Genomic DNA, 48,024 nt, shown 5'->3' on the forward strand with positions numbered 1-48,024 from the left:
CCAAACTTAGCTGCCAGCACGGTGGTGATGGCCGCCGTCAAGGTGGTCTTGCCGTGATCGACGTGGCCAATGGTGCCGACGTTAACGTGCGGCTTGGTACGTGCGAATTTTTCTTTTCCCATTATCAGACTCCGAAAAGTAACTGGACTGTTAAATCAAAAATTATCGTAATCAACCAGCACCAACATCCAGTTGGCACACCCAATTGACACACCTAAAACTGGTGCCCATTCCGGGAATCGGACCCGGGACCTCTCCCTTACCAAGGGAGTGCTCTGCCACTGAGCCAAATGGGCAAACTTGACCTGCAAACACAGACCAGGCAAAAACTTATCTAACCAAACCAACACATCAACTGTGGAGCGGGGTAGGAGAATCGAACTCCTCGCTTTAGCTTGGAAGGCTAAGGTATTACCACTATACGAACCCCGCACTGGCTTGCCTTGCAAGCTACCGCTGCAGTGTCCCCGCACTCACATAAGCACGCGCCCCAACGGCTATCTAACAGTCAATCTGTCACTGGTGGAGAGGGCTGGATTCGAACCAGCGTACTCGTAAGAGGGCAGATTTACAGTCTGCTGCCATTAACCACTCGGCCACCTCTCCAAGGTGAGCCGCAAATTATGACATGAAAACTCAGTGCCTGCGTATCTAATTTAAGAAACTTCGAATTACCACGCGATCGGCGTGCGCCCATGCTGCATGAGAAATGCATTTGCCAGACCGAAATGACCACAGCCAATGAATGGTTTTGGCGGCCGCATGGCGGACAGGGGCGATGGGTGGTTGGCCGTCAGCACCAAATGGCTGGCCCGCGCACTAGCCGCATGGGCGCCATTGGCGGTGATGAGACCCTGCTTGGTTTGCGCATGCGCGCCCCACAACAGGAATACCACCGGATTTTCCAGGTTAGAGACGGCGCTGACGATGGCGTCCGTCAGCTCCTCCCAGCCGCGCCGGGCATGGCTGGCGGGCAGGCCGTCTTCCACCGTGAGACAGGCATTGAGCAGTAGAACACCTTGCTGCGCCCAGCGAACCAGCGACCCATCGGTGGGTGCGGGCAAGGCGCTGTTTGCGAGCAGAGGGTCGCGGGCAATTTCCTTGAAGATATTGCGCAAGGATGGTGGCAGCTTGACGCCCGGTGCGACCGAGAATGCCAAGCCCTCCGCCTGACCCGGCCCGTGGTAGGGGTCCTGCCCCAGAATGACCACCTTGACCTGCGCCAGCGATGTCAATACCAGCGCCCGAAAGGGCTGCGGTGGATAGACGATGGCACCGCTGGCCAGTCGCTCCTGCAGAAACCGACCCAATTGCTGCCCCGTCGCGCTGGCCAGAAAACGATCCAACACGGGACGCCAGTCCTCGTCCACCGGCCAGCGCTCCGGCGCCCAGGCGCGCAGGCGGGCCGGATTGCAGGCTGCCGGGGCGCTGGCGGGCAGCGCCGAGTCAAAAGGAAAACTGGCCTGTAGCTCTTTTGCAATATGCACAACCAGCTCCTGAATCAATAGCAAATTGGCACTTTACGGAAGCAGTGCAGTGCTGGCACATCAGCCCGCAGCAAACAGTCCAGCCAGCGCCACACCGGGATCCGGCGCGCGCATGAAGGCTTCCCCCACCAGAAACGCGTTGATGCCAGCAGCGCCCATGCGCAGCACATCTTCGCGGGTATGGATGCCGCTCTCCGTCACCAACAGGCGCTCGGGCGGCACGTCGCGCATCAGGGACAAGGTGGTGTCGAGCGACACTTCAAAGGTCTTGAGGTTGCGGTTGTTGATGCCGATCAAGGGTGTCTTGAGCTTCAAGGCACGCGCGAGCTCGGACGCGTCATGCACTTCCACCAGCACCGCCATGTCCAGGCTGCGGGCAATCGTCTCGAATTCCTTCATCTGCACGTCGTCCAGGACGGCGGCAATCAGCAAAATCGCATCGGCGCCCATGGCACGGGATTCATACACTTGGTAGGCGTCGACGATAAAGTCCTTGCGCAGCACCGGCAACTGGCACGAGGCGCGGGCCTGCTTGAGGTAGTCCACGCAGCCCTGGAAAAACTGCACATCAGTGAGTACCGACAAACAGGCGGCACCATGCTCGGCATAGGTTTGCGCAATATCGGCCGGAATGAAATCCTCGCACAGAACGCCTTTGGACGGGCTGGCCTTCTTGATTTCTGCGATCACGGCGGGCTGCCCGGCCGCGATCTTGGCGCGCAGGGCGCCGACAAAATCACGCGTCAAGACGCGGGACTCGGCATCCGCACGCATCAAGGTCAGGGATTTCTTGTTCAGCGCCGCAGCGACCTCCTCGCGTTTGACCGCGACGATTTGGTTCAGGATGTCAGTCATGCTTGGGCGGCTCCTGCGAGCCGTTCTTCAAAATGTTGATAAAAACGCGGTGCATCACCAGACCCACCACGATAAAAAGGGCGGAGATGCCCAGCGCAATCCAGGCGCCCTCGCCGTGCCAGAGGCTGCTCATGTCAGACGCCGCTTAGCGCGTGCGCCGCCGTCACCAGCTGCCCCAACTTGGCCTTGGCCGCTCCTGATTCAATAGCTACCCGCGCTTGTTGCACGCCGGCCGCCATAGAATCCGCCACATTCGCCGCATACAGCGCGACGCCGGCATTGAGAATCACAATCTCCTTCGGCGCACCGGGCTGATTGTCCAGCACGCCCAGCAGCATGGCTTTGGACTGCTCCGGCGTTTCCACCTTGAGCGCACGGTTGCTGGCCATGACCATGCCGAAATCTTCCGGGTGAATTTCATACTCGGTAATTTCGCCGTTCTTGAGTTCCCCCACCAGCGTGGTCGCGCCCAGTGACACCTCGTCCATGCCGTCCTTGCCATACACCACCACGGCGTGCTCGGCACCCAGGCGCTGCAGGGCCCGCACCTGGATGCCCACCAGATCCGGGTGGAACACGCCCATCAGAATGTTGGGCGCGCCGGCCGGATTGGTCAGCGGCCCCAACAGGTTGAAGATGGTCTTGATGCCCAGTTCCTTGCGTACCGGCGCCACATTTTTCATGGCCGGATGGTGATTCGGCGCGAACATGAAACCGACCCCGACCTGCGCAATGCACTTCGAAATCGCTTCCGGCGACAGGTTGATGTTGATGCCCAGCGACTCCATCACGTCGGCGCTGCCGCTCTTGCTGCTGACGCTACGGCCCCCGTGCTTGCTCACCTTGGCGCCCGCCGCCGCCGCCACAAACATGGCGCAGGTCGAGATATTGAAGGTGTGCGAGCCGTCGCCGCCGGTGCCGACGATGTCGACCAGATGGGTTTTGTCCGCCACATGGACCTTGGTGGAGAACTCGCGCATCACCTGCGCGGCGGCGGTGATTTCGCCAATGGTTTCCTTCTTCACGCGCAAGCCAGTGATGAAGGCCGCCATCATCACCGGCGACCACTCGCCGTTCATGATCTGGCGCACGATGTGCAACATCTCGTCGTGAAAAATTTCCCGGTGCTCGATGGTGCGCAGCAGGGCTTCTTGCGGGGTGATCTTGTGGGTGTTCGGCATGATGCATTGACTGGTTTAGGGATGGATGGGATTGTCCGTCAGAGCGAGTTTCAGGCCAAATCCGATGAATACTGCACCGGCTACGCGCTCCAGCCAGTGCATGCCGCGGCGCAGCGTGGCAAAGCGTTGCGACACGGCAGCGCCCAGCGCGGCGTACGCCAGGTTCACCCACAGGCCATTGAAGTTGAAGATCAGGCCCAGCAGCACAAAGGCCAGCGTCTTGTCCGGCGCTCCCGGCGCGATGAACTGCGGCAAAAACGCGAGGAAAAACAGCGCGACTTTCGGGTTCAGCACATTGGTCCAAAAGCCCTTCATGAACACCTTTTTCAGATCATTTTGGCCTGTAGCCACCGTATTGATTGCGGTAGCAGCTATTGAATCAGTAGCTGCTTCGGAGGCTGCCCCATTCGGTGACGGTCGGGCAGCCGCGTCCAGGCCGGCTGATTTCGGCCGGCCCGGCAAGGCCAAGCCCAACATCGTCCAGCCCACGTACACCAGATAGGCCGCGCCCAGCCACTTCAGAACCGAGAACGCGGTGCCGGACGCCGCCATCAAGGCACTCAGCCCCAGGGCCGCCGCCGCGATGTGCACAAAACAGCCCGCCGTGATGCCCAGCGCCGCCACCGCCCCCGCGTGCCAGCCGCGTTTGAGCGAATGGGTCACGATGTAGAGCACGTCGGGGCCCGGCGTCAGGTTGAGCAATATGCCGGCGGCGATGAAGAGGCCGAGATGATCGATTCCGTAGAACATGACAGAGCTTTCAAACGTCGCGAATTGGAGGCGAGCGGTCCGTCGTCGCCGGCTCGGCCGCCAGGAAATCCCGCACCGCCGCCACCGTCTGGTCAACGCCGGCGACATCGACGTCCAGGTGCGTGACAAAGCGCAGGCGGTACAGGCCGGTGGCGAGAATGCCCCGCGTCGCCAGGTAGGGGATCAGGTCACCGGAACGCGCCCGGGCATCATCGATCAAGTCGACGAAGAGAATATTAGTCTGGGGCGGCTCCACGATCAGACCCGGCAGGCGGGCCAAGCCGTCAGCCAGGCGCTGCGCGAGGGCGTGGTCGTCGGCCAGGCGCGCCACATGGTGGTCCAGTGCATACGAGGCCGCAGCCGCCAGCAGGCCCGACTGGCGCATGCCGCCGCCCGCCATTTTGCGGATGCGGTGGGCGCGGGCGATGAAATCCCGGCTGCCACACAGGGCCGAGCCAACCGGCGCACCCAAGCCCTTGCTGAAGCAGACGGAGACGCTGTCAAAACACTGGGCGATGCGGCGCGCTTCAGTAAAGACGTTGCCCCCACGCTCGCCACTTTGTGTGCTTCGCTGCCCCCCGAGGGGGCCGTGGCCGCTTTGGGACGGCCCGGCGCCGGCCAGCTTGCCCCCGGCCTGCGCCGCTTGCGCCACCGCTGCGTTGAACAGGCGGGCACCGTCCAAATGACGGCTCAGGCCTTTGCTCTGGGCCAGCTCGGTGGCTTGCTGCAAATAGTCCAGGGGCAAGAGCTTGCCACCCAAGGTGTTTTCCAGCGCCAGCAGCCGGGTGCGCGCAAAGTGCGCGTCGTCGGGCTTGATGGCGGCATCAATGTCGGCCAGCAGCAAGCTGCCATCGGGCTGGTGATTCAGCGGCTGCGGCTGAACGCTGCCAAACACGGCGGCACCGCCACCCTCCCAACGATAACAATGCGCCATCTGGCCGACCAGGTACTCGTCGCCGCGCTGGCAATGGGCCAGGATGGCGCACAGATTGCTCTGCGTGCCGGTCGGCACAAACAGCGCCGCCTCGAAACCCAGCAGGGCCGCGATCTGCTCCTGCAAGGCGTTGACGCTGGGGTCGTCGGCAAACACGTCATCCCCCAGCGGCGCGGCCAGCATCGCCTCCCGCATGGCGAGCGTGGGCTGCGTCACGGTGTCGCTGCGCAGGTCAATAATTTTAATCATTTAAGCCTCTAGCCCCCGTAAAGTAAGCGCAAACAGCTACTCAATTAATAGCAGACAATCAAACCCGTGGCGTCAGAAAGTTCTGCAGCATGGCGTGGCCGTGCTCGGTCAGGATGCTCTCGGGATGAAACTGCACGCCCTCGATGTCCAGCGTGGTGTGCTTCACACCCATGATCTCGCCGTCCTCGGTCCAGGCCGTGATCTTGAGGCAGTCGGGGCAGCTCGGGCGCTCAATCGCCAGCGAGTGGTAGCGGTTGACGGTGAACTGCGCCGGCAAGCCGGCAAACACGCCCTCTTGCGTGGTGGTGATGACGCTGGTCTTGCCGTGCATCAGCTGCTGCGCCCGGACAATCTTGCCGCCGAAGGCCGCGCCAATCGCCTGATGCCCCAGGCACACGCCCAGAATCGGCAGCTTGCCGGCGAAATGCTGGATGGCCGCGACCGAAATGCCGGCTTCGGCCGGTGAACAAGGCCCGGGCGAGACCACCAGCCTGTCGAGCTGGCCCGCCTGCAAGCGGGCGTCAATCTCTGCCACCGTGATTTCGTCGTTGCGAAAGACTTCCACCTCGGCCCCCAACTCGCCCAGATACTGGACGATGTTGTAGGTGAAGGAATCGTAGTTGTCGATCATCAGGAGTTTGATTTTTGTGCGCATGATTTACTCCAGTCCTTCTTCCACCAATTCCGAGGCCCGCAGCAGGGCGCGCGCCTTGGCCTCGGTTTCTCTCCATTCCAGCTCGGGCACCGAGTCGGCCACGACGCCGGCGGCGGCCTGCACGTACAGGGTCTGGTCCTTGATGATGCCCGTGCGGATGGTGATGGCCACGTCCATGTCGCCGGCATAACTGATGTAGCCGCAGGCGCCGCCGTACAGGCCGCGCTTGCTCGGCTCCAGCTGGTCGATCAACTCCATGGCGTGCACCTTGGGCGCACCGGTCAGCGTGCCGGCCGGGAAGGTGGCCTTGAGCACATCGATGGCGCTCATGCCGTCCAGCAAAGTGCCTTCGACGTTGCTGACGATGTGCATCACATGGCTGTAACGCTCCACCGCGAAGGCTTCGGTGACCTTGACCGAACCAATCTTGGCGATGCGGCCGATGTCGTTGCGCGCCAGATCGATCAGCATCACATGTTCGGCACGCTCTTTCGGGTCGTTGATCAGTTCCACTTCGACCGCTTTGTCCAGTTCGGGTGAGGAGGCGCGGGGCCGGGTGCCGGCCAGCGGGCGAATGGTGACTTTCTGCTCGCCACCGGCCACGGACTCCTGGCGCACCAGGATTTCGGGCGAGGCCGCCACCACATGGAAGTCACCCATGTGGTAATAAAACATATAGGGTGAGGGGTTCAGGGCCCGCAGTGCGCGGTACAGCGAGAGCGGCGACTCGGTATAACGCTTCTTGAGGCGCTGCCCCACCTGCACCTGCATGAAGTCGCCCCCGGCGATCAGTTCCTTGGCGCGTTCCACGGCGGCCAGGTAGTCGGCCTTGGCAAATTCGCGCTCGACGGTGTGGCTTTGCGTCGGCTTGACGACCGGGGCACTGACCGAATACTTCAGCTGCTCCTTGAGTTCGCGCAGGCGCTTCTTGGCATTGGAATAGGCCTCGGGACGGGCCGGGTCGGCATAGACAATCAGGTACAGCTTGCCCGACAGGTTGTCGATCACCGCCAGCTCCTCGCACTGCAGCAGCAGGATGTCGGGACAGCCCAGGGTATCGGGCGGGCACGAGGCTTCCAGCTTTTTCTCGATGTAGCGCACCGCATCGTAGCCAAAGTAGCCGGCCAAGCCACCGCAAAAACGCGGCAGACCGGGGCGCAGCGCCACCTTGAAACGCTTTTGGTAATCGGCAATGAAATCCAGCGGGTTGACGCTGGAAGTTTCCACCACCACGCCGTCGGTGACGACCTCGGTGCGCGCATCGGCCCCAAAACCCATGGCACGCACCAAGGTCCGGGCCGGCAGGCCGATGAAGCTGTAGCGGCCAAAGCGTTCGCCACCGACGACGGACTCCAGCAGAAAGCTGTATTTGCCGCCATCCTTGGAATGCGCCAGTTTCAGGTACAGCGACAAGGGGGTTTCCAGATCGGCAAAAGCTTCTGCCATCAGGGGAATGCGGTTGTAGCCCTGGGCGCTCAGGCTTTTGAATTCGAGTTCAGAGATCATGGGACAGGATTCTTTCAATTCAGTGCCGGACCTTGGGCGCGCGAACCGGGCATGTTGCCATCAGTACGCGGTAGGTCCAGCGAGCAGCCCGGTGGGCTGCGGTTCATTCAGACACGGAGGGGGAGGAACTCAGGCGCGCGCCGTCGTTCCTTGCAGCGGACGCCAGGGCCAGGCTCCCCGGTCGCTACAACCTGTGATGCTGATGCGGTGAATGAACATACTGGCAGTGTAGCAAACCCCGGGCGTCCCGCTGACCATGGCCACCTTGGCCCCGTCATCGAAAACCCTGTTGCGCGCCACGGCAAAGCACTTGAAAATGCGGACACCGTCAAAATAGCACGGTCGTTCTATTAATAAGGAATCTCATGCAACGCTTCAAATCCATGGCCTTGGCGACGCTCGCTGGCCTCCTCGCCTTCAACGCCCTGGCGGCAAGCGTGGAAATCCACGGCGTCAAGCTGGAAGACAATGCCGACGTGCAGGGCAGCCGGCTGCAGCTCAACGGCGCGGGCACACGCTACAAGGGACCGTTCAAGGTCTACGTCGCCGGCCTGTACCTGGGCAAGAAAGTCGGCACGCCCGATGACGTTGTCAATCAGGCTGGCGCGAAGCGCCTGAGCATCACCATGTTGCGCGACATTGATGCCGCTGAACTGGGCAAGTTGTTGACGCGGGGCATGGAAGACAACATGAGCAGGAGCGAAATGTCCAAGCTGATCCCTGGCCTGATGCGCATGAGCCAGATCTTCTCGGATCAGAAGAAAATGCTGGCCGGCGACAACTTCCTGATCGAATGGATCCCCACGAGTGGCAGCGTCATCACGGTCAAGGGCAAGGTGCAGGGCGAGCCCTTCAAGGAGCCCGAATTTTTCAAGGCCTTGATGTCGATCTGGCTCGGTCCGGTCCCGGCCGACTGGAAACTCAAGGAGGCGCTGCTGAGCAGCAAGTAAGAAATAAACAAGTCGGCGAGGCAGCCGCTTGCGCCATCCGTTCTTGATATTTGCGGAAAAACACCTGCGCATAGAATGATCCGCGGCGAGTCGTCCAACTGTCTTAGGGTCCCCATGTTCAAGCTATCTTCCTTCACCATCGCCAAGCGTCTGACACTGCTGATCGTCAGCGCCATTTTGGGTATCGCCCTCCTGGCCGCCATGTTCCTGATCTCGGAGCGGCAATTGATCATGGAAGAAAGGCAAAACGCCGTGCGCCAATCGGTCGAAGCGGCGCACGGCTTGGTCGTCCACTTTCACGCCCTGGTGGGCAAGGGAAAAATGTCCGATGAAGACGCCAAGCAGGGGGCCATGGCGGCGCTGAAAGACTTGCGCTACAGCGGCACCGAGTATTTCTGGATCAATGACATGCAGCCGAAGATGGTGATGCATCCGATCCGGCCGGAAATGGATGGCAAGGACCAGTCCGACAGCAAGGACCCCAATGGCCAGCGGCTGTTTGTCGAGTTCGTCAACGTGGTGAAAGCCAGCGGCGCCGGCTTTGTCTACTACCAGTGGCCCAAGCCGGGCAGTGAGCAACCGGTACAGAAGGTCTCTTATGTCAAGGGATTTGCGCCATGGGGCTGGATCATCGGCTCGGGTGTTTATGTGGACACGGTAGATTCCGTCATCGCCGGCCGGGTCCTCGTTTTTTCTATCGGCGCATTGGTGCTCGCCGGAATTTTGCTGGCCATGGGCCTTTTGATTTCACGCAGCATCTCGAAGCAACTCGGCGGCGAGCCGGCGTACGCGACGGACATCACGCACCGGTTGGCCGAAGGCGACCTCACGGTCCAAATCGCCCTGGCGAACCAGGGGCAGGCCAGCCTGCTCAGCGCGATCGTCGCCATGCGCGACAAGTTTGCGGCCATCGTGAGCCAGGTGCGCCAGGGCGCCGAAAGCGTGGCCACCGCCAGCGCCGAGATTGCGCAGGGCAACAACGACTTGAGTGCCCGCACCGAGCAACAAGGCAGCGCCCTGGAACAGACCGCCTCCTCCATGGAGCAGCTCAGCGCCACCGTCAAACAAAACGCCGACAACGCCCGCCAGGCCAACCTGCTGGCCATCAGTGCCTCGACCGTGGCCGTCAAGGGCGGTGAAGTGGTGTCGCAGGTGGTGGACACCATGAAGGGCATCAACGACGCCTCGCGCAAGATATCCGACATCATTCAAGTCATTGACGGCATTGCCTTCCAGACCAACATCCTGGCCCTGAACGCGGCGGTGGAAGCGGCGCGCGCCGGCGAGCAGGGCCGCGGCTTTGCCGTGGTGGCCAGTGAAGTGCGCTCCTTGGCCGGGCGCTCGGCCGAAGCGGCAAAGGAAATCAAGTCCTTGATCAACGCCAGTGTGGAGCGCGTGGCACAGGGCACGACCCTGGTCGACCAGGCCGGCACCACCATGACCGAGGTCGTGAGTTCCATCAAACGCGTGACCGACCTCATGGGTGAGATCAGCGCCGCCAGCAGCGAACAAAGTGCCGGCGTGTCGCAGGTCGGGAACGCGGTGACCCAGATGGACCAGACCACCCAGCAAAATGCGGCGCTGGTCGAAGAGATGGCGGCCGCGGCCAGCAGCCTGAAATCACAGGCACTGGAACTGGTGCAGACGGTGGCGGTATTCAAGCTGGATGCGCGTGACACGCAGCACGGCATCACGCTCCCCACCGCCGCGGTGCGCTCGCACAAGCCCGGGGCGCCGCCCTTCAAGGGCACCGAGCGACGTGGGGTTGGCGTGCCCAAGGGCGCGGCAGCCAGATCACCGGCACCCACGCCTGCTGCCAAGGCGTCCGTTACGCCGGCCAAGATGGTCGTCGCCAGGCCAGCGAGCCCCAAGGCCCCCGTCAAGGCCGCACCTGCCGCCGGCGCTGACTCGGACTGGGAAACCTTTTAAGCCGGGATCAGGCTCTGCAATGAATCGGTAAATCCATCGGCATCCACGGCGCGAATGGGCTCGCCGTGGTTATAGCCGTAGGTGACCAGTAACACCGGGCAACCGGCCGCCCGGGCCGCCTGGGCGTCGTTGCTCGAATCACCAATCATCAGGGTGCGCTGCGGCGAGCTTCCCAGTGCCTCGCAGGTTTTGAGCAGTGGCAGGGGATCGGGCTTTTTACGCTCAAACGCATCGCCGCCAAAGGTCAGATCGAAAAATCCATCCAGGCCCTTGGCTTTGAGCAGCGCCAGGGCAAACGCCGTGGGCTTGTTGGTCAGGCACGCCAGCTTCAAGCCGCGGGCCTTGAGATAGCCGAGCCCGGCCACGACACCGGCGTAGACCTCCGCGTGCTGGCCGTTGATGCGCTGGTAGTGACGCTGGTAGCTGGGCCAGGCCTGCAGATAGAGATGCGCCAGTTCATCGCTTTGCCGTCCGGCCGCTGGTTGCTCATTTCCTCTTAAATTAATAGCCTCCTGCGCAGAATGGACGAGGGCCAGAACGCTTTTTATCAAATGCTCCGAGCCTTTGCCGACCAGGCGCATGACGGTGGCGCGGTCCACCTGGTGGCGATCAAAAGGTGGCGACAAATCGCCCAGCATGGCGTTGAGTGCGACTCCGAAATCGCCCAGGGTGTCGACCATCGTACCGTCCAGGTCGACGATGACCGCGTCCACATCAAAGTGGTTCAAGTTCATGGATTTCACAGCAAGCCCAACAGATCGAGCCAGCCAGTTTACTTGGCTTGTCCCTGCCAGCCGGGTCACCCCGGATGACAGGGACACGCCGCGCGCCTAGAACGAGTGCTTGATGCCCACGTTCAGCAGCGTGGCGTTGGTGTTGGCACTGGTGCCGCCCGCCACGATGGTCGTCAGGAGATTCGCATTGGCATCGGCATCCACATAGGCGAGCGTGGCGTACAGGGTGGTGCGTTTGGACAAGGCGTATTCATCGCTCAGGATGAATGAGGTGGTCTTGTTGGTATCGGCATTTTTGTCCCGACCATAGTAGACGGCGGCGATCACGGTGTTGTTCGACGCGAGTTTCCAGTCCAGGCCCAGGCCAACAACCTCCACATTGCTGACCTCGCTCCCGGCGGCATCCTTGTTCGTGCCACGCAGGTAGTTGAGCTTGCCGGTCAAGGCGCCCAGGGTGTAGCCCGCGCCCACCGAGTACACGGCGCTCAGGCGCTCGGACGTGTTGGCCCGATTGGTCGCCTGGTAAGCGGCTGACAAGGAGACCGGGCCGGCGTAACTTGCACCCAGCGCCAGCACGGCGCCGCCGGTCGGGCCGACCGGGTTGTTTTCAGCCACGCTGTAACCCAGCGCCAGGTTCACCGGACCCACGGTGTTGCTGTAGGAAATGGCGTTGTGCAGGAACACGCCGACATCGCTGTTGGTGTTGGGGCCGGCCAGAACGCCCGAGTTGTAAGCCCATGAATACAGGCCGGAAAAGTTCTCGCGCAAACCGCGCGGATCGGTCGCGGCAAAAGCCAGGACCGCCGGACTGTACATGGTGCCCAGGGTCAAGGTACCCAGGCTGGCCGATGACAGGCCGATATTCGCCTGCCGGCGGAACAGCGGGCCAACGGAGGCGCCGGTGTCGGCGGAAAAGTGCGATTCCAGATTGAAATTGGCCTTCAGGCCGTTACCCAGATCTTCCGAGCCACGAAAGCCCCAGATGCTGGGAGCGATGCCGCCGTTGTAGACCTGGGTCGTGGACACCGTAGGCGCCGCATTGTTTTGCCACAGCAAGCCCAAATCGACATTGCCGTAAACCGTCACCGAGCTTTGGGCCGCTGCCGCGCCGCAAACCAGCGCCAGGGCCGCCATGGCCACCCATTTTTTCTGCATTGAATGCTTCACCATCTCGCTCATTAAATAGCTCCTCGTCGTTGTTTGTAAAAAGTCACGCAACTGTTTGTGACAACTCGTCACCGCAAAATGCGTGCCGGATGGCCGGGCGGCGGGATAGCGGGGCGTCGGTTTTCGCAAATTGCGACAGAGTTGCACAGCCAAGCATCGGGCGCGCAGGCCGCGCTCGCTGGGCAAAGGCGCTTGGGAGCGATACGGAAAGGCGTCGGACCAGGCTGGCTAGAGAACACGGGGATGCGCCAGCGGCGTCAAATCACAGCGATACAAGCCCGTTCCAAATTGGATCAAGTTGTTTCAGCCGCCCGGGGTGAGCGTCAACAACAAGACATCGACTTCGGGTTTACCTTGATCCGGGGGCTGAACGAAACCCGGGCCCTGCGCTACTTCACCAACTGGTTGAGTTGAATGATGGGCAGCAGCACGGCCAGCACGATCAGCATGACCACCACGCCCATGGCCACGATCAGCAGCGGCTCCAGCAGGGTGGCGAGCTGCATGGCGCGGCGCGCGACTTCGGTGCCCAGTTGCGTGGCAGCGCGCTGCAGCATCAGCGGCAGCTGGCCGGTTTGCTCGCCCAGACGGGCGAACATGGCGAGCAGACCGGGAAAGCGTTTCTTTTGCGCCAGCGCCGAGGCCAGCGGCGCGCCTTCGCGTACCAGCACCAGCGCATCCAGCGCGTCGGCGCGCATGGCGCGGTTGGACAGGGTTTCGGCCGCCGCCTGCAAGGCCTTCAGGATCGGCACGCCGGCCGCAGCGAGCATGGCCAGGGTGCTGGCAAAACGCGCGGTGTTGTAGCTGCGCGCCAGTTTGCCCAGAATCGGCAGGTTCAGCCAGGCACCATCAAACTTTTCACGAAATACGGGCTTAGCCAGCGCAAAACGTGCGCCGATAACTATCAAAACAATAGCAAGTAGCATCAACCAGCCATAGCTGCGCACGAAGTCACTCAGGCCGATCATGAGCACGGTCAGCAAGGGCAATGCCCGCTTGCTGCCGGCAAACACATGGGCCACCTGCGGCACCACGTAGGTGACGAGGAACAACACGATGGCGATCGCCACCAGGGTCACGATGGCCGGGTACAGCGCCGCGCCGATGAGCTTGGCCTTGAGCGCCTGCTGCTCTTCCAGGTCGTCGGCCAGGCGCTCCAGCACCAGGCCGAGCTTGCCGCTTTGCTCGCCGGCACCGATCACGGCCACAAAAATAGCGGAGAACTCCCGCGGATGCAGTCCCAGGGCCCGGGCAAAGGTCGAGCCGCCGTTGACCTCGGCGCGCAGGGAAGCCACCAGATGGCGTTCACCCTCCCGCTCGGCCTCGTCCGACAGCGAAGTCAGCGCCCGCTCCAGCGGCAGGCCGGACGAGACCAGCCCAGCCAGCTGGCGCGTCCACACGCCCAGGCCGTTGGCGTTGAAAACCCGGCGCCTGAAAGCCCGACCGCCCAGACCCGAGCCGGCCTGACCCGGCATCTGAGTGGAATCGGCGCCGACGCTATCGACCTTCAAAGGCACCATGGCCTGGCCGCGCAGCAGGCCGCGCGCCGCCTTGGCCGAGTCGGCCTCGATCACGCCTTTGCGGGTGTGCCCCTCGGCGGTCAGGGCTTCAAATGAATAGACCGGCATGGCGTTGCTCTACGTTATTCCGCAGGCGGGCCGCAGCGCCGGGCCGCCCCCAGCAAGGCCGGACCCCTCGGGGGGCAGCGCAGTACACGAAGTGACAAGCGTGGGGGCGCCATATTAGTCCCGCGTCACGCGCACCAGCTCTTCGCGCGAGGTCAGGCCGAGTTGCACCAGGCGTTCACCGTCGTCGCGCATCAAGCTCATGCCACCAGCCAGGGCCGCCGTGCGGATGTCGGCCTCGGCGGCGCGGTTGTGGATTTGCGCGCGAATCGCGTCATCGGTCACCAGCAGTTCAAACACGCCGCTGCGCCCGGCATAACCGGTCTGGCCACAAAACGTGCAACCGGCGCCATGGCAGTGCAGGCACAGCTTGCGCAGCAGGCGTTGCGCCAGCACACCCAAGAGCGAGGAACTCAGCAGGAAGGGCTCCACGCCCATGTCGGTCAAACGCGTGACGGCGCTGGTGGCGTCATTGGTGTGCAACGTGGCCAGCACCAGGTGGCCCGTGAGCGAGGCCTGGATCGCAATCTGGGCGGTCTCGAAATCGCGGATCTCGCCGATCATGATCACGTCCGGGTCCTGCCGCAGGATGGCGCGCAAGGCCTTGGCGAAGGTGAGATCGATCTTGGCGTTGACCTGGGTCTGGCCGACGCCGGCCAGCTCGTACTCGATCGGGTCTTCCACCGTCATGATGTTGCTGCGCGCCGCGTCCAGCCGGCTCAGCGCCGCGTACAAGGTGGTGGTCTTGCCGGAGCCAGTCGGCCCGGTCACCAGGATGATGCCGTGCGGCTGCTCGATCAGGCGCTGGAAGCGGGCCAGCACGTCGCCCTGCATGCCCAGGCCTTCCAGGCTCAGCTTGCCCTCCGATTTATCCAGCAGGCGCAGCACGGCGCGCTCGCCATGCGCGCTGGGCAGGGTGCTGACGCGCACATCGACGGCGCGGGTGCCGATGCGCAGCGAGATGCGGCCGTCCTGCGGCAGGCGGCGCTCGGCAATGTCCAGATCGGCCATGATCTTCAGGCGTGAAATCAGCGCCGCGTGCAGCGCGCGGTTCGGCTGCACCACCTCGCGCAAGGTGCCGTCGACGCGAAAGCGCACGCTGGAGTGGCGCTCGTAGGGCTCGATGTGGATGTCGCTGGCGCCGTCGCGCGCGGCCTGCGTCAGCAGCGCGTTGAGCATGCGGATGATGGGCGCGTCGTCCGAGGTCTCCAGCAAGTCCTCGATCGCCGGCAGGTCCTGCATCATCCGGGAGAGGTCAGCGTCGCTCTCGACCTCGCTCACCACCATGGCGGCGCTCGATTCGCCCTGCGCGTAGGCGGCGCTGATGCGCTGGATCAGCACCTCGGGCGGCAGCGCCTGCAGCTGGCGCACGGCGTATTTGCGCAAGACCTCGCTCACCGCGCTGGCGCCCGAGTCGGGGTGCAGGCACAAGGTCAGCACACCCGAGGCGTCCTCCTCCAGCAGCAGCTGGTGGGTGCGGGCAAAGGCGTAAGGCAGCGGGTAGCGCATGGCAGACCGATGTTCGGCTCAGGGTAGCGTCGAGGTGCCCGGGGGCGTGGCCGGCGGCAGCACCGGCTGCAGCAGCGGCAGGGCCGGCAATTGCGGCGACTCGTTGATGTTCAGCACACTGCTGGGCGCCGGCTGCGCGTCCTTCAGGCCGGCGCGCATCAGGTCGTAGCGGTCCACCGACAGGCGGTCGGTGGCTTGCGCGTCGCGCACCACCACCGGCCGCAGGAACACCATCAGGTTGGTCTTCTTGCGCCCGCGCGCCTCGCTTTTGAACAGATTGCCAAAAAACGGCACGTCGCCCAGGCCCGGCACCTTGTCCTGGTTGCCGGTGTACGTGTCCTGCAACAGCCCGCCCAGCACCACGATGTTGCCGTCATCGACCAGCACGGTCGACTCGATGGTGCGCTTGTTGGTGGTCGGGCCGTTGGCCGCCAGCTCGGTGCCGGCCTTGACCGCCGAGGTCTCCTGGTAGATTACCAGCTTGACGGTGCCGTTCTCGTTGATTTGCGGCCTGACCTTGAGCGTCAGGCCCACGTCCTTGCGCTCGACCGTGGTGAAGGGGTTGACCGAGTTGCCGCTGGTGTTGTTGCTGGTGTAGGAGCCGGTGACGAAGGGCACGTTCTCGCCGATCACGATCTTCGCCTCCTCGTTGTCCAGGGTCAGCAAATTGGGCGTGGACAGCACGTTGCCGCTGCCGCTGGACTCCAGGAAATTCGCCAGGAAGCCCAGCACGTAAACCCCGTTGGTCTTGCGCGCCGCGCCAATGTTGAGACCGGTCCCCGGCGCCACGGTGCCGCTGGCGGCCCCGGTCGCCAGGTTGATGATGTTCTTGCCGGCGGCGCCGAAATTGGTCCCCAGCAGGCCAATCACGCCGTCGCCGTTCTGGCCCAGGGCGCCCTGCCACTGGATGCCGAATTCGGCCGCGCGGTCGGTGTTCACCTCGACGATCAGGCTCTCCACCAGCACCTGGGCGCGGCGGCCATCGAGCTTGTCGATGACGGCGCGCAACTGGCGGTACTGCGGCTCCGGCGCGGTGATGATGAGCGCATTGGCGGCCGTATCGGCCTGCACCTGGCCGCCGGTGGACGCCGCCGGCGTGGACGACCCGGAAGACGTCGCCATGCCCGCCGGGCTGGTGGCGCTGGCACTGGTGCTGGTGGCACCCGTGCTCGCGGCCGCGGTGCGGACCTCGCCGGTGATGGCGGCGCGCAAGGTGGCGGCCAGCTTGGTGGCATCGGCATTCTTCAGGTACACCACATGGATGTTGCCGGCGTCGCCATTGCCGCTGGCGGCGTTCGGCTGGTCGAGCTTGCTCACCAGGGACTTGACCAGTGCGACCCGGGCCGGGTTGGCGGCGCGCAGGATCAGGCTGTTCGAGCGCGGCTCGGCGATCAGCGTGGTCTTGAACGAGGTGTCGGCCTGGCCGGCCACGGCCGTGCCACCCGAGGACTCCACCAGCCGCAGCACCAGCGGCGCCAGATCGACGGCAATCGCATGCTTGAGCGGCAGCACCTCCACATCGCTGGCATTCGACACATCCATGGCGGCGATGATGCGCGCCATGCGGCGCAGGTTGTCAGCGTAGTCGGTGATGACCAGCGAGTTGGTGCCAGGATTGGCGTTGATGGTGTTGTTGGGGCTGATCAGCGGGCGCAGGATGGGCACCATGTTGTTGGCCGACTCGAAGTTGAGCTTGAAGATCTGCGTGCTGATCTGGTTGCCCAGGGCGCCGCCGCCGACGCCGCCCTCGCTGACCGTCACCGCGCCGCTTTGCAGCTTGGCATCGGCCTCGGGCACGACCTTGTACAAACCGGCCGACTCGACCATGGTGAAGCCCTGCAGCCGCAGCGCGGCGAGGAACTGGTTCATCGCCACCAGGCGGCTCACCGGTTTTTCGGTCACCAGCGTCAGCGTGCCCTTGACGCGCGGGTCCACCACCACATTGACGCCGGTGATGCCGGCCATGGCCCGCGCCACGGCTTCGATCTCGGCGTTGCTGAAGTTCAGCGTGACCGGTTCGCCCGCCTTGACGGCCATTGTCTGCGCCTGCAAATTTATGGAAAAAAGACCTGTAGCCACCGCCAATACAGCGTGAGCAGCTATTAAACAGAGAGCAGATCGAGACGTCTGGAAAAAACGAGATTTCATACGGATTCAACCCACTTTGATGATGGCGCGTGCGCCATCGCGCCGCCCGATGATATTCAGGAGATTGGACACGGCGTCCAGGTGCTCGGGCGTGGCACTGGCCACGCCGTCAAACCGGAGCGTGGCGCCCACCCATTGGCCGCGGCCCGACAGCTGCAGATTGCCATCCAGGGTGTCGAGCTGCAGCGTCGGCGTCGCACCGCCCAGCACGGTGATGCGGTAACTGCCCATGGGCTTGAGCGTGGACAGGCGCGACGAGATCTGCATCGCGTCGAGCTGGGCGCGCCCGGCCATGAGCAGGCGCCCGGCCGCCCATTCCAGGCTCAGTCCCTGGGTCGACAACATCAGCTGGCCCTCGGCCTGCACCGTGTTCCACGGCGTGCCCAGGCCGGCCAGCCATTGCGCCGGCCACTGCGACAGGCTGTCCGCCAGCACCAAGTGGGCACCGCCCCAGCGCGGTTCCAACTTGAAGCGCCAGGCTTGCTGCATGCAGCAGTCGGCCCGCAAGTCGGCCTGCAGGCCCGACCAGTCGGGGCGCAGCCGCCAGCTCAGGCGCCCGGGCAAGGCGGCGGCATCCGCGCTGCCGGCGCCACCGGTCAGCACCAGCCGGGCCGAGCCCTGCCAGAGCGTGCCGCGGGCATCCTCCAAAACGACCCGCCCCTGGCTGGCCGCTTGCAGCGCGCCGGTCAGCCAGCGGGCCGGCGCATTCAGCAAGGTCGCCAGCACCAGCCCCAGCAAGGCGCCGGCCCAGGCCCAAGCCCAGGGCGCTGTCATGGGACGATTCGTTGAAGCCAAAGGATAAGTACGCGACATGGGACGGCGGGACTAGCGCGCGCTCAGGGTCAGCACCAGCATGCCGTCCCAGGTGCCCGCCGCATTGCGCAGCAGGCGCGCCTCGCTCGGCACCGCGCGCGCATTCAGGCGTGCCTGCGCCAGCCACTGCGCCAGGGCGTCCGGGGCTGTCCCCTGCAGGTTGAGCGTGACGCGCTCGCCCACGATGCTGAGACGCGCTGCAGACCCCAGCGGTTTCACCGAGGCCTCCAGCAAGCGCCGCGCCTCATTGAAAGACATCGGGGCCTGGGCTTGCAGCGTTTTGGCCTGCGCTTGCAGGCGCTGCATCTGCTGCAGTTGGGCGTCCAGCAACTGGTGTTGCCGCTCGGCGGTACGCAAGGTGGCCAGAGCCGGTGCCAGCGCCACCCACCACAGCACGGCGCCCAGCACCAGCGCCAAGGCGGCCAGCAGCAGTTGCTGCTCCCGGCGCGAAATACTGTCCCAGCGGGCCTGAAGGCGGGGCGGCAGCGTCATGGCACGGCCACCTGTTTGAGCAGCAGGCTGTCGCCCTCGGGGCTGGCCACATAACCTTGCGGCTTGAGTTTGAAGGCCACCGCTGCGAGCGCCTCGGACGGCAGGCTGAGCCCTTTCAGGCGCACTTCACCCGTTACAAATTCAATAGCAACTGGCGCAGTACCCACGGGGGCTACAGCCCCAAAAGCCCCTAATAGGGTCTCCAGATCCCGGCCCGAGGGCGCGCCGCTGGCCTGCTGCAGCGCCGCCACTTCGCGCGCCATCTGGATCGGGGCATCCACCACCACCTGCACCTTCGGAAAAGTGCTGGTCAGCAACTCGCGAATAGTGGCGCGCTGGGCCTTGACCACGGCTTGCTCTTTCCAGGCCCAGGCGTTCAGGCCGACCAGATTGATCGCCAGCAGCGCCAGCACGGCGAAGCGGGCAGCACGCCAGCGCGGCGCGAGCAGACTGCCCAGGGATTCGGCGACCCGCTTCCAGGTGCGGGCGCGGCTGGAATTCAAGAACTCAAATTGCGCCAGGTCCCAGGCCGACTGACTCGCCTGCAGCCGGCGCTGCGCGCTTTGCTGCAAGCTGACGTTGCGCTTGAACAGCTGCTCGGCCAGGGCCACCACGGCGGGCTCGGCCACCACGCCGGCGGTTTCGGGCCAGTTCAACAGCGCCACCGACGCGGCGGACAGGGGCCAGACGGCGACACCGCCCCGGCCGGCAAAGACCATCTGCGCCTCGTCAGGCTCGCCGACCACATACAGCAGCTCACCCGGGCTGTCGGGCGCGAACTCGGGCACGATGCGGCTCACCGGCCGCCCGGCCTGCTCCAGGGCTTGCAGCGCCGCCTGCAACCAGGCGCGGTCGCACACGGCCACCCACACCGGCGCATCAGCCTGGGGCGCGGGCTCGATGGCGAAGTGCAGATGCGAGGTCTCGTCCAGCAGACGCTCTTCCAGCAGGCCTTCCAGCACGGCGCGCACGCGCGTGCTGCTGGCTTCCTGGTAAAAACGACGACCCAGCGTTCCCTTGGGCAGCTGCACCTGATGCCACGACAGGTGGTGCGCGGCCACCAGGGCCACCACCTCGCCCGCGCGACCCGCCGCCGGCAACAGCGCCAGTGGTGCGCACGATTGCGCATCCACCGTGCGGCCATCGCTGGTGAGCACGTAGTCGTACAGGGCCGCGGTATCCGAAGGCTGGGAAGGAAGGGTAACGATCAGGGTGGTCATGCGCGTGAGGGTGGGCGTGGCGGTCATTGTAGGGGCGCCGCCACGGGCAGCACACTGCGTTTTCGCCCCAGCGTTTTCACTTCCCGGCCATCGCGCTGCACCACGGATTGCTCCTGCACCGTGGTCTTGTCCACTTGCAGGCTGCCTCGCACTTCAAAGAAGCGCGAGGACACGCTGTGCAGTCCGTCGACAAACTTGGCGGCCGCATTGCCGCCTGCCTTGCCGGCATCGGTCAGCACCGCCAGGTGGGTGGTGTTTCGGGCCGTCACCAGACGGTGCGCATCGGCCATCTCAAAGACGGCCACACTGGCGTAGAGGACTTCCGCCGGCGCGGTGTTGAGGTTGACGGGGGTAGGCACCGGCAGGAGGGTGATGAACGGGCGCAAGGTGGCAATGCTTCGTGGCGACAGGCCGAGCCAGGCCAGCTGATCGACGTCCTGCGGCCACAGCGGTGAATTGGGGGAAGGAGCCGGGGCGGCGTCCCCGCCTTTGCCGGCACCGGTGTCCTGCGCCAGGCGCAGGTTCTCGGCCAGGGCCGTCAGTTCGCCGGCGGGCAGGCTCAGCAAGTCAAAGAGGCGGGCAAAGGCCAGTTGGCTGGGTTCATGGATCTTGCCGTCCTGCACCAGATTCGCGACGTTGAGGCGCGACTGCAAATCAATGATCTGCCCGGACAGAAAGGCGTCCTGGGTGTCGTCAGCCGTCTGGGCATTGCCGCGATCAGCGGCCAGAAAGGTGGACAGACGGGCTTGCTCCAGCGGCACCGCCCAGGGTTCGGCCAGGTGGTCGGCCCCGCCCTTGCGGCCGTCCTCGCGCAGGATCAGCCGCGCCCAGTCCAGCGCGCCGACCAGCACCCAGGCCGACTGCGTGCGGCTGCGCTCGGCCGCCTCCACCTCGACGCCGCGCCATTGCTGCCACAAGGTGGCCGAGGCCAGGCTGGCCACCAGCACCACGGTGAGCATGGCGGTCAGGATGGCGGCGCCGCCCTGGCGCTTCATTTGCCGCCCCCGACGGTGGGGCGCAGCCAGTCGCGTGTCAGGGTGCCGCTGATGGCCTGGCCCGGCGCCAGCGTCAGCACCAGGCGAATGCCGTCCGGAATCGAGGGCGCCGCCGCCTGACCGTCGCTGGCCGCACCAGCGCTGGAGAGCGGGTTGCTCCAGGCATCGGTGCGGTAGTAGAAGATTTGCCACTGGTCGAGTGGCACGATGCGCACCTCGCGCTGGCGCTCCTCGTCGCTAGGGTTTTGCGCCCACAGGCCAGCTTTTTGCCAGGCCTGCTGCAAGTCGCCACGCGTGCGTAGCGGTGGCGACTGCCAGCGCAGCCACTGGCCGCCAGTGGCCTCATTGCGGCGCGACCAAGCCACCACGCGCAAGCCCTCGCCGGGGTTGACCGTGCTGCGGCGCAGGATGCGCAGGGCGCGGCCATCCCAGTCCAGGCTCGGGGTGTTCGGCTGCACGGCCAGCGCATCCAGGTCGGCGCCCCACTGCGCCAGTCCGGCCTGCAGGGCCAGCACATCGTCCGAATGCTGGCGCATCTGCGCCTGCGCGCGCGTCATGCCGTCGAGACCGCGCCAGCTCAGGGCGGCCATCAAGGCCATCAAGGCGATCGCCACCAGCAACTCGATCAAGGTGAAGCCGCCCGTCCGGCGCGATGCAGCCAGCCACCGGTTCATCAGTAGCGCCCCACCACGGTGGACAGGCGCAGCACCGGCTCGTCGCCGCTGAACACCTGCGCGTCGACGCGCCGAAAGTTCGGATTGGGCGTGGGCCGCACCGCCACGGCCACGCTGAAGGCCTGGCCGGCCTGCTCGCAGCCAACGCGGCTGTCGCCCACGTCGGGCATCTGCTTGGACAAGCGGCTCTTGATGAGTTCGTTTTCGGCACAAATCTGGGCCAGCAAGACGTCCGACTGGCGTTGCGCATGGCGGGTCAGGGCGGCCGTGGCCTGCAAACCCGCCGTCAGGGCGATGGCCACAATGCCCAGCGCCACCAGCACCTCGACCAGGGTAAAACCGCGCGTTCTTTTCACGGCAGCGCGGCTTGCACGGCAAACGGGCGCACGCCGTCGGTCGCCACCCGCACGCTGCGGCCGGGCTGGCTGCGCGACACCAGCAGCACCGCCTGCGGCCCGATGATGGGCTCTGGGCCCAGCAACAGATCGGCCGATTCCGCGCCCGTCATGCCCGCGCTCGCGGCCACGCCAGTGTCCGGGTCCAGCCATTGCTCCGGCAGCTCGGCCGGCGCCAGGCCGTCAAAACGAAAACCGGTGGCGCTGGCGCGCCAATGGACAGCCACGCCCGTCACCCGTGAGCGGGCGCGGGCCGACTCCAGCAAGGCAGCCAGACGCTCGGCATCACGGTCGAGCTGCACCTGGGAGGCGTCGCGCATGGCAAAGCCGACACCGGCCGAGACCATCGCGACAATGGCCATCACCACCAGCAACTCCAGCAGCGTGAAGCCGGCGCCGCGGCGCCTAGGGCTGCCAGCTGCCGACGTCTGCATTTTTGCCCTCGCCGCCGGCCTGGCCGTCGGCGCCGAAGGACATCACATCCACTTCCGCCTTGATGCCGGGGTTGAGGTAAACATAGGGCTGGCCCCAGGGGTCATTGGGCAGCTGGTCGAGGTAGGACTTCCAGTTGGGCGGCACGGGCGCCGTCGTGGGCTTGGCGCGCAGGGCCTGCAGGCCTTGCTCGGCCGTGGGGTAGCGCTGGTTGTCCAGCCGGTAGAGTTTGAGCGCCTGCATCAGGTTGTTGACGTCGGTCTTGGCCGCCGTCACGCGCGCGTCGTCAGCGCGCTCCAGCACATTGGGCACGATCAGCGCTGCCAGCACGCCGATGATCAGCAGCACCACCATCAGTTCGATCAGCGTGAAGCCGCTCTGGACACGGCGTGACAAGCTTGCGGAATAAATTTTCATGGGGTTGGCGTCACTCGTAAGTCTGGGTCGCTTCAATGATAATCCACCCATGCAGATGCACGCGCACCACCCCTCGTACAGCCTCTGGTGGCTCCGGACGGCCACTTTTACGCTGGCCGCCCTGGCCGCCGCCAGTGCCGCCTTCTGGGTACTGAAGTGGACGGCCACGGTCCCCGCACCCACCAGCGCGGCGCTGCTGACGTCCATTGCCGCGCCGGCCGATCCGCAAGCCGTAGCACGCCTGCTGGGCGGTGGCCAGGCCAGCGTGGTAGCCGCCCCCGGTGCGCGCCCTGACACCAGCGCCAGCCGCTTCAAGCTGACCGGCGTGGTGGCCGACCGCCGTACCGGCGGCTATGCCGTGATTGCCATCGACGGCAAACCGGCCCAACCGTACCGGGTCGGCGCGCGCGTCGATGATGCGCTGGTGCTGCACTCGGTCGCGCCCCGTAGCGCGGCCCTGGCCGCCAGTGTCGACGCGCCGGTCTCACTCACGCTGGAACTGCCGCCGCTGGTACAACCCTGAAATTGATCTGACAAGAACATGACACGTTCTGTGACATGTTCTGGCTTGAAAAGGCGCGGGCGATTGAGCAGAATAGCTATTTACACCTGCTCTTTGATGATCGCGTGACACGATCGGCAGGATTCAGAATTCCGGCTTGCCACTTGCGCCGGCCCCCTATTGACAGACTGCTTTGTGGGAGATCACATCATGTCTATGGATACGTGCATTCCATTTCCTCGTTTATCACCTTCGTCTGAACGACCGGGCGCTCACTTGAGGGCGCAGGGTGGCAGCTTTTTTTCGCTGCTCGAACTCGATCCCCGCCAAGTCGTCAAGGGCGTGGAGGTCGCTGATGGCATCGTGGCGGAGGACGTGATACCGGTTGGCCAGATGCGGGAAAACTGCCCGCATTGCGACGCGCCTTTGCAACTGGTATTGCGCGCCAATAACGTCATCCGTTCGCATTTGTTCTGCGAACAATGCACCCGCTGTTTTGATGCGCGTTACCCGGACGGCAGCTCGGCCTTGTTGTTTTCCAGACTCCCCGTCCTTTATTAAGGGGTGGCGGGCTCAGGACAAGGCCGCGCGCATGGCGTCCACCACCGCCTTGTAGTCCGGCTTGCCAAAAATGGCACTGCCGGCCACGAAAGTGTCGGCCCCGGCATCGGCCACGCGGCGGATGTTGTCCACCTTGATGCCGCCGTCGACCTCCAGCCGGATATCCTTGCCGCTGGCGGTGATGCGGCGGCGCACGTCCTCGATCTTGCGCAGCGCCGAGTCAATGAAGCTCTGGCCGCCAAAGCCGGGGTTGACACTCATGATGAGCACCATGTCAATATCGTCAATCACCCAGTCCAGCACGTCCAGCGGCTCGGCCGGGTTGAACACCAGGCCGGCTTTGCAGCCCTTGGCCTTGATGACCTGGATGCTGCGGTGCACATGGCCCGAGGCATCGGGATGGAAGCTGATGAGGTCGGCGCCAGCGTCGGCAAAGGCGGCGGCCAGCGCATCGACCGGCTGCACCATCAGGTGCACGTCGATAGGCACCGCCACCCCGGCGGCGGTTTTGGCATGCGGTTTGAGGGCGCTGCAAATCATGGGCCCGAAAGTGAGGTTGGGGACGTAGTGGTTGTCCATCACGTCAAAATGGATCCAGTCGCTGCCAGCGGCGATGACATCCTTGACCTCCTCCCCCAGGCGGGCAAAGTCGGCGGAGAGTAGGGAGGGGGCGATGCGAAAGGTCATGGCGATAGGGCTTATAAAGTCGGGGGTAAAAGACAGGGCACTTAAGAGGCTTATTTTCGCAGGTAGCATTGCAACATGTCCAAGTACCAATTTCGAGTTGAAGTAGAACCCCTGTATCTGGCCGAGCAGTCGTCGCCGGAACAGGGCCTGTATGTGTTTTCTTACACCATCACCATCACCAATATTGGCGAGGTGCCGGCGCAGTTGATTTCGCGCACCTGGAACGTGAATGACGCCAACGGTCACACCGAAAAGGTCAGGGGCCTGGGCGTGGTGGGGCAGCAGCCGCTGCTCAAGCCGGGCCAGGCTTTTGAATACACCAGCGGCACACGCCTGCGCACCCCGACCGGCACCATGCACGGCAGCTTTTTCTGCGTGGCGGAAGACGGTGAAAAATTCGACACCGACGTGCCCATGTTCGTGCTGGACGCCCTGAGCGCCAGCGGCGGCACGCGGACTCTGCATTGATGGCGCGCCGCATGGCATCGCTGCGCGACCTGCCGGAACTGCTGGATGCGTTGGACCCACAGGCCGAACTGGTGCAACGCCACCTCTGGCTGATTGCGCTGTTTGAATGGCTGCGCGGCGACTGCCGTTCAGTCCCGGCCACGCTGGCCCGGATCCAGCTGCTACTGGACGCCGTGCAGGCACGCCCCGAGCTGCAGGCGCGTGTGCAGGCCTGGTGGCAGGCGCTGGTGGACATCATTGACGGCTCCACCTTGCTGGCCGACTATGGCTTTTCTTCGCGCAGTGCCTTTGTCAGCGAATTCGCCGAGCGCCTGTACCAGAAGCTGTTGCCCGGCACACCCGAAACGACCGACGCCTCGGCGCTGTTTTCATTGGTGCTGGGTCACGCTTTTGATGCCCAGTGGCTGGCGGCGCTCGATGAGACCACGCTGGAGCGCCTCGCCGTCTTGCTGCAGCCGGCGCAGCCGGCACAGGATGATTATCTGAGGCCCGCCCCCTCGCCGTGGCAGGACACCGTGCTGGAAGCGCTCACTTTTTGCACCAGCCAGGTCCGAGCCACCGGTTTTTCACCCGAGTTGCGCCTGCGCATGAGCGCGCCAGCCCGCGAAGCCGGGCCGTTTCACGCCCTGGACCGCGACTTTGACGCCTTGCGCGACGCCTATCTGGCCTCCCCTGCGCAGGACAGCGCGGAGCGTCAGGCCGCGCTGCAGCAATTGCGCGAACGGCTGGAAGCCTGCCGCAGCGCGGCGGCCTCGGTCTACACCCACCTGGACGCGCATGGCATCTCGGTCAATCTGGTGTTTCAGCTGCGCCAGTTGCGCGAACGGGTGTTGCGCATTCGCGCCCTGCTGGACTGCCTGCTGTCCGGCAACCCGCTGACCAGCACCACCCGGCTGCTGGCGCAACTGGTCACCGTGGGCCAGGAACGGCGCAGCGTGCGGGCCCTGATTGCCTCCAACTCGTCCATGCTGGCGGCCAAGGTCGCCGAGCGCAGCTCCGAGACCGGCGAGCACTACATCACCCGCAACTGGGCCCAATACCGGGACATGCTGCGCGACTCTGCCGGTGGCGGCGCCGTGATGTCGATCGGCACGCTGGTCAAGTTCATGGTGTTTTCGCTCAGCCTGTCGGTGTTTTGGAGCGGTTTTTTTGCCGGACTCAACTACGCCCTGTGTTTTGTGTTCATCCAGTTCATGCACTGGACCGTGGCCACCAAACAACCGGCCATGACGGCACCGGCCATGGCCGTCAAACTCAAGGACCTCAGTGCACCGGGGGCGGTGGACGTCTTCGTCACCGAGGTGACCCACCTGGTGCGCTCGCAGGTGGCGGCCGTGGTCGGCAACCAGGCGCTGGTGGCCCCGTGCGTGCTGCTGATCAGCTTCGCGCTCTGGCAGTTCACTGGCGAACACATGCTGAATGCGGTTGAAGCAACCCACGTTTTGGACTCCCTCACCTTGCTCGGTCCCACCGCGCTGTTTGCGGCGTTCACCGGCGTCCTGCTGTTTGCCTCCAGCATCATTGCCGGCTGGGTCGAAAACTGGTTCGTGCTGCACCGGATGGACTCGTCGCTGCGCTACAACCCGCGCATCACCGCCGCGCTGGGCACCGAGCGGGCGGCCCGCTGGGCCCACTTCATGCGCGAGAACATCTCGGGCCTGGCGGGCAATATTTCGCTCGGCTTCATGCTGGGACTGACGCCCGCGTTTGCCACCTTTTTTGGCCTCGGGCTGGAGGTGCGCCATGTGACCCTGTCGACCGGCCAACTGGCCGCCGCCAGCGCAACGCTGGGCCTGGAGGTGCTGCATTTGCCGGTTTTCTGGTGGTGTATTGCGGGCCTGGTGGTGACCAGTGTGCTTAATGTCGGGGTCAGTTATTACCTCGCTTTCCGCCTGGCTTTGCGCGCCCACAACGTCAGCGGCGTCGACCGTTCGCGCATCCGTTCGGCCATCTGGGCGCGCTGGCGCAGCATGCCGCTGAGCTTCTTCTGGCCGGTCAAGGCGGCGGTGCAACAGGAAACCGTCAATGGGTGAATTTGACCTGATCGAGCGCTATTTCAAGCGCCCGGCCAGCCGCGCGGTGCTGGGCGTGGGCGACGACTGCGCGCTGCTGCAAGCCGCCCCCGGCACGCAACTGGCCATTTCCTGCGACATGCTGGTGGAAGGCCGCCATTTTCTGTCCACCATGGACCCGTTCAAGCTGGGCCACAAAGCCCTGGCCGTGAACCTGAGCGACCTGGCCGCCTGTGGCGCCAAGCCGCTGGCCTTTACCCTGGCGCTGGCGCTGCCGCGCGCCGACGACGCCTGGCTGGCGCCGTTCTCAAAAGGCCTGCTGGCCCTGGCCGATGCGCACGGCTGCGAGCTGGTGGGCGGCGACACCACGCAAGGGCCGCTCAACATCTGCGTCACCGTGTTTGGCGAGGTGCCGGTGGTCAATGCCCGCTCACAGGCACTGTTGCGTTCGGGCGCCCAGGCCGGCGATGACCTGTATGTCAGCGGCACCGTGGGCGACGCCCGGCTGGCGCTGGAGGTGTTCCGGGGCACGCTGTCGGTACCGGCGCCGGTGTTTGACGCCGCCCGTCTGCGCCTGGAACAGCCGACGCCGCGTGTAGCGCTGGGCCTGGCCTTGCGCGGCATTGCCACGGCGGCGATCGATGTCAGCGACGGCCTGCTGGGCGACCTCGGTCACATCCTGAAACAGTCCGGCGTGGGGGCCACCGTGGATACCGAAGTTGCTACAAATTTAATAGCTTCTTACGCATATTACACGAGGGCTATAGGTCAATTTGACACTGAAATCGGCCAGGATCAATGGCTGAACTGGGCGCTGGCCGGTGGCGATGATTACGAGCTGCTGTTCACCGCCCCACCCGCCGCCCGCACCCTGGTGGCGGCGGCCGCCCACACCAGTCAGACGCCGGTCACGCACATCGGACACATCACGCTGGAGCGCGGCCTGCGACTGGTGGATGGCGACGGCCAATCCGTGCCCAACACCTACACCTCGTTCGACCACTTCGCCTGACGCGACATGGCACCAAGGCGCCCGCCCGTCGTTATTTTTTCAGCTTGCCCGCGCCATTGATCATCGTCACTTCAACGAACTTCGAGCCAATGCGGTTGTTCTCGCCAAAAGTGATGTCATGTCCACCGAGATCGAAATTCTTGATGGAGGCCAGCGCTTCCATCAATTTCTGCCGGGTCGGGTTCGCGCCGCTACACCTGAGCCCTTCCACCAGCACCTTGGCGCCGAGAAATTCTTCGAAACTGGTGTAGGACGGTTCCTCCTGCGGGGCGTACTTCTTCAACAAGGTCCGGTATTCGCGCGCAGTCGCCAAAACACCCGAGGTCGGCGAAGGCGCCACCTGCGTGATGCCAATGCCGCGCAAGCTGGTGGTGCCGACCAGTTCCACCAGATCATTCACGTTGACCACCGAAATACTGAACAACAAGGCACTTTCATTGAGCTTGCGAAAGCGCTGTATGAAGGCGGCCGTTGATTTGGTGATCGAAATCATGATCACGGCTTGCGGTCCCGCCTTGGCGATGGCATTCACCGCCTGCTCCACGTTCTCGGTATTTTTCTCGTAGCTCGCTTTGCTGACGATTTGTGCACCGTGCCTGGCGGCGGCGGCTTCAACCCCGGCCAGCCCCGCCAAACCAAAAGGGTCGTTCTGGTAAAACACCGCAATATTCTTGATCCCGATCGTCGCCAGTTGATTGACCATGGCTTCGGCCTCGTCACCATAGCCGGCGCGAACATGAAAGATGTAGGGATTGAACGGGCTGCGCAGCGGTTCGCCGCCCGTATAAGGCGCGACCAGGGGAATATTGGCCTCCTTCAAGACACTGAGCTTGAGCAGTTCGGCGATATTGCCGGTGCCGGCAAAACCGAACAGGGCCAGCGCCTTGTCCGATTCGATCAACTCGCGTGTCAGGCGCACGGTTTCATCCACTTTGTAGCCATCGTCCTTGATGAGCACGCGAATTTTTCGGCCATTGATGCCGCCTTGGGCGTTGATGTGGTCGAAATAAATCTGGCCGCCGGCCACCATTTGTTTGCCCGTTTTTGCCAGCACGCCGGAGAGCGGTGCGACCTGCCCGATCACGAGGTCGCTGACAGAGACCGGGGGCGGGGCGGCATGGACCGCGCCGCATATAAACAGAAGGGAAAGAAGACGTGTGACAGACATGGTTGCAAGCTTGCTAATAATTTATTTTGGAATGCGCCGAAAAACGGTGCCCCAAAATCTTACAACACCACAAAGACAGTTCGCCTCGTGGTGAAGGCACGCAAGAACGCAAGTAGCCGCAAGAACCCGGGCCGGGTCCCGCCTCAGGCCATGAAGGCGGAAGGCACCGGAGGTTCGCCCATGGCCTGGCGCAGAACGGCCCAGTGCATGGCTTCGTCGCCCAGGATGCTGGCCGCCGCCTTGGACAGATCGCGATTGCCAAACAAGGGCACGGCGCCGAGGTAGGCGCTCACGGCCCCCTGCTCCAGCCGCGCCGCGAACTTGAGCACATCGAGTTCCGTTTTAAGCTGGTTCACCGGGAAGTCGTACTTGGCTTTGGCCGTCGCAGCTTTGCCGCCGAGCTTTTCCACCGTGCCGGCGAGCAGGGTCGCATGCTGTTTGTGGTGGCCCTGAAACGTCAGCGCCAAATCCAGCACGGGCTTGGTCAGCAGCTTGCTTTCGGCGCCCAGCTGGTAGGCGGCGATGGCCTCCAGTTCGGCCCCGATCGCGGTGTTGAGAATTTGAATGTCGCCAGCTTTGGCGCCATCCGCCGTGGCGGCCAGCGCGTCATTGCCGGCCAGCAGTGCGACCGCCGCACCCGACAACACCAGGCCGCCCGAGCGGCCCAAAAACAGCCGCCGGGCAGCCATGGGACTCGACATTAGAAAAAATGACATAACGATCTCCAGTAAAAAAAACCTGACAGATCACGCGCGAGAGGGTTCACGCTCGTGGGCAATTTTTGCCAGCACACCCTCGACGATGCTGTCGCAGCGCGGGCCGGCAAAGGAGAACGCATCACCGAGGGCCATGTCGATATCACGCGACAAGCCTTCGCGCAAAATGCCGCGCGCGCGGAAAAACCTGGACCGAACCGTGGCCTCGGGCAGGCCCAATGCCGTGGCCACTTCCTCCACGCTCATTTCTTCCACCCCGCGCAACATGAACACGGCGCGAAACGCGTCGGGCAAGGTGTCGATTCGGGCTTCCATCTGCTGGCGCACCTGCGCGCGCATGGCCACGCGGTCCGGCTGTTCGTCGGGGTTGGCTTGCATTTGCAGCTCCAGGGGTTCGCCATCGGTCTCAATGGCCGCGCTCAATGGAAGGACCTGGGCACCGCCGCGGCGCAGCCGTCCCAGCGCTTCATTGACCACGATGCGGACCAGCCAGGTCGAGAGTCTGGCGTCCGCGCGGAAGCTGGCCAGCGCACGCCAGGCGCGCAGATAGGCCTCCTGCAGCGCGTCCTGCGTGTCGTCGTCGCTCTTGAGGATGCTGCGCGCCGTGCGAAAAAGCAGCCGGTTGTAGCGTCGCATGATCCGCGCGAAAGCCAAATCGTTGCCGGCCAGTGCCAGACTGACCAGCTCGGCATCTGAGCTGGCGTCTGACGGCAGGGCGTGTCTTGTGGTGGAGGTATTCATGCGTGTTCCTGTGCATTAGATGGCCGGCAGGTCTTTGGCGTTCCGGATTTTTTCAGTCAGCCGGTGAGTCAGCAGCATCACGTCCGGACGAGAGCCGCTAGCGCCAGTGCTGGCTCTCCGTGGTCTTGTCGTTCTTGGTTTGACCAGGTTGCACTATGCAGGCTCGCAACCATTGGTGGCATGGCCATTCTGGGCGCCATCGGCATGGCCGTGATGTATTTCGGAATGATGGGCAGAATGGGGGCTTATTAGGCACGGCTCGCTTGATTCGAATTCATCTCTTTGTGTTTAATCCACGCCGCCACGACAAAGAATATTGCAGGCGGCAAAACCACCATCTGGATGACTGGAACAAGGCCAATCACCAAACCTGGGATAAGCGGCATTTGTTCTGTGTATGTCCAACGGTTGATGAGACCAACAGCGACCCATTCGACAACAACGCCAAGGCCGAGTCCGACGATCAGCATCACGCTGTAATGCAGAGCACGGGGATCGACAAACCAATCAGACCGCTTGAACGTGAGCCAGCCGACTGCAAAGATGATCCACACGAGGAAGCCATCGCCCACGCTTGCAATAAAGCAATGCACCCAAGTGGCGACGCTTCCCCAATCCATTCCAACAAAAAGAAAGCCTTGAGCGATTTCCCAAAAATAGTTGACTGGCACGGCGACGACGAACAGGGCCGCAAAGCACCATACGGGCGCAACGCGAGATGGACCGATTTTCATCGTCATGGCCCAAGGCTGTTGACTTGCATTGCGCGTTGTTACTTGATTTGGGTGACGACATAGTCGTCGCCTTCCTGCACGAACTCGAACGCCACCTTCTGGCCCTCCTTCAGCTTGGCCAGCAGCGCCTTGTCCTTGACCTTGAATCCCATCGTCATCGGGGGCCAGTTCATGCTATTGACGGCTTCGTGGGCAAGAGTGACCACGCCAGCCTTGGGATCGACTTTCTTGACTACGCCGAGAGCCTTGTGCGTCATCTGGGCCATCTGGGCCTCGGTGGCTGGTTTCTTGGCCATGTCCATGGGTTTCATGGTGTCCATCTTCTGCTGCGCGAACGCGACAGAGGCCGACAGCGTGACGGCCACGATCAGGGTGGTGGTAATTTTCTTCATGGGATTCTCCGTTTCAGAGGGGTTAAGGGAAATGGTTTCAAGAAAGGTTGGCATGCATCATTTTTTCCAGAACGCAAGTCGTTACGTCGTGGCCTTGCGCTCATGCTGCCGCCGCATCAGCAGGTAGGCAGCCGGAATGACAAACATTGACAATAGAGGCGCGGTGATCATTCCGCCCACCATCGGCGCGGCAATGCGCTGCATGACTTCGGAGCCCGTGCCAGTTCCCCACATGATCGGGAACAGGCCCGCAAGGATCACTGCCACCGTCATGGCCTTGGGCCGCACGCGCAGCACCGCGCCCTCAACGATGGCGCCGAGCAGATCAGCCTCGCTGGTCTTGCCCTGGTCGAGACGGTCTTGCCAGGCATTTTTCAGGTATAGCAGCATGATCACGCCGAACTCGGCGGACACCCCGGCCAGGGCGATGAAGCCCACCGCACCGGCTATCGACAGGTTGTAGCTCAGCAGGTAGAGCAGCCAGATACCCCCGACCAACGCAAACGGCAGCGCAGCCATGATCAGTACCGCCTCGCCGAAGCTAGAAAACGTCAGATACAGCAGCACGAAGATAATGAGCAGCGTGAACGGCACCACCACCTTGAGTTTGGCCATGGCACGCTCCAGGTACTCGAACTGGCCAGACCAGGAAATCGAATAACCAGCGGGCAGAACAACTTTTTCGGATACCGCCTTTTGCATGTCCTGCACGGCAGAGCGCAAGTCACGGCCGCGAATATCCACATAGACCCAACCAGACAGACGGGCGTTCTCGCTGCGCAGCATGGGTGGACCATCGGTGATGCGAATATCGGCCACATCCGATAGAACCAGGCGCTGGCCTCGCTCCGTGACGATAGGCAATACGCGCAGCTTTTCCAATGAATCACGGAATTCGCGCGGGTAGCGCAGATTGATGGGGAAGCGTTGCAGGCCCTCAACCGTCTCACCGATGTTCTCTCCGCCGACCGCCGAAGAAATTACCGACTGCACATCGGCAATGTTCAGACCGAAGCGTGCGGCTTCTTCGCGGCGAATATTGATGTCCACATAGCGCCCACCCGTCAGCCGTTCGGCCAATGCGCTACTGACGCCTGGCACCTCCTTCACCGCTCGCTCAATTTCCCCTGCGATGCGGTCAATCTCGACCAGATCGGTCCCCGCAACTTTGACACCCACTGGGCTCTTGATACCGGTGGCCAGCATGTCGATGCGGTTGCGGATCGGTGGCACCCAGATGTTGGCCAGGCCCGGCACCTTGACTATTGCGTCCAGTTCCTCCACCAGTTTGTCCTGCGTCATGCCAGGCCGCCACTGCTCTTTAGGTTTGAACTGGATCGTGGTCTCGAACATCTCCATGGGTGCGGAGTCGGTGGCGGTCTCGGCCCGTCCGGCCTTGCCGAACACGCTGGCCACTTCGGGCACGGTCTTGATCAGGCGGTCCGTCTGTTGCAACAGTTCACTGGCCTTGCCTGCCGACAGGCCTGGCAGAGCTGACGGCATGTAGAGCAAATCGCCCTCATCCAGACGTGGCATGAACTCGCCGCCAATATGTTGCAGCGGCCACAGGCTCAAGACCAGCAGCACCGCTGCGACCACCAAGGTCATCTTGGGTGCCCGTAGCACGGCATTGAGCAGCGGGCGGTAAACCGCGATCAAGAAGCGATTCAGCGGGTTGCTGTTTTCGTCAGGAACGCGGCCACGGATGAGGTAGCCCATCAGCACGGGGATCAAGGTCACGGACAAACCTGCCGCTGCTGCCATCGAATAGGTCTTGGTAAAAGCCAGGGGCGAGAACAGCCGCCCCTCTTGCGCCTCCAGCGTGAACACCGGAATGAACGACAGCGTGATGATCAGCAGCGAGAAGAACAGCGCAGGCCCTACCTCTGCGGCCGAATCGCCGATAACGCGCCAACGGGCTTCACCTTGCAGTGTTTTTCCCGGATGCGCATGGCCCCATTGCTCCAGATGCTTGTGCGCGTTCTCGATCATCACCACCGCCGCATCGACCATGGCACCAATAGCGATAGCAATACCCCCCAGCGACATAATGTTCGCATTGACACCCTGGTAGTGCATGACGATGAAGGCAGCCAAAATGCCCAGTGGCAGCGAGACGATGGCCACCAAAGCCGAGCGCAAGTGAAACAGGAAGATGAAACACACCACAGCAACAACAATGAACTCCTCCAGCAGCTTGTGCGTCAGGTTGTCCACGGCGCGTTCAATCAGGCCGGAGCGGTCGTAGACTGGCACGATCTCCACGCCCTTGGGCAAGCTGGACTGCAAAATCTTGAGCTTCGCCTTGACGGCGGCGATCGTCTCCAGCGCGTTCTTGCCAGAGCGCATCACGATCACGCCACCCGTGGCCTCGCCTTCGCCATCCAGTTCACCAATGCCACGGCGCATTTCTGGCCCGAGCTGGATGCGCGCAACGTCGCCCAGTCGTACCGACACACCCGCGGCAGTCGTCATCAATGGCACCTTGCGGAAGTCGTCAAGGCCTTGCAGATAGCCTGACGCACGCACCATGTATTCGGCCTCGCCCAACTCCAGCACCGAGCCACCCGTTTCCTGGTTGGCCTTCTGGATTGCTTCGACCACCTTGGTGTGGGGAATGCTGTAAGCCGCCAGCTTGTTCGGGTCGAGCACGATCTGGTACTGGCGCACCATGCCACCGACCGAGGCGACCTCGGCCACATTGGGGATGGTTTTCAGCTCAAACTTGAGAAACCAATCCTGCAAGGCTCGCAACTGCGAAGCGTCCTGCGTGCCACTACGATCTATCAACGCATACTGGTAAATCCAGCCCACACCCGTGGCATCTGGTCCAATCGAAGCTTTGGCCGCAGCAGGTAGGCGCGACTGCACCTGGTTCAGGTATTCCAGCACGCGCGAACGTGCCCAGTAGAGATCGGTGCCGTCCTCGAACAGCACGTAGACAAAGGAGTCGCCAAAGAACGAATAGCCGCGCACTGTCTTGGCCCCCGGCACTGACAGCATGGTTGTCGTCAGCGGATAGGTGATCTGGTTTTCGACGATGCGCGGCGCTTGTCCCGGATAGGTGGTGCGGATGATGACCTGTCCGTCCGACAGGTCAGGTAGCGCGTCCAGCGGTGTTCTAAGCAGCGAATACACGCCCCAGGCGCTCAGCAGCACGGTTGCCAGCAATACCAGGAAGCGGTTCACGATGGACCAACGGATGAACTTGGCGATCATGGTTTGCTTACTGTGGCCTTGGCGGGCATTGCTTTCGCCTCGGAGGCCATGGGGCTTATGCGGATGAGTTGCGGCAAGCCCTCCGCATCCATGTAGAACTCAAAACTCACTTTGTCACCCTGCTCCAGATTGCGCGGCTTGCCACTGGCGGGCAGCTTGAAATCCATGGTCATCGCGCCCCATTTGAGCGACGCAATCGGCCCATGAGACAGAGTGATGCTGTCTTTCCCGATGGCCTCAATCTTGGCTTCACCCTCATGGCGCGGTGCCGTGTTGGCCGCGCCGGGCTTGGGTGCGTCGTTCAGGCGCGCCTCGATACCTTTGAGGCTGGCTTCCGAATCAATCAGGAACTGTGACGACACCACCACACGCTGCCCGGCTTGCAGGCCACGCAAGATGGAGGTCTGCCCATTGCTCTCGATACCAATTTCCACCTCGACTGGACGGAACTTGCCCTTTTCTTCGGCCAGCATCACCACCACGCGCTTACCCGTCTGAATCACTGCCTCAGTCGGAATCAGCAACGATGTTTCAGCCCGCATATCCATGAACTGCATGGTCACGAACATGCCGGGTACCAAGACATTGCCGGGGTTGGCTAGCTCCACACGGGCTTTGAGCGTGCGGGTCGCCGCATTGACCTCGGGCAATATCGCCTGTACCGTGCCATGCAAGGCTGTGCCGGGTGCGGCTGCACTGTGGGCCTGCACCTTGGTGCCGGGTCGAATCAGCGCGGCCTGGCTCTCGGGGACTTGCGCCTCGGCCCACACGGATGACAAGCCGTTGATGCGGAACAGCGTGGCACCGGGCATGACCGTCATGCCTTCTCGCGCCGTCAGTTCCACCACCACGCCGCCGATAGGCGCAGTGAGGGTGATGCGTGGCTGGGTTTTTCCGCTGTTCTCAACCAGGCGAATCTGCTCTTCGCTCATGCCCACTTGGCGCATGCGCTGGCGTGCGGCATCGACCAGCATCGCCAAATCCGTGCCTTGCATGCGCCGCACCGACAAGAATTCTTCTTGCGCCGCAATCCAGTCCGGCACATAGAGTTCGGCCAATGCCTGCCCTTTGCGCACGCGGTCCAGCGTGGCACGCACATGCAGGCGTTCGATATAGCCCGTGGCGCGGGCTTGCACCAAGGCCTGGTCGCGTTCGTTGAAGGCGATGTTGCCGACGGCGGAGACCTGTGGCGACAACAGGCCCTCAGTGACGGCTGCCGTTCGTATCCCAAGGTTTTGCTGAATGCGCGGGCTGACCGTGACTTTGCTGTCGTCACCGTCGCTGTCGGCATAGACGGGCACCAGCATCATGTCCATGAAAGGAGATTTGGCAGGCTTGTCGAACTTGTTCCCCGGCACCATGGGGTCGTGGTAGTACAGCACCTTGCGTCCGGTGGCGGGGTCAACGTCGCCGGCTTTGATGCCCTTCTCGATATGACGGCGTGTCGCCTCTTCGCCTTCGGCAACGCTTTGGGGGATGGCACCCGCACCAGCCTGTGTCGGGGTGTCTGTCGCTGCTGCGGGCTTGGTAGCGTCGCTCCCCATCGTCATGCCCTGTTGCACCCCCATCCGATACACGCCATAGCCCGCGCCGCTCAGCAGGCTGACAACGACCAATCCAATAAGCAGTTGATTGCGTTTCATCATGATTCCTTTGTTACGGGTGTGATGCTGCTGCGTCGCTGGCATTAGGAGTCAGATAGTTGAGTTGCGCCCACAAGCGGGCGGTTTCCATCTCCAGGCGCAGGCGTTCCATGCGCATGTCGACCTCGGTACGCCGTGCCTCCAGCACTGCGCTGAGGGTGCCCCCGGTAGCGACACCACCTCGATAGGCAGCGATGGCGGCCCGTGTGCGCTCTGTTGTGAGCGGAAGAATGGATTCGTCATAACGTCGCAGACGGGCGCGATTGCTTTGCCATTCCTGCACCATGATGCGTAGCTCGGCTGTATGGGCGCGTACCGCGTCTTCCCGTTCGGCACGCAGTTGGGCAACAGTCGCCAGTTTGGCTGCAAGTTCACGGTCTTGGCGGTTCTTTTGATCCCACAGCAAGGGCACCGACACGTTAAGAGAAACCATGTTGGAGTAGGCGGGGCCGCGCTGGCTGAACATCAGTTCCACGCTCCAATCAGCCTGCTTGCTGGCCTGTGCCAGTTCAACGTCGGCCCGCGCCATTTCTTCCTGCTTCGCCATCACGGCGACTTGCGGGTGGTGCAGGAGCTGGGCATCAAGGTTGGATTCATTCAAACGCAGCACGTCGGTTGCAGGAAGATCGGCCAAACGTTGTGCCGCTACCTCGCCGACCCATCGTGCCAACTGCGCCTTGGCGGTGGCTACCTGGGCTTGCGCTTGTGCAATGCGGTCTTCCATCTGGGCGAGCACTGAACGGGCGGCGAATACATCGCTCTGCGAGCCACGTCCCCCCCGATAAGCAGCATCAGCGGCTTCGATTTGCAGCCTGGTTTCATCCCGCTGACGTAGCAGCAGATCCACCATGCGTTCCTGGTAATAGCGGTCCAGCCATGCCACGGCGGTACTGCGCTGCACGTTGATCAAGGTGAGTGCGCGATTGGCTTCGGCGGTTTCAGCCTCTTTTTCAAAGCGCATGCCGCGCGCTTTGCGCTTTCCCTCACGCGTGAATTCTTGCATGACGCCGACAGAGCGCATGGTCATGAAATCCCGCGTCAGGCTAAAGCGGTCTTCACCGTTGATGGGCAGATTGTTGAGCCCGAGTTTCAATACCGGGTCAGGTAACTGCCCCGCAGCAACGACCATTTCACGGGCGGCGCTGGCTTGCAAACTCCCGGCTTCAATGAGCCGCGATTGGACAACGGCCATTTGCAAAGCGGCAAGCAAAGTCAGTGGCGCTGCATCCGGTTTGACCGCTGGCATGGCTTGGGTTTGCGCAAAAATAGGCGGCGCGTCAGCCGCCAGCACCACAGCCGGCGCTGCCAACAAGGCCGCCAATAAGGCCGCAGCCAGCGCACGGCGAGGGGAGATTGAAACCATGAAAGTCCTCCACGAACGTCACAAAGAAGGGAACGCTCAAGGCGTTCATCGATGTGTGACGAACAAGCCAGAGCCCAGCGCAAAGCCAGGGCGGGCTTATAGACGGAAGACTTGGTGAACTAGATAGAGAGGTGGACTACCGGGCGGTCGCTCGGGAGTTTGGGTTACAGGGACTGCAAGCGCCGCAGATTCCAACGCTGGCTGGAAAATCCAAACCAATGACCACAAGACATCCAATGCCGTCAACTGTACATCCGCACTGTTTTTGGATTCATGCGATTGCAGGCCGGATTCGCAATAGGCTTTGCACAGGCTTGGCTGCTCCTCGTCCATCTGGCTTGCGGACATGGAGTCGCAGTCCGCCATGACAACGGCATTGCCGTCAATCATTGAAACCGACTGTTTGAGCAACTGCGGACAGGCGTAGGCAGCAGTGGCGATTTGCGCAAACAACAGGCACAGCGCCACAAAAGTGGCTATCCATGTGCGAGTTGACTTGGCTTTTCTCATGTTCGTAGTTTATCGCAACGACCCCGACCTCAGGCGCGCACGACGTGTTCGTGAGCACCGGTTTGGGGAACTCCGACTTTGGCGCCTTCAGCGACACGGTCGGCGGTTCAGGCTTTATTGACCCGGCACTTGTCCATCATTGATTTTTATCAAGCTGACGACGCCGATCTCTGACTCCAATCGCTCGCTAGTGACTATGTTTGTCGGGGCACGGGCAGAAGTACGCGCGCCAATCTCGCCTAGGGCTTTCGAAAGGAGCTTGACATGGCAAACAACAAGACGGCAAGCGCCCAGGGCCTCGCGCTGCATATCGGCCTCAACAGCGTCAGCGAGGCGGCCTACAGCGGCTGGAGCGGCCCGCTGGCCGCCTGCGAGTTCGACGCCAATGACATGGCCGCCATCGCGAAAACCAGGGGCATGAAGTCCACCGTGCTGCTGACCAAAAAAGCCACGCGCGCCCACATGCTGGCCAGCCTGCGCAGCGCGGCCAAGGCGTTGAAGGCGGGCGACCTGTTTCTCCTGACCTACTCCGGCCACGGTGGCCAGGTGCCCGACCTGAACGGCGACGAGGCCGACAAGAAGGACGAGACCTGGTGCCTGTTTGACGGCCAGCTGATCGACGATGAGCTCTACCTGGAGCTCAGCAAGTTCAAAGCCGGCGTGCGCATCCTGGTGCTGTCCGACAGCTGCCACAGCGGCAGCGTCACGCGTGAACTGCCACCGCCACCGCCACCCCCCGGCCAGCGCGTCAAGCTGATGCCCGATGCCGTGGCCCGGCGCGTTTATACCGAACACCAAGCCTTCTATGACAAGCTGCAGCAGGACGTCATTCAGGCCGCCGGCAAGGCGGTCGTCGACCCGGATGCGGCGCTGGCGGCACTGGCGCAAGTCGGTGCGGCAGCGCACGCGACCACACTCGTTGGCAGCTTTCGACCGGCCGTCATCCTGATCTCCGGCTGCCAGGACAACCAGACTTCGATGGACGGCGAACACAACGGTGCCTTCACCGAAGCGCTGCTGAAAGTCTGGAACCAGGGCCGCTTCCGCGGCAGCTACGACGCCTTCCACACGCGCATCCGCGCCGCCCTGCCGGCCAGCCAGTCACCCAACCTGTTCACGCTCGGCCAGGCGGGTGGCTTTCTGCAACAAACGCCCTTCACGGTCTGACGACCGGCTTAGAGACGCGCCATGGCCACCCGAGCACAAGACATCAGCTTCATCATCCCGGGCCAGGCGCAGACGGGCGGTACGGCCACCCGCGGCAGCAGCAAGGCCTCGGTGCGGGTCGGTGCACAGCGCGGCGGCGCCGAGCCGGTGCGCATCACCGCCCGCCCGGGCGAGGACGTGGTGGTGCTGAGCATCGCCAACGGGCCAACGCTGTACCTGCACCCCGAAGACGCGCGCGACCTGATGCGCGCGCAAAGCGCCGGTGCCAGCCGCAGTGCGGTCAATGCGGCCGACGACAACGAGGTCGTCGTCTCGCCGCAGCTCGGCTGGCCGGGCCTGGAGGCAGGCGCCACGCGCGGCGCCACGCGCGGCTGGATGGGCCAGGCCGTGCTCAGCGCCTTCGAGCTCATCACCGGCCTGGCCAAAGACCCGGCCGCCCAACTGGCCGCCGCCGCCATCACGAAGAAGGTTGACGGTGCGGTGGACGCCGGCGTGTACCAACTCTCGGCGACTGCGCTGGAGCCGCTCAAGGACAGCGGCCGCAAGCGCGAGGCGGTGCCGGCGGCGGCCGACGGCGGGCCGCTGCTGGTGCTGGTGCACGGCACCTTCGTCGACAGCGTCAGCACCTTCGGCAAGCTCTGGACCTTGCACCCGCAGACCGTGCGTGAGTTGTTCCAGCATTACGGCGACCGGGTCTACGCACTCGATCATCCGACCCTGGGGCAGAGCCCGATCGCCAACGCCCTGACGCTCGTGCGCGCCATGCCAGCGGGGGCGCGCCTGCGCCTGCTCACGCATTCGCGCGGCGGCCTGGTGGCCGAGGTGCTGGCGCGCGCCTGCGGCGGCAAGCCGCCCGGCAGCGAGGAGCTGGCGCTGTTCGCCGGTGCCGACTACCGCCAGCAACGGACCGATCTGCAAGCCCTGTCCCAAGAGGCCATCGCCAAGGGCCTGAAGATCGAGCGCGTAGTGCGCGTGGCCTGCCCGGCGCGCGGCACGCTGTTGGCGTCCAAACGCTTCGACGCCTACCTGTCGGTATTGAAGTGGAGCCTGGAACTCGGCGGCGTGCCGGTGGCGCCGCGGTTGCTCGATTTTTTGTGTGAAGTGGCGCGCCGGCGCGCCCAGCCCGACGAGCTGCCCGGCATCGAAGCCATGATGCCCGGCAGCGCGCTGGTGCAGTGGCTGAACGGCAGTGGCAGTGGCGGCAGCGACGCCCTCCCCGGTGAGCTGCGCGTGGTGGCCGGCGACATGGAAGGCGACTCGATCGGCTCCTGGGTCAAGACCCTGTTGTCCGACGCCTTCTACTGGACCGACAACGACCTGATCGTACAAACCCGTTCGATGTACGGCGGCGCGCCGCGTGCCGCCAGCGCCGCCGGTGCAGGCGCCAGTTTTGTGCTGGATCGCGGCGCCAAGGTCTCGCATTTCAACTACTTCGTCAACGAGAGCTCGGTCAAGGCGATCACCAGCGCGCTGCTGGAGACGGCACCGGCCGACTTCGCGACCATCGGTCCGCTGTCCTGGGCCGGCGAGGACGCGAGTGGCACCCGTGCGGCCAAGGCAGTGGCCCGTTCGCGCGGTGCCGATGCCGCCGACGCCGCCAACCGACCGGCGGTGTTTGTGCTGCCCGGCATCCTGGGCTCCAATCTCAAACTTGACGGCCAGCGCATCTGGCTCGGCTTTCGGTTCGTCAACGGCCTCAAAAAACTGGCGTGGGACCCGGCGACGGCGGCGCGCGTCGAGCCCGACGGCCCGATTGGCAGTACCTACGACGAGCTGATCGAGCGCCTGGCCGACAGCCACGAGGTGATCCCCTTCGCCTATGACTGGCGTCGCCCGATCGAAGACGAAGCGCAGCGCCTGGCAGCGGCGGTGGATGCCGCGCTGGCCGCGCGCAACACCAGCCAGCAACCGGTACGCCTGCTCGCGCATTCGATGGGCGGGCTGGTGGCGCGCACCATGCGTCTGGAAAAGCCCGAGACCTGGGCCCGCATGATGGCGCGTGAGGGCGCACGCCTCTTGATGCTGGGCACGCCCAACGGCGGCTCGTGGGCGCCGATGCAAACGCTCTCGGGCGACGACACCTTCGGCAACGCGCTGGTGGCCTTCGGCGCGCTGTTCGACAACGGCGGCGCGCGCAAGATGATGGCTGGCATGCCCGGCTTCATCCAGTTACAGGCCGCGCTGCTCGACCCCACGCTCGGCCTCGACAAAGCCAGCACCTGGCAGAAGCTGGCCGACGAGGACATGGCGGCGCTGCGCGAGCGCAGCCTCTGGCACGACGAGGGGGCGCAGCGCACCATCTACGAGTGGGGCGCACCGCCGCAAGCCATTCTCGACCAGGCGGTGCAGTTGCGCCGACGCCTGGACGCGCAGCTTGAGACCCTGGGCGCCGATGCGCCGAAGATGCTGCTGGTGGTCGGCCACGCGCGCTTCACACCGGCCGGCATCACACAGACCGCCGACGGGCTGGAATACCTCGACGCGCCCGACGACGGCGACGGCCGCGTCACCCTGACGAGCGCGCTGCTGCCGGGCGTGCGCACCTGGAAGGTCGATGCCGAACACGGCAAGCTACCCGATGTGACGAGCGCCTTCGCGGCCTACATCGAGCTGCTCGACACCGGCCAGACCGCCCAGCTGGAAGTGCAGGAGCCCGCCGCCCCCGGCGTGCGCGGCGCCGCCGGTGCGGCGGCAGCAGTGGCGCCGCTGGTGCGCAACCGGCCTTCGCGCGGCCTGCAATCCTCGCGCCCACCGTCGAGCGAGGCCGAGGTGCTGGGCCTGGCGCGCAGCGATACCGATGGCCGCAGCACACGGAGCAAGAGCGCGGCGCTGCGCGTGTCGGTGTACAACGGCGACCTCAAATTCGTCAGCCAGCCCTTGTTGGTTGGGCACTACCGTTCGCTGGTACTGACCGGGACCGAGGGCGTCGTCGATGGGCTGGTCGGTCATGCCATGAGCAAGTCGCTCGCCGCCGGCCTGTACCCCGACGCCACCGGCTCGCACCAGATCTTCGGCAACCAGCGCCATGACCCGGACAATGTGTTCGCCATGGCGCGGCCGCAGGCGGTGGTGGTGGCGGGCCTCGGTGAAGAGGGCAAGCTGCGCGCCAGCGAACTGGTCTACACCGTGCGCCAGGCGGTGCTGGCCTATGCGCAGCGGGTGTCGGAACAGGGCGGTGTGGCGCAGTTCGAGCTGGCGGCCACCTTGATCGGCAGCGGCGGCACCGGCATCAGCGCCGGCAGCGCGGCGCAGTTGATCGCGCAAGGCGTGTTTGAAGCCAGCCAGAAATTGCTGCAGAGTGGCTGGCCGCAACTGAGCCGCCTGATCCTGGTGGAGTTCTACCTCGACCGCGCCAGCGATGCCTGGCGTGCGCTGCAGGTGCAGTCAATCGCGACGCCGAACCAGCTGGAACTGGTGGGCCTGATCAGCTCCGGCGACGGCGCCTTGCGGCGCTCGCTCGATTCGAGCTACCGCGGCGCCGCCTACGACCTGATCAGCGCGCTGACCGGCCCGCGCGACAGCCACGGCCAGCCGACGATCCAGTACGTGCTCGACACGCGGCGCGCCCGCACCGAAGTGCGGGCCCAGCAGGCGCAGGGCACGCTGCTTAACGAACTGGTGGCCAAGGCCTCGAACGACGCGAACCGCGATGCGCAGATCGGGCGCACGCTGTTCAAGCTGCTGGTGCCGGTGGAGATGGAACCGTTCCTCGGTGGCACCTCCGAGATGCTGATCGAGCTCGACGCCGGCTCGGCCGTGATCCCGTGGGAACTGCTGGACACCGATGCCCCCGCGCACAGCGGCGGCGACCCGCGACCCTGGGCGATTCGCAGCAAGCTGCTGCGCAAGCTGCGCACCGAAGACTTCCGCGCCCAGGTGTCGGATGCGAATGCCGACGACAGCGTGCTGGTGATCGGCGAGCCGCTGAGCGACCCCACGCGCTACCCACCGCTGCCGGGCGCCCGCGCCGAAGCCATCGCGGTCATGACGCGGCTGACCAGCGCCACCGATGGCCTTCAATCGGGCAAGGTGCGCGCACTGGTCAGCGGCGCTGACGACGCGCGCAGTGTGATCAACGCGCTGTTCGAGCGCGCCTACCGGGTCGTGCATGTGGCCGGCCACGGCGCACCCGGCGCCCGGGGCGGCGTGGTGCTGTCGGGCGACACCTTTCTGGGTGCGGCCGAGATCAAGGCCATGCGCACCGTGCCCGAGCTGGTGTTCCTGAACTGCTGCCACCTGGCCGGGCGCGACGCCTCGCTGACGCTGCAGCCCTACGACCGCGCGAGCTTTGCGGCCACCATCGCGCAGGCGCTGATCGAGGTCGGCGTGCGCTGCGTGATCGCCGCCGGCTGGGCGGTGGAAGACGGGCCGGCCGAGAAGTTCGCGACCACCTTCTACGCGGTGCTCTTGCGCGGCGAGCGTTTTATCGACGCCGTCGCCGCCGCGCGCGAAGCGGCCTGGCGCGAGAGCCCGCAGGGCAACACCTGGGCCGCCTACCAGTGTTACGGCGACCCGGGCTGGACCTGGCGCCGCGGCGGCGCCGATGCCCAGCGCAAGGCGCCGCCGGTGGGCGACGAATTCGCGGCGGTGTCGTCACCGGTGGCGCTCGCGCTGGCACTTGAAACGCTCGCCATCCGCAGCCGCTTCAGCAACGTGAAAGCCGAGGCGCAACGCGACAAACTGCATTTTCTCGAATCGAAGTTCGCCCCGCCCTGGGGCGCCATGGGCGCGGTGGCCGAAGCCTTCGGCCTGGCCTATGCCCAGGCCCAGGACAGCGCCCGGGCGATCGACTGGTACCGCGTGGCCGTCAATGCGGCGGACGGCAGTGCCTCGTTCCGGGCCGCCGAACAACTCGGCAACGAACTGGCGCGCCACGGCGAGACGCTCAGCGACGAGTCCACTGCGCGCCCCTTGATCGAAGAAGGCATCGCCCAGCTCAGCCGGCTGGTCGCACTGCAGGCCACGATGGAGCGCGAGAGCCTGCTCGGTTCAGCCTGGAAGCGCTTGGTGCTGCTGGAAGCGCGTGCGGGCCACGATGCGGCCTCGCTCAAGGCGCTGGAAAAAATGGCGGCGCACTACGCCCACGCCGAGACCCTGGCGCGCCAGGTGCAGGCGGACAAGCTGTTCTACCCGGCTAAAAACTGCATCAGTGCCGAGCTGCGGCTGGCCTTCCTGCAGCAGCGCGCGCCGCGCCTGACCGAGGAACGGCTGCGCATGGTGCGCGAATCGCTGGACCGGGCAGCCAGCGAGCGGCCCGACTTCTGGTCGGTGGTCGGGCAAACCGAACTGGCGCTGCTGGAAGCGCTGGCGCAGGGCCGCCTCGCCGGCTCCTGGCCCGGCCTGATGCAGACCTTGCGCGAGCTCAAGGCGCGCGTGCCAGCGGCGCCAAGTTGGGACTCGGTCTACACCGAAGCGCGCTTCACGCTGGAGCCGTATCAGCGAGTGGCCAGTGCGCCTGAGCAGCGCGCTGCGATGGCGCTGCTGCAAGGCCTGAAGGCGTTGGCGACCGCATGAATGCCGTGGGCATGGCGCCGCCCGATGTGTTCATCAGCTACGCGCGCGAAGACCGGCCGCTCGCCGAGCAACTCGCGCACGCCTTAAGCGCCAGCGGCCTGCAGGTCTGGTGGGACCGCGACCTGACCGCCGGCAGCGAATTCACGGCCGTGATCGAAGCCCAACTGCTGGGCGCGACCGTCGTCATCGTGCTGTGGTCGGCCGAGTCAGTGCGGTCATCCTTCGTGCGCGACGAATCTTCGCGTGCCCTCAAGCTGGGCAAGCTGCTGCCGGTGCGCATCGAGGATATCGAGTTGCCGCTGGGCTTTGGCCAGTTGCACACGCTCGACCTGCTGGACTGGGACGGTGACGCCGATGACGAAACTTTCCAGCAGCTGCTGCGCGAAGTCCGCCAGCGCCAGCCCCCAGCGCCGGGGCTGCTGCTGACGCCGCCGCGACCCAGCAGCCGTTGGCCGCGCCGCTCCACGCTGATGACGGCGACCGCCCTGGCGCTGGTGCTGGCCGGCACCACCACCTGGTACCTGCGCGACCAGCGACAAGGCGAGGCTGCGGCACAGGCGGAAAAGCAGCGCCGCATTGACTTCGACAAGAGCGAGGCCGACCGCCACTTTCGCGCCGGGCTGGACCAGCAATACGCCAGCGTGCCGCAACTGGAAAAAGCCCTCAACGAATACCTGAGCGCGCTGGAGCACCGCCCGGCGCATGCCCGCGCCCACTACTACCTCGGCCATGTCTACGCGCAGACCGACAAGCTGCTTGACGCCTCCGATTCATTCAAGCGCGCACTGGCCGCAACCGAGGCGCCGCTGGACCGCAGCCAGCGCATCGATGCCGAAAAAAAGGTGCAATCGCTGGCCCGGGTCGAGGGGGAAGCCACGCCCATCACGCGCCTCGTCACCAGCCCCCAGCCCGCCATGCCGGAAGAGGCGGCACCCCGACAGCCCCCGCGCATCGACCCGCCTGCGGCGCGCGTGGCGCTGCTGACCCAGGCGGTCGATGATTTATTCGATGACAACAAGGAGCGCCGCATCAACACCACCACGAGCCTGGTGCTTGACCCGCAGGCCTTGTCCGATGCGGTCCCCCTGGCCGTCAAGAAGGCCTTGCAGGTACTCCAGAATGGCCCGGCCGGACTGGGCACGAGCGCCTCGTCGGGCGTGGTCAACACGCTGGTGCTGCTGAAAAGCGCCATGCCCGGCACCTTGCAGGTCAATCGAACGGAGATTGGGCGGCTGCTCCTCGCCGCCGAACCACTGGGCGACTACACAGCCAAACAGGCGGACAAGGTGCGCGATCTGCTGAAACAGGCGAGCACACGCAAGCCGGTGGCCTATATCCAGATTGCCAATGAAGCGCAACGACCGATGGCCGAGGCGCTGGCCAGCAAGATGCGCAGCTTCGGCTACGAGGCCCCCGCCATCGAGCTGGTCGGCGAGCGCGCGCCCGCGACCACACAGGTGCGGGTGCAAGGCAAGAGCGACCGCAGCTACGCGCGCTGGGTCAGAAAGGTGACGGGCGAAGCACTGAACACGCCACCAGTCCTCAGCGGCCTGCACAATGCCAAGCCCAAGACCGATACCTATGAAATCTGGCTGGGCCGCTCGCTGTGCGCACCAGGGGGATTGGAGGTGGCGGGGTGCAAGGGGGCGTCTTAGTGCGCGCAACAACTGCACCTCGTTCCCTGCACCTCATTCGAGTACTTCGCTTGGACCGGCAGTGGGTCAATGTGCCCAGTTTTTTTTGGGCCACCGAAATCGGCTAAAGCAAGATGGTCAAACGGGTGGCGGCGAGGCGTGGCGTCGAACTGATTTCTCTTAACTGGTCATTGCCGTCACGGGTCCAATTTCGTCACTTTCCCGCCCTCAGAACTCGACACCGGTCATTCCAGGGCGACGATCAGTTTTCGCCGGTGTCGGTCGGCAGTGCAGCGTAAAAAGTCGCTCACAACAGGCTGCTTTTCGGCAGCTCAGTTCGGCTCCATTCAACAGTCAGTCGTAACCGCTGACAACAAGGTTGGTCGTCGTTCCAGACGATAGCGCTCTGGCAAGTTGGCCATTGCTGCCGTTGGCAGAGCAACCCCGATTCATCGCTAAGGCATTCGTTTCCAGACCTAAGTTAAACGCCAGCTCATGAACCGTGGCAGATCGCATCCTTCGCCAAGTGAAGCTTGCCAAGCATGTGATGGGTCATTCCAGACAGTCGTCGAAAATGTGTTTTACAGCACCAGACAGCGCACCCGGTCTGAGTGGCTGAACAACATACGGCATGCCGTGGTAAAAAGCACGTTTTTTCCTTTGTTTTCAATGACTTGCAACTATTTACAGGCGCTGGCGCGGCATCTGGCACGGCCCATGCAATAGCTTCTTCGAGCCAACTTGATGCTCACCAACCCAAACCACTTTAGGAGTTACACCATGAAATCCAATCTGATCATTCAAGACCTGTCCGCCCGCAAGGAACTCGACCGCGCTGCGATGTCGTCTGTCCGTGGTGGCCAT

Annotated in this window: 42 protein-coding genes and 3 tRNA genes; 10 read left to right on the forward strand and 35 right to left on the reverse strand. The window is 64.0% G+C overall.

What is annotated here, in order from left to right; genetic code table 11:
- The 12 genes from C5P05_RS05450 to C5P05_RS05500 all read right to left on the reverse strand — a co-directional run.
- A partial coding sequence (locus C5P05_RS05450; protein WP_232834345.1) for a GTP-binding protein occupies nt 1–122 on the reverse strand: 122 nt, incomplete at its 3' end.
- A 99-nt stretch (nt 123–221) separates the two neighbouring features.
- Nucleotides 222–296, reverse strand: a tRNA-Thr gene (locus C5P05_RS05455).
- 62 nt (nt 297–358) lie between these two features.
- A tRNA-Gly gene (locus C5P05_RS05460) sits at nt 359–432 on the reverse strand.
- A gap of 88 nt (nt 433–520) precedes the next feature.
- A tRNA-Tyr gene (locus tag C5P05_RS05465) sits at nt 521–606 on the reverse strand.
- Nucleotides 607–671: 65 nt separating this feature from the next.
- Nucleotides 672–1,439 (reverse strand): uracil-DNA glycosylase, encoded by a 768-nt coding sequence (locus C5P05_RS05470; protein ID WP_114968884.1) that lies wholly within the window; start codon nt 1,437–1,439, stop codon nt 672–674.
- Nucleotides 1,440–1,547: 108 nt separating this feature from the next.
- Complete coding sequence (gene trpC, locus C5P05_RS05475) at nt 1,548–2,342, reverse strand: indole-3-glycerol phosphate synthase TrpC (protein ID WP_114968850.1); 795 nt, start codon at nt 2,340–2,342, stop codon at nt 1,548–1,550.
- Nucleotides 2,335–2,475, reverse strand: coding sequence for a hypothetical protein (locus C5P05_RS33995; RefSeq protein ID WP_198674633.1), 141 nt, complete (start codon nt 2,473–2,475; stop codon nt 2,335–2,337). Before C5P05_RS33995 ends, trpC begins: the two co-directional genes overlap by 8 nt.
- A gap of 1 nt (nt 2,476) precedes the next feature.
- Complete coding sequence (trpD, locus tag C5P05_RS05480; protein WP_114968851.1) at nt 2,477–3,523, reverse strand: anthranilate phosphoribosyltransferase; 1,047 nt, start codon at nt 3,521–3,523, stop codon at nt 2,477–2,479.
- Nucleotides 3,524–3,538: 15 nt separating this feature from the next.
- Nucleotides 3,539–4,273, reverse strand: a complete 735-nt coding sequence (locus C5P05_RS05485) for a LysE family translocator (protein WP_114968852.1) — start codon at nt 4,271–4,273, stop codon at nt 3,539–3,541.
- Nucleotides 4,274–4,283: 10 nt separating this feature from the next.
- Complete coding sequence (locus tag C5P05_RS05490; protein WP_114968853.1) at nt 4,284–5,456, reverse strand: GntG family PLP-dependent aldolase; 1,173 nt, start codon at nt 5,454–5,456, stop codon at nt 4,284–4,286.
- 58 nt (nt 5,457–5,514) lie between these two features.
- Nucleotides 5,515–6,111, reverse strand: a complete 597-nt coding sequence (locus C5P05_RS05495; protein WP_114968854.1) for an anthranilate synthase component II — start codon at nt 6,109–6,111, stop codon at nt 5,515–5,517.
- Nucleotides 6,112–6,114: 3 nt separating this feature from the next.
- Nucleotides 6,115–7,617 carry an anthranilate synthase component I family protein gene (locus tag C5P05_RS05500; RefSeq protein ID WP_114968855.1) on the reverse strand — a complete coding sequence of 501 codons (1,503 nt, stop codon included), beginning with the start codon at nt 7,615–7,617 and terminating at the stop codon, nt 6,115–6,117.
- 365 nt (nt 7,618–7,982) lie between these two features.
- Here C5P05_RS05500 and C5P05_RS05505 point away from each other — a divergent pair, with 365 nt between their 5' ends.
- The gene (locus tag C5P05_RS05505) at nt 7,983–8,567 is read left to right on the forward strand and encodes a chalcone isomerase family protein (RefSeq protein WP_114968856.1); all 585 of its coding nucleotides are present in this window, start codon (nt 7,983–7,985) and stop codon (nt 8,565–8,567) included.
- 114 nt (nt 8,568–8,681) lie between these two features.
- The gene (locus C5P05_RS05510; protein ID WP_114968857.1) at nt 8,682–10,496 is read left to right on the forward strand and encodes a methyl-accepting chemotaxis protein; all 1,815 of its coding nucleotides are present in this window, start codon (nt 8,682–8,684) and stop codon (nt 10,494–10,496) included.
- On the opposite strand, the gene gph is transcribed toward C5P05_RS05510, so the two are convergent.
- The 13 genes from gph to gspG all read right to left on the reverse strand — a co-directional run bounded on the left by gph (nt 10,493) and on the right by gspG (nt 23,117).
- A complete protein-coding gene (gene gph, locus C5P05_RS05515; protein ID WP_114968858.1) occupies nt 10,493–11,230 on the reverse strand; it encodes a phosphoglycolate phosphatase in 738 nt (245 codons plus the stop codon). The two genes, C5P05_RS05510 and gph, sit on opposite strands and share 4 nt — an antisense overlap.
- A 96-nt stretch (nt 11,231–11,326) precedes the next feature.
- Entirely contained in the window at nt 11,327–12,409 is a 1,083-nt protein-coding gene (locus C5P05_RS05520) for a porin (protein ID WP_232834355.1), read from the reverse strand.
- Between the two features lie 377 nt (nt 12,410–12,786).
- Nucleotides 12,787–14,025, reverse strand: coding sequence for a type II secretion system inner membrane protein GspF (gene gspF / locus C5P05_RS05530; RefSeq protein ID WP_114968860.1), 1,239 nt, complete (start codon nt 14,023–14,025; stop codon nt 12,787–12,789).
- Nucleotides 14,026–14,139: 114 nt separating this feature from the next.
- Nucleotides 14,140–15,531: a GspE/PulE family protein gene (locus C5P05_RS05535; RefSeq protein ID WP_114968861.1), complete on the reverse strand. Its 1,392-nt coding sequence runs from the start codon at nt 15,529–15,531 to the stop codon at nt 14,140–14,142.
- An 18-nt stretch (nt 15,532–15,549) separates the two neighbouring features.
- Nucleotides 15,550–17,679: a type II secretion system secretin GspD gene (gspD, locus tag C5P05_RS05540; protein WP_114968862.1), complete on the reverse strand. Its 2,130-nt coding sequence runs from the start codon at nt 17,677–17,679 to the stop codon at nt 15,550–15,552.
- Nucleotides 17,680–17,685: 6 nt separating this feature from the next.
- Nucleotides 17,686–18,453 carry a type II secretion system protein N gene (gene gspN / locus C5P05_RS05545; protein WP_332871337.1) on the reverse strand — a complete coding sequence of 256 codons (768 nt, stop codon included), beginning with the start codon at nt 18,451–18,453 and terminating at the stop codon, nt 17,686–17,688.
- Between the two features lie 51 nt (nt 18,454–18,504).
- Nucleotides 18,505–18,984 (reverse strand): type II secretion system protein GspM, encoded by a 480-nt coding sequence (gene gspM / locus C5P05_RS05550; protein WP_114968864.1) that lies wholly within the window; start codon nt 18,982–18,984, stop codon nt 18,505–18,507.
- Nucleotides 18,981–20,231: a type II secretion system protein GspL gene (gene gspL / locus C5P05_RS05555; protein ID WP_232834356.1), complete on the reverse strand. Its 1,251-nt coding sequence runs from the start codon at nt 20,229–20,231 to the stop codon at nt 18,981–18,983. Before gspL ends, gspM begins: the two co-directional genes overlap by 4 nt.
- Nucleotides 20,228–21,199 (reverse strand): type II secretion system minor pseudopilin GspK, encoded by a 972-nt coding sequence (gene gspK, locus C5P05_RS05560; protein ID WP_114968865.1) that lies wholly within the window; start codon nt 21,197–21,199, stop codon nt 20,228–20,230. Before gspK ends, gspL begins: the two co-directional genes overlap by 4 nt.
- Nucleotides 21,196–21,873 (reverse strand): PulJ/GspJ family protein, encoded by a 678-nt coding sequence (locus C5P05_RS05565; RefSeq protein WP_114968866.1) that lies wholly within the window; start codon nt 21,871–21,873, stop codon nt 21,196–21,198. Before C5P05_RS05565 ends, gspK begins: the two co-directional genes overlap by 4 nt.
- Nucleotides 21,873–22,229 carry a type II secretion system minor pseudopilin GspI gene (gene gspI / locus C5P05_RS05570; protein WP_114968867.1) on the reverse strand — a complete coding sequence of 119 codons (357 nt, stop codon included), beginning with the start codon at nt 22,227–22,229 and terminating at the stop codon, nt 21,873–21,875. Before gspI ends, C5P05_RS05565 begins: the two co-directional genes overlap by 1 nt.
- The gene (locus tag C5P05_RS05575; RefSeq protein ID WP_114968868.1) at nt 22,226–22,702 is read right to left on the reverse strand and encodes a prepilin-type N-terminal cleavage/methylation domain-containing protein; all 477 of its coding nucleotides are present in this window, start codon (nt 22,700–22,702) and stop codon (nt 22,226–22,228) included. Before C5P05_RS05575 ends, gspI begins: the two co-directional genes overlap by 4 nt.
- A complete protein-coding gene (gene gspG / locus C5P05_RS05580) occupies nt 22,674–23,117 on the reverse strand; it encodes a type II secretion system major pseudopilin GspG (RefSeq protein ID WP_114968869.1) in 444 nt (147 codons plus the stop codon). The genes C5P05_RS05575 and gspG overlap by 29 nt, the downstream gene beginning before the upstream one ends.
- Before the next feature lie 49 nt (nt 23,118–23,166).
- On the opposite strand from gspG, the gene C5P05_RS05585 reads away from it, so the two are divergent.
- Together C5P05_RS05585 and C5P05_RS05590 are read left to right on the forward strand one after the other, a co-directional pair.
- On the forward strand, nt 23,167–23,640 hold the full coding sequence (locus C5P05_RS05585) for a type II secretion system protein N (protein WP_232834357.1): 474 nt from the start codon (nt 23,167–23,169) through the stop codon (nt 23,638–23,640).
- 189 nt (nt 23,641–23,829) lie between these two features.
- Nucleotides 23,830–24,180 carry a hypothetical protein gene (locus tag C5P05_RS05590; RefSeq protein ID WP_114968870.1) on the forward strand — a complete coding sequence of 117 codons (351 nt, stop codon included), beginning with the start codon at nt 23,830–23,832 and terminating at the stop codon, nt 24,178–24,180.
- 12 nt (nt 24,181–24,192) lie between these two features.
- Here C5P05_RS05590 and rpe read toward each other — a convergent pair whose 3' ends face one another.
- Complete coding sequence (gene rpe / locus C5P05_RS05595) at nt 24,193–24,873, reverse strand: ribulose-phosphate 3-epimerase (protein WP_114968888.1); 681 nt, start codon at nt 24,871–24,873, stop codon at nt 24,193–24,195.
- 69 nt (nt 24,874–24,942) lie between these two features.
- On the opposite strand from rpe, the gene apaG reads away from it, so the two are divergent.
- Genes apaG through thiL form a run of 3 tightly spaced genes read left to right on the forward strand, consistent with a single transcriptional unit; the run spans nt 24,943 to nt 28,359 of the window.
- Nucleotides 24,943–25,335, forward strand: a complete 393-nt coding sequence (gene apaG / locus C5P05_RS05600; protein WP_114968871.1) for a Co2+/Mg2+ efflux protein ApaG — start codon at nt 24,943–24,945, stop codon at nt 25,333–25,335.
- A gap of 11 nt (nt 25,336–25,346) precedes the next feature.
- Entirely contained in the window at nt 25,347–27,368 is a 2,022-nt protein-coding gene (locus C5P05_RS05605; RefSeq protein ID WP_232834358.1) for a site-specific recombinase, read from the forward strand.
- The gene (gene thiL / locus C5P05_RS05610; protein ID WP_114968873.1) at nt 27,361–28,359 is read left to right on the forward strand and encodes a thiamine-phosphate kinase; all 999 of its coding nucleotides are present in this window, start codon (nt 27,361–27,363) and stop codon (nt 28,357–28,359) included. Before C5P05_RS05605 ends, thiL begins: the two co-directional genes overlap by 8 nt.
- 31 nt (nt 28,360–28,390) lie before the next feature.
- Here thiL and C5P05_RS05615 read toward each other — a convergent pair whose 3' ends face one another.
- The 9 genes from C5P05_RS05615 to C5P05_RS05655 all read right to left on the reverse strand — a co-directional run bounded on the left by C5P05_RS05615 (nt 28,391) and on the right by C5P05_RS05655 (nt 38,845).
- Nucleotides 28,391–29,527, reverse strand: a complete 1,137-nt coding sequence (locus C5P05_RS05615; RefSeq protein WP_114968874.1) for an ABC transporter substrate-binding protein — start codon at nt 29,525–29,527, stop codon at nt 28,391–28,393.
- 143 nt (nt 29,528–29,670) lie between these two features.
- Complete coding sequence (locus tag C5P05_RS05620; protein ID WP_114968875.1) at nt 29,671–30,243, reverse strand: ferritin-like domain-containing protein; 573 nt, start codon at nt 30,241–30,243, stop codon at nt 29,671–29,673.
- A gap of 30 nt (nt 30,244–30,273) precedes the next feature.
- On the reverse strand, nt 30,274–30,984 hold the full coding sequence (locus tag C5P05_RS05625; RefSeq protein WP_114968876.1) for an RNA polymerase sigma factor: 711 nt from the start codon (nt 30,982–30,984) through the stop codon (nt 30,274–30,276).
- Between the two features lie 248 nt (nt 30,985–31,232).
- Complete coding sequence (locus tag C5P05_RS05630) at nt 31,233–31,724, reverse strand: hypothetical protein (protein ID WP_114968877.1); 492 nt, start codon at nt 31,722–31,724, stop codon at nt 31,233–31,235.
- A gap of 32 nt (nt 31,725–31,756) precedes the next feature.
- Nucleotides 31,757–32,110 carry a copper-binding protein gene (locus C5P05_RS05635; RefSeq protein WP_114968889.1) on the reverse strand — a complete coding sequence of 118 codons (354 nt, stop codon included), beginning with the start codon at nt 32,108–32,110 and terminating at the stop codon, nt 31,757–31,759.
- Between the two features lie 81 nt (nt 32,111–32,191).
- Nucleotides 32,192–35,329 (reverse strand): efflux RND transporter permease subunit, encoded by a 3,138-nt coding sequence (locus tag C5P05_RS05640; protein ID WP_114968878.1) that lies wholly within the window; start codon nt 35,327–35,329, stop codon nt 32,192–32,194.
- Nucleotides 35,326–36,972, reverse strand: coding sequence for an efflux RND transporter periplasmic adaptor subunit (locus C5P05_RS05645; RefSeq protein WP_114968879.1), 1,647 nt, complete (start codon nt 36,970–36,972; stop codon nt 35,326–35,328). The genes C5P05_RS05640 and C5P05_RS05645 overlap by 4 nt, the downstream gene beginning before the upstream one ends.
- 13 nt (nt 36,973–36,985) lie before the next feature.
- Entirely contained in the window at nt 36,986–38,335 is a 1,350-nt protein-coding gene (locus C5P05_RS05650; protein WP_232834359.1) for a TolC family protein, read from the reverse strand.
- A 96-nt stretch (nt 38,336–38,431) separates the two neighbouring features.
- Nucleotides 38,432–38,845 (reverse strand): hypothetical protein, encoded by a 414-nt coding sequence (locus tag C5P05_RS05655; protein ID WP_114968880.1) that lies wholly within the window; start codon nt 38,843–38,845, stop codon nt 38,432–38,434.
- Nucleotides 38,846–39,109: 264 nt separating this feature from the next.
- On the opposite strand from C5P05_RS05655, the gene C5P05_RS05660 reads away from it, so the two are divergent.
- Genes C5P05_RS05660 through C5P05_RS05670 form a run of 3 tightly spaced genes read left to right on the forward strand, consistent with a single transcriptional unit; the run spans nt 39,110 to nt 47,181 of the window.
- Complete coding sequence (locus C5P05_RS05660; RefSeq protein WP_114968881.1) at nt 39,110–40,012, forward strand: caspase family protein; 903 nt, start codon at nt 39,110–39,112, stop codon at nt 40,010–40,012.
- A gap of 21 nt (nt 40,013–40,033) precedes the next feature.
- A complete protein-coding gene (locus C5P05_RS05665) occupies nt 40,034–45,526 on the forward strand; it encodes a CHAT domain-containing protein (protein ID WP_114968882.1) in 5,493 nt (1,830 codons plus the stop codon).
- The gene (locus tag C5P05_RS05670; RefSeq protein WP_114968883.1) at nt 45,523–47,181 is read left to right on the forward strand and encodes a toll/interleukin-1 receptor domain-containing protein; all 1,659 of its coding nucleotides are present in this window, start codon (nt 45,523–45,525) and stop codon (nt 47,179–47,181) included. The genes C5P05_RS05665 and C5P05_RS05670 overlap by 4 nt, the downstream gene beginning before the upstream one ends.
- Nucleotides 47,182–48,024: the final 843 nt, after the last annotated feature.

Origin of the sequence: Rhodoferax ferrireducens (genome assembly GCF_003347515.1) — a bacterium.
GTDB lineage: Bacteria > Pseudomonadota > Gammaproteobacteria > Burkholderiales > Burkholderiaceae_C > Rhodoferax.

What these genes read in the sequence shown, in the direction of transcription:
- gspN (WP_332871337.1), bottom strand. Translation starts at nt 18,453, where the DNA reads ATGACAGCGCCCTGGGCTTGGGCCTGGGCCGGCGCCTTGCTGGGGCTG.
- apaG (WP_114968871.1), top strand. Translation starts at nt 24,943, where the DNA reads ATGTCCAAGTACCAATTTCGAGTTGAAGTAGAACCCCTGTATCTGGCC.
- C5P05_RS05520 (WP_232834355.1), bottom strand. Translation starts at nt 12,409, where the DNA reads ATGAGCGAGATGGTGAAGCATTCAATGCAGAAAAAATGGGTGGCCATG.
- C5P05_RS05500 (WP_114968855.1), bottom strand. Translation starts at nt 7,617, where the DNA reads ATGATCTCTGAACTCGAATTCAAAAGCCTGAGCGCCCAGGGCTACAAC.
- C5P05_RS05535 (WP_114968861.1), bottom strand. Translation starts at nt 15,531, where the DNA reads ATGCGCTACCCGCTGCCTTACGCCTTTGCCCGCACCCACCAGCTGCTG.
- trpC (WP_114968850.1), bottom strand. Translation starts at nt 2,342, where the DNA reads ATGACTGACATCCTGAACCAAATCGTCGCGGTCAAACGCGAGGAGGTC.
- C5P05_RS05585 (WP_232834357.1), top strand. Translation starts at nt 23,167, where the DNA reads ATGCAGATGCACGCGCACCACCCCTCGTACAGCCTCTGGTGGCTCCGG.
- C5P05_RS05490 (WP_114968853.1), bottom strand. Translation starts at nt 5,456, where the DNA reads ATGATTAAAATTATTGACCTGCGCAGCGACACCGTGACGCAGCCCACG.
- gspD (WP_114968862.1), bottom strand. Translation starts at nt 17,679, where the DNA reads ATGAAATCTCGTTTTTTCCAGACGTCTCGATCTGCTCTCTGTTTAATA.
- C5P05_RS05650 (WP_232834359.1), bottom strand. Translation starts at nt 38,335, where the DNA reads ATGGTTTCAATCTCCCCTCGCCGTGCGCTGGCTGCGGCCTTATTGGCG.
- gspM (WP_114968864.1), bottom strand. Translation starts at nt 18,984, where the DNA reads ATGACGCTGCCGCCCCGCCTTCAGGCCCGCTGGGACAGTATTTCGCGC.
- C5P05_RS05505 (WP_114968856.1), top strand. Translation starts at nt 7,983, where the DNA reads ATGCAACGCTTCAAATCCATGGCCTTGGCGACGCTCGCTGGCCTCCTC.
- C5P05_RS05645 (WP_114968879.1), bottom strand. Translation starts at nt 36,972, where the DNA reads ATGAAACGCAATCAACTGCTTATTGGATTGGTCGTTGTCAGCCTGCTG.
- trpD (WP_114968851.1), bottom strand. Translation starts at nt 3,523, where the DNA reads ATGCCGAACACCCACAAGATCACCCCGCAAGAAGCCCTGCTGCGCACC.
- C5P05_RS05635 (WP_114968889.1), bottom strand. Translation starts at nt 32,110, where the DNA reads ATGAAGAAAATTACCACCACCCTGATCGTGGCCGTCACGCTGTCGGCC.
- C5P05_RS05655 (WP_114968880.1), bottom strand. Translation starts at nt 38,845, where the DNA reads ATGAGAAAAGCCAAGTCAACTCGCACATGGATAGCCACTTTTGTGGCG.
- C5P05_RS05665 (WP_114968882.1), top strand. Translation starts at nt 40,034, where the DNA reads ATGGCCACCCGAGCACAAGACATCAGCTTCATCATCCCGGGCCAGGCG.
- C5P05_RS05620 (WP_114968875.1), bottom strand. Translation starts at nt 30,243, where the DNA reads ATGTCATTTTTTCTAATGTCGAGTCCCATGGCTGCCCGGCGGCTGTTT.
- gspG (WP_114968869.1), bottom strand. Translation starts at nt 23,117, where the DNA reads ATGAAAATTTATTCCGCAAGCTTGTCACGCCGTGTCCAGAGCGGCTTC.
- C5P05_RS05660 (WP_114968881.1), top strand. Translation starts at nt 39,110, where the DNA reads ATGGCAAACAACAAGACGGCAAGCGCCCAGGGCCTCGCGCTGCATATC.
- C5P05_RS05495 (WP_114968854.1), bottom strand. Translation starts at nt 6,111, where the DNA reads ATGCGCACAAAAATCAAACTCCTGATGATCGACAACTACGATTCCTTC.
- C5P05_RS05670 (WP_114968883.1), top strand. Translation starts at nt 45,523, where the DNA reads ATGAATGCCGTGGGCATGGCGCCGCCCGATGTGTTCATCAGCTACGCG.
- gspF (WP_114968860.1), bottom strand. Translation starts at nt 14,025, where the DNA reads ATGCCGGTCTATTCATTTGAAGCCCTGACCGCCGAGGGGCACACCCGC.
- C5P05_RS05605 (WP_232834358.1), top strand. Translation starts at nt 25,347, where the DNA reads ATGGCATCGCTGCGCGACCTGCCGGAACTGCTGGATGCGTTGGACCCA.
- C5P05_RS33995 (WP_198674633.1), bottom strand. Translation starts at nt 2,475, where the DNA reads ATGAGCAGCCTCTGGCACGGCGAGGGCGCCTGGATTGCGCTGGGCATC.
- gph (WP_114968858.1), bottom strand. Translation starts at nt 11,230, where the DNA reads ATGAACTTGAACCACTTTGATGTGGACGCGGTCATCGTCGACCTGGAC.
- thiL (WP_114968873.1), top strand. Translation starts at nt 27,361, where the DNA reads ATGGGTGAATTTGACCTGATCGAGCGCTATTTCAAGCGCCCGGCCAGC.
- C5P05_RS05640 (WP_114968878.1), bottom strand. Translation starts at nt 35,329, where the DNA reads ATGATCGCCAAGTTCATCCGTTGGTCCATCGTGAACCGCTTCCTGGTA.
- C5P05_RS05625 (WP_114968876.1), bottom strand. Translation starts at nt 30,984, where the DNA reads ATGAATACCTCCACCACAAGACACGCCCTGCCGTCAGACGCCAGCTCA.
- C5P05_RS05510 (WP_114968857.1), top strand. Translation starts at nt 8,682, where the DNA reads ATGTTCAAGCTATCTTCCTTCACCATCGCCAAGCGTCTGACACTGCTG.
- gspK (WP_114968865.1), bottom strand. Translation starts at nt 21,199, where the DNA reads ATGAAGCGCCAGGGCGGCGCCGCCATCCTGACCGCCATGCTCACCGTG.
- C5P05_RS05630 (WP_114968877.1), bottom strand. Translation starts at nt 31,724, where the DNA reads ATGACGATGAAAATCGGTCCATCTCGCGTTGCGCCCGTATGGTGCTTT.
- C5P05_RS05485 (WP_114968852.1), bottom strand. Translation starts at nt 4,273, where the DNA reads ATGTTCTACGGAATCGATCATCTCGGCCTCTTCATCGCCGCCGGCATA.
- C5P05_RS05575 (WP_114968868.1), bottom strand. Translation starts at nt 22,702, where the DNA reads ATGCAGACGTCGGCAGCTGGCAGCCCTAGGCGCCGCGGCGCCGGCTTC.
- C5P05_RS05590 (WP_114968870.1), top strand. Translation starts at nt 23,830, where the DNA reads ATGTCTATGGATACGTGCATTCCATTTCCTCGTTTATCACCTTCGTCT.
- C5P05_RS05615 (WP_114968874.1), bottom strand. Translation starts at nt 29,527, where the DNA reads ATGTCTGTCACACGTCTTCTTTCCCTTCTGTTTATATGCGGCGCGGTC.
- gspL (WP_232834356.1), bottom strand. Translation starts at nt 20,231, where the DNA reads ATGACCGCCACGCCCACCCTCACGCGCATGACCACCCTGATCGTTACC.
- C5P05_RS05565 (WP_114968866.1), bottom strand. Translation starts at nt 21,873, where the DNA reads ATGAACCGGTGGCTGGCTGCATCGCGCCGGACGGGCGGCTTCACCTTG.